The sequence below is a fragment of the Hymenobacter fastidiosus genome (assembly GCF_039539565.1).
In the GTDB taxonomy this organism is placed as follows: Bacteria; Bacteroidota; Bacteroidia; order Cytophagales; family Hymenobacteraceae; genus Hymenobacter; species Hymenobacter fastidiosus.
In genome coordinates this window covers 57,672-115,342 of the sequence record NZ_BAABDJ010000033.1, presented here as the reverse complement: position 1 = coordinate 115,342, position 57,671 = coordinate 57,672, and the positions used below count along the sequence as shown (strand labels likewise).

The following is a 57,671-nucleotide window of genomic DNA, read 5'->3' as shown; positions in this document are numbered from 1 at the left end:
TGGCTGATCCTAACCAGAAAATTACTCAGGGAAGTAACCGACGAGAAAAAAACAAGCCTCACTGCCAACTATATAGCTATGTTTTTGTAGGTTTGCTGAAACTACTCGGCTTGCATACTATTTTATGCGGCAGGCGGCGTTCTACCCACGTTTTTGTTTTCCTCCAACCCTTTTAATCATTCAGCGTCATGGAAGATTTGTTCAAGAAATTCATCAATGCCGGGGTCGGTTTCGCCTCGCTGACCAGTGACCGGGTGCAGAGCGCCATCGATTCGCTGGTGAAGGAAAGCAAGCTGTCGGAGCAGGAGGGGAAGAAGATCATGGACGACTTGAAGAAGAACTCCGAAACCAAGCGTAAGGAGCTGGAAAAGCAGTTCAGCGGCATTGCCTCCAAGCTGATGAAGAGCGTGGGCGTAGCCTCCAACTCCGACGTGGAAGACCTCAAGCGCAGCGTGAAAGGCGGCGCCAAGTCCTCTTCGTCGTCGGCTTCGGCCAGCAAAAACGGCGCGGCGAAGTCGAGCAGTGCCAAGCCGGCTTCGAGCGCTACGGCCAAGGTTGCCGGAGCCACCAAAAAGGCGGCGGATAAAGTAAGCAGCGCGGCCGGCACGGCGCAGAAATCGGCGGCCGCCAAGGCCGGCGCGGCGAAGGCTGCCGCTCCGAAGACCTCGGAAGGCAGCAACGGCGCTGCGTAATCGGCTCGTTTCAACCCAAAAAAGCCAGTGCCCCGAATGCGCGGGCGCTGGCTTTTTGGTGTCGCAAAGAAATCAACGCGGGGAGTCGTAATCCTGAAAGAACGGTCATTCCGAGCTTGCCGAGGAATCTCGCGTGGCCTCGTTGCCCGGAAAAGAGCGGGATGCTGAGCTCGTCGAAGCAGCTCTACCGTTTCGACCAGCTCAGCATCCCGGTTCCTTTGGTCCTGACCGCCCGCGCGATTCCCCGGCTGCGCCCGGCACGACCGTTGCGCTACCTTAGCCGAAACCTCTCCGTTGCCGATTAGCGCTTATTTTGCATTCCCCAATCCACCGTTTCTGCTTTCGCGCCGCTGATGTTTAAGAATACGATATCCAATCTGAACCGCATCCGGCAGGTGGCGGAAGTGCTGGCGCGCTACGGGTTTGAGGATGTGGTGACCAACACGGCCCTGCGGCGGCTAATTACGCAGAAGCGGCGCGGCTCCTGGCAGCACGCGGACAAGACCGTATTTGAAACCACGCGCTGGGAGCGAATCCGGATGGTGATTGAGGAGCTGGGCCCCACGTTTATCAAGCTGGCCCAGGCTTTGAGCAACCGCGCCGACCTGCTGCCGCAGCCGCTCATCGACGAGTTTGAGAAGCTGCAGAGCGACGTGCCGCCCTTCGACGTGACGCTGGCCAAGCAGATTATTGAGCGGGAGCTGGGCCGGCCGATTTCGGAGGTTTTCACCGAGTTCGACGACGTACCCCTGGGCTCGGCCAGCATCGGGCAGGTGCACAAGGCGCGCCTGCTCACCGGCGAGCTGGTGGTGGTGAAGGTGCAGCGCCCCGACGTGCAGGAGAAAGTGCGCACCGACCTGAGCCTGCTGCACGAGCTGGTGCGCCTCACGGCGGGTTTTCTGCGCAACCACGGCCTGGGCAATCCGCAGGATATCGTCGATGCCTTCGAGCGCAGCATGATGAAGGAGCTGGACTACACCTCCGAGGCCCGGAGTATGGACCAGTTCCGCAAGCTCTACGAGGCCTACGAAACCTTCTACATTCCCAAGCCCTACCGCGAGCTGTCGACGGCCAGGATTCTGGTGATTGAGTTCGTGAGCGGGTGCAAGATTTCGGATAAGGAAAAGCTGCTGGAGTGGGGCCTGAGTCCGGCCACGGTGGCCGAAACGGGGATGGACATCTACCTGACTCAGATTTTCGAGTTCGGAATATTTCACGCCGACCCTCACCCCGGCAACGTGCTGGTGCGTTCCGACGGCACGCTGGTGCTCATCGACTTCGGAATGGTGGGCAAGCTCAGCAAGCAGCAGAAGTATGCCTTCGCCGGCGTGTTCATCGGCATGGCCCGGCAGGATGCCCGCAGCATGGCGCTCAACTTCCGCCGCCTGGCCGTGACGGCCGACATTCCCGACATGCGCCGCTTCGAGGCCGACCTGAACGACCTGATTGAAGACTTCACGACCCTCGACGTGAAGGAAATGAGCATGAGCGATCTGGCCGACCGCCTCCAGGTTATCATCTACGACTACAAGCTCCAGGTGCCCGGCGCGGTATTCCTGATCCTGCGGGCGCTGGTGATTCTGGAAGGCATCGGCAAGGTGCTGCACCCGCACTTCAATACGTTCGAGTTCGTACGGCCTTACGGGGCCAGGATTATTGCCGAGCAGTATTCCACCGAGAACATCCTCAGCGAAGCCCAGTACACCGGCTCCCAGCTGCTGGCCCTGCTCACCACGCTGCCCACCGACGTGCGCCAGATCATGCGCAAAATCTCCCGCGGCGACCTGCGGGTGAAGGTGGAGCTGGGCGGCTACCAGGCCCTGCTGCGCAAGGCCGACCAGCTCGTGTCGCGCTCCATTATTGCGGCGCTGGCGGTAGCGTTTCTGCTGTTTTCGGGGCTGAGTCTGCTGGGCCGCTACCCGGCCGAAATGCGGTATGTGCAGGGCATCCCGGTGCTCACATGGTGGAGCCTGGGCATCACTTCCTTTCTGCTGCTGATTTTGTTGATTCTGGGCTCGAAGCCGGAGCGGAAGTAAGCCAGATGCCTGTCATCCTGAGCAGAGCGAAGGACCGTCCTCTTCGCCACTACTGAGCTTCTTGCAACGCACAAAGCCCTTTTCCGCGCCGGACGGAGAAGGGCTTTGCTCATTTTAAAAGGCTGGCTGCTTATCGCCGGAAGGTCCTTCGCCGGCGGACGCCAGATGAAGGATGACAGGTAAGGGGGATAACTACTCTACTGCTTCACGGCCATCGTTACGGGCCCCACGCGCACCGACTGGCTATCGATTACCACCCAACGGCCGTTGCGGCGCACCATTACGTGCATGCGTCGGAACTCGCCGCTGGTATCCTTGCCATTGTTGATGCTGGTAGCGGTGAGATTGTGCCGGATGACAGCGATGTCGGGGCCAAGCAGGCGCACGTTGTATTCGGAGGCCTGGTTGGCGGTGGTCTTGGACTTGCCCGATTCTATCTCCTGAATCATCCGGGCTTTGGTCGTGACGGTGCCATCGGCTTCCGTAAACAGGCAGTCATCGGCGACAAACTTTTTCGAGAATTCCACGTCGTTGCGCACGGTGGCGGCTCCCCATTCCTGGTCGAGCTTGATGAGCTCCGCTTTCGTAGCTTCGGCGTTGCCGGCCATTTTGCCGGTGGTTTTCTGCTGGGCTACTGCGGCGGAAACGCTCAAGCCAAGCACCAGTAAACAGACTGTTGTTTTCATAGGACAGGTTGGGTAAGGTGTGCGTCGGCCGTGCCCAGCCGGAAACCGATTCGGGCTGACACGGTATGATTAAATATAGTAAAAATATTGTATATCGAATACAGCCGTCGTCAGGGCCTGTGCGCCGCTGTCAATTAGGGAGTGTGGATAGTAAGGAACAATGGCCGTTATGCCGAGCGTAGCGAAGCATCTCGCGTGCTGACGTCAGGTTACTACTTAGGCGTCAGCACGCGAGATGCTTCGGCTACGCTCGGCATGACGTTCTTTTCGGTTACTGCCCACATTCCCTAAGTGCCAATAAAATAGCCCGGCAATACTATCGCCGGGCTATAAATACAACCGTCAAACAAGGTCAGCTTACTTCAGCTGCATATCCTCAATAATGAGGTTGATGTAGTCGCCGAGCTTCTGGTTGACCTGGTCGAAGTCGACGGCGGACTTGAGCGGGTTGCGGACGCTGAAGTAGAACTTGATTTTGGGCTCGGTGCCCGAGGGGCGGGCCGACACCTTGCTGCCGTCGGCGAGAATGAACTGGAGCACGTTGGAGCTTTCCAGGCCGGTAGGCGTTTCCTGGCCGGTTTGCAGGTTGCGGATCCAGCCAGTCTGGTAATCGCGCAGCTCCACCACGGGCTGGCTGGCAATGGTTTTGGGCGGGTTGGCGCGCAGGTGGCGCATCATCTCCTGGATTTCCTCGGCCCCGCGCTGGCCTTTCTTGGTGAGCGAAATCAGGTCTTCCTTGTAGAGCCCGTGCTCGGTGTACATCTGCACCATGGCCTCGTAGAGCGACTGCCCCCGGTCCTTGGCCACGGCGGCCATCTCGGCGATGATGGCGCAGGCCGAAACCGAGTCCTTGTCGCGCACGAAGTCGCCGATCATGTAGCCGTAGCTTTCCTCGCCGCCGCCGATGTAGTTCTCGCGGCCTTCCAGGTCGCGGATGATGCCGGCAATGTACTTGAAGCCGGTCAGGGTCTGGTAGGCCTTCACCCCGTAGTGGCGGGCAATGTCGCCGAGCACGTCGCTGGTCACGATGGTGTAGACGATGTAGTCCTGGGCCGTCATCTTCCCGGCTTCCTTGCGGGCTGAGAGCAGATACTGGGTGAGCAGAGCGGCGGTTTGGTTGCCGTTCAGCAGCACCCATTCGCCGGCCGTATTTTTTACGCCGATGCCGATGCGGTCCGCATCCGGGTCGGTAGCCAGCACCAGGTCAGCGTCGAGCTGCTGGGCCTGGTCCAGGGCCATCTGCATGGCTACTTTCTCCTCGGGGTTCGGCGACAGCACGGTAGGAAAGTCGCCGTCGGGCGTCGCCTGGGCTGCCACGATGCTCACGTTGGTGAAGCCGAAGTTAGCCAGCACCTTGGGCACCAGCGTGATGCCGGTGCCGTGCAGCGGGGTGTACACGATTTTCAGGTCATGCTGGCGCTGGATGGCGGCAGGGTTGATGCTGAGCTTCTGCACTTCGGCCAGATAGGCCGCGTCCAGCTCCTGGCCCAGCGGGTGAATGCGCGACTCGTCGGCCTGGAACTTCACCTCGTCGGGGCTGCGGATGGCGGCTACCTCGGCGATGATGTTCCGGTCGTGGGGCGCTACCACCTGCGAGCCGTCTTCCCAGTACACCTTGTAGCCGTTGTATTCCTTGGGGTTGTGCGAGGCCGTAATCACGCAGCCGCTCTGGCAGCCCAGGTGACGGATGGCGAAGGACAGCTCCGGCGTGGGGCGCAGGTCCTCGAACAGGTAGGCCGTGATGCCGTTGGCCGAGAAGATGCCGGCCGCAATGCGGGCAAACTCGCGGCTGTTGTTGCGCGAGTCGTAGGCCAGGGCCACCTTGATTTCCTGGTTGGGGAAGCTCTTGAGCAGGTAGTTGCTCAGGCCCTGGGTGGCCATGCCCAGCGTATAGCGGTTCATGCGGTTGGAGCCCGCGCCCATAATGCCGCGCAGCCCGCCGGTCCCGAACTCCAGGTCGCGGTAGAACGCGTCGCTCAGCGCCTCGTCCTGGTCGGAGTCGAGCAGCTCCTGGATGTGGGCTTTGGTTTCGGCGTCGTAGTTGCCGGTTAGCCAGGTCGTGACTTTTTGGTGGAGGTCGGGAGTGAGGGCCATAGGAGGGGAGGAGGGTGCGGAAGGCTATTGACGGCCCAAAGGAAAGGAAGTTGTGAAAAATATCCGCCGCGCCGGCCGCTATTCCTGAAAAAGAACCCGCCCCGGATGTCATTTACCCCCGGATTGTTCCGGTTTCACATCAACATGTGAGCGGTAAGCCCGAAAATGTGATTGACGCACTGTGCTTTTTTCGCGCACTTACAGCCGCTAACGGCTCCGGCTCCGGCTTTCGGATCAGCTGGTTAGCATCGGCCTGTTCACCCAACTGCTTTTGCCATGAACCTTGCGCATCGTACCGTCAATCTGCTGCTGATTCTGATCTTGCTGCTGGCCTTTCTGCTGGCGGCGGGCGCCGCGCTGGCGCAGAAACCCGTGAAAACCGACGTCTCAGCCTACTTCGACCGGATTCCGGTGCCGCCTACGGCCTTCACTGCCGCACTCAGGCGCCCAGCGGGCTTTGCCGAGCTCGACAAGCAGCTCCAGCCGCTCTCCCTCGGCACCGGCCCGGGCCGAAACGCCGGGCAAACCCGCGACGCGAAGGCGCAACAGGCTTCCGGGCAGCAGGCCGCTGACGCCGGCCTGGACCAGATGACGGAACAGCAGCAGCTGGCTTACCTGCAGCAACAAGGCGCGTCGATGCCGGGCTACAATGCCCAGGCGGTGAAGCTGGCCCAGCAGATGGAGGATCCGGCCGTGCAGGCGAAGCTGGACCAGATGAGCGACGCCGAGAAAACCCGGTTTATGCAGGCCCAGCTGGCGCCCGCCGGTTCCGCGTCGTCGCAGATGATGGCCGATCCGGGCTTCCAGGCCGCGCAGGCCGAGTTCATGCAGCAGATGGAGAATGCTACGTTTAGCACGGCCTGGGAAAAGAAATCGGAAACGGAGCAGAATGCCTATATGGCCCGGCTGATGCGCAAGCACGGCATGAATGAGGCGAAGATGAAAACCATGGCCGGTCCGCCGCACCCCCCCCAATCTGCGCCGCTGGTTACTACGGCGGTCATGGAGGCGTTCAGGACTATGACCGAAGCCGCGACGACGGAGATGAGCACCGCGCCCTTCATGCGCCTGCGGACCCAGCTGCAGCAGAACCTGGAGGCCGTGCTGGCGGAACAGCAGACCCGGCGGGCCCCCCAGGCCCGGGAGGGTGACTGCCGCGGCCAGCAGCAGCAGTACGACCAGGACCGGCAGTACCTGAAGCGCCGCATGGACGTGATGACGAAGTCTCTGACCCAGCTTACTGCGACCTGGACCGCCCAGAAAACCCAGCTCAAAGCCCGGGCCCTGCCCTTTCAGACCGAGCTGGCCAAAATCCACTACGGCGACGACATCCAGCGCCCCGAGGAAAAGCCGCTGCTGAGCGTGCTGGCCGGAGGACAGCAGCTGATCCTTAGCCAGGTGCAGCTGCTGGCGTCCTCCTCCAGCGCCATCTACGACCTGAACAAGCAGTATGGCGAGCTGAAAGGGCTGTACGAAAAACCCTTCCAGTGCGAGCAGGTCGTCTGCTTCCCGGCCTCCGCCCAGGTGGCGCTGCCCAACGGCCGGCCGGTCGCCATCCAGACCCTCCGTGCCGGCGACGTGGTGCTGGGCTATGATGCGGCGACCGGCCAGCTGGTGCCCACTCGCGTGTTGCGCCTCGACGTGCACCGGGAGCAGGTCTATCCGCTGGTGCAGCTTACCATCGGCCCGCCCGCCGTCTACGCGGGGCTGCAGTCCGTAGCTGCGTATTCGTCGAAGCCGGCGGCGGAGCTGGTGCTGACGCCCAACCATCCCCTTATCCTGGACGACGGCCAGCTCCGGCGCGCCGACCAGCTTCTCCCGTCCGATGAAGTGGTGCAGCTCGGCTTCGGGGGCGTGGAAACCAACAGCCTCACCGCCCGGCAGCCGGCCGGAGCTGCCGCGGTCGTGTTCAACCTGCGCACCGAAACCGGCAACTACTTCGTGACGGGCATTCTGGTCGGCTCCAAATAAGCTGCCTGCGGTCAGTGCTGAAAACGAAAAAGCCGCCCCGGCATTCAGCGGGGCGGCTTTTTCTTATGTTTAAGGGCCAGCTGAATCAGCGGGCTGGCAAGGGGCTAGAGGTTGCCGCGCAGGGCCTGCTCCCGCTCGATGCTCTCGAACAGGGCCTTGAAATTGCCTTTGCCGAAGCTCTTGGCGCCCTTACGCTGGATGATTTCGAAGAATACGGTGGGCCGGTCTTCCACGGGCTTGGTGAAAATCTGGAGCAGGTAGCCTTCCTCGTCGCGGTCGACCAGCAGGTTCAGGGCTTGCAACGACTCCAGATCCTCGTCGATGGCGCCGATGCGTCCCAACAGGTCTTCGTAGTAGGTGCCGGGTACCGAGAGGAACTCCACGCCGCGGCGGCGCAGCTCCTTGACGGTGGTGCGAATGTCGTTGGTGGCAATGGCAATGTGCTGCACGCCGGGCGAGTGGTAGAAGTCGAGGTACTCCTCAATCTGCGACTTCTTCTTGCCCTCGGCCGGCTCGTTGATGGGGAATTTCACGTAGCCGTTGCCGTTGCTCACCACTTTCGACATCAGAGCCGAGTACTCGGTGCTGATGTCCTCGTCGTCGAAGGTGAGCAGCAGCTTGAAGCCCATCACGTCCTCGTAGAACTTCACCCACGTGTTCATCTCGCCCCAGCCCACGTTGCCCACGCAGTGGTCGACGTGCAGCAGGCCCACCGGCGCCGCCTGCGGCACCAGGCTCGATTTGGCCACGAAGCCGGGCATGAAGGCCCCGCCATAGTTGGTGCGCTCCACGAAGGTGTGAATGGTTTCGCCGTAGGTGTAAATACCCGACAGCGTGACGCGGCCAAACTCATCTTCAATAGTGTAGGGCTCGAAAGCCGAGCGAGCCCCGCGGCTGGTGGTTTCCTCCCACGACTTGCGGGCATCGTCGACCCACAGCGCCATCACCTTCACGCCGTCGCCGTGCCGGGCCACGTGCCTGGTGATGTCGGAATCGGGCAGCAGGGACGTGGTGAGCACGAAGCGGATTTTGCCCTGCTGCAGCACGTACGACGCCCGGTCGCGCAGGCCGGTTTCGGGGCCGGCATAGGCCACCAGCTCGAAGCCGAACGCGGCCTGGTAGAAGTAGGCCGACTGCTTGGCGTTGCCGACGTAAAACTCCACGTAGTCGGTGCCTTTCAGGGGCAGAAAATCGTGGGCGGGGTGGGCCTGTACCTCGGGCGAAGTCATTGTTTGCATGGCGAAAGAGCTGGGAACGGGTGGAAATGGGGTTGTGCGGGTAAAAATACGGGTTTACGCTAAATCGGTCCCCGGCCGGGCTGACGAAGCTGATTGTTGGGCCGGGCGTAGTTGTTTGTGGGCGGCAGTTTCGTACAATTGCAGAATCCTACGCACCTTTGCGCCCTAACCATTTGCACCCCGTGGCTATGAATAAAGAGGACCTCAACCGTGCCCTCGTTGCGCTGATCGAAAAGAAGCAGGAACTGCATAAGCTATCCTACGACGATACCCGCTACGACGACGTGGAGGAAGAGCTGCACGAGCTGGAAGACGACTTCAACGAGGAGTACGGCGCGTACCTGGAGGAGATGCTGGAAAAAGTCCACGAGAAGCTCTGCCCCGACACCGACGTGCTGCTGCCCACGGCTTACCTGCCCAACGATATCGGCGGCGACACCGGCTACCTGCCCTCCCATAAGGAAGGCGTCTGGGTCGACTCCGACGAATTTCCCGGTAAGGAAGCCCGTCTCGTGCTGGTGCCCAACCCCACGCGCCTGATTCTGTCGGTCGGCAAAACTGTCCGCAAGGAAGTGTGGAAAGCGTAATGGGGAATTCTGAATGTTGAATTCTGAATTCTTAATTGGCCGTTCAATGATCCTGTCCAGGAGATGTTGAACGGCCAATTCAGAATTTGCTCTTAGCCTATTAAAGGTCCAAGCCGGAGTCGTTGAACGGCCAATTCATAATTCAGAATTCAACATTCAGAATTCCTAAAAGATATGATCTACCGTATTGCTGACCTGGTTGATTGGGAAGTGGCCCAGCAAACCGGGTTCTTCGCCAGCGCCGACCTGATGGCCGAAGGCTTTATGCACGCCTCCGAATTATATCAGGTGCTCGCTACTGCCAACCGCTATTATGCCGGCCGCGCCGATATCGTGCTGCTGGAGCTGGATGAGTCGGAGCTGTGGATGGCTGCCGTGCCCGTGCAGCGCGAATACGCCGAAGCCCGCGACGATTATTTTCCTCACCTGTTCGCGCCTGTTCCGCTGGCCGCAGTAGTACGCGCTTTACCCTTCCGGCCGGCCGCCGGTGGCGGGCACACGCTGCCTGCTGAGCTGGAAGACCTTGGCTGATGCACCCGAAAAGGCCCCGTAGCGGTCCGGATGCAACCTTTTGGCTGGTAGGGGCCCCTGAGAGAGGTAAGACTTGCTCCTGAATAAAAAAATGCCCCAAAATTGCCCGGCAGGACGTTCTCTATTTGCCTGTTTTCTTATTCGGGAACAAGTCTATAAGCTAAGCAGGGCATTATGAAAACGGGCTTCTTTATGCGTTGCGCAGGTGGGTGCCTGCTGACCCTGGGACTCTACCTGAGTGGTTGCGCCCCCTCATATTATCTGACGGTGAAGCCCAGCGAAGCGGTAGGCGCCGACAAGTATTCGAATGGCCACGAAACCCTGGTTGCGGACCTCGACAGCGTGGAAATGCGGCTGAGCTTTTCCCATCAGCGCGATAAAACCCTGTTTTTTGAGGCGGAAGTCCGCAACGGATCCGACCAGCCGGTACTCATTGATCCGGCCCGGTTTTATTACGAGCCCGGCATAACCCAGGCGGTGGCTTCCACCACTGGTGCCGGCTACTTTCCGGCCCGCGTCCCGGCCATCGATCCGGAGCAACAGCTACAGCTGCTTTCTACCCGGCTCACCACCGAAGACCGCAAGGCCACCGGCATGAGTGGCTGGGAGTGGCTGACCATAATCGGTAACGTGACCGAAGACGCCACGGCCAGGAAGCGCAAGGAAACCGATCAGGAGCGTGCCGGGCGCAAAGATCAATACCATAGCAGCCTGCAGAGTTTCGACGTGGCCCGGGAGGAGCACGGTGAAAAGGCCTATTATACTTCCGTGGAAATGGAGCTGTGGCAGCGCAGGATGCTCTACAAATACCCGCTCCAGCCTGGTGAACTGCTCCGCGGCTACGTCGTTTTCCCAATCGTGGAGCAAACGGCGCAGCTGCGGGTCACAATGCCCATCGGCCCGCATCACTTTACCTTCGATTTCGATCAGCAGCGGCTGAAGTATTGAGGCTGTATGCCGGGAAGGCATCTGCTGTGGGAGCAGTCTTTTAACTATTATTGCCCCTGACCACGCCTGGCTCACCAGTGCGGGATTTCCAGCCTTCGGCCACCTGAGCGGTTCTCCCTTTCCCATTGTCAGTCCCTTATCACCGGCTTATGAACAAAGCTCATCTGCTTGCACTGCTGGCCGGGTTAGGGCTGCCCGCCTGTGCGCCCACGCTGTACCTGTCGATGAAGCCCGAAACGGGGAGCAAGGTGTGGCACGATGGACACGAACGGGCCACCGCCGCGCAGGACAGCGTGGTGGTAAGCGTCGGGTTTGTGCGCTACGAGCCCACTGCTCTGATCTTCGACGTAGAGGTGCGGAACCAGTCAACGCGGCCAATTCTGGTGGCCCCCGAGCAGTTCACGTATTCTCCGGTTGCCACTACCTTGCACTCCTACGAAAAGCACCTGGCTCATTTCGAGGGGAGCATAAAAGCTATTAACCCGGAGCAGAAGCTCGACGGACTAACGGCCGCCGTGGCGTATAACGTCAGCGAATCGCAGCGGGCTATGCTGCTGGCTCCGGTCGATTATGCGCAACAGCACCGCATAGAATATAGCGCGGCGGTCCTGCAGGCGCAAACTCAGAAAAAGGAAGTCGAAGCGCACCTGCTGCGCAAAAACACCCTGGCCCCGGGGCAGGGCATCAGGGGCTACGTGTATTTCCCGCGTACCGATGGGGCGGATGTGCTGCGCCTGGAGCTGCCGTTACGGGCCAATCCTGTGGTTATCCCGTATAAGCAGCTCCGCAGTCCGCAGCGAGTGTATTGAGCTTTGCCGCGTAAGCACCTGACCACTTCCTTACAGCTGAACGGTCCCTTCTGATAGTTCAGGAGGGACCGTTCGGCTGTAATAGCGGTTTGGCGAACGGTGTAAGTCCCGGTCCGGCGGCTTTTTCAGCCGTTGGGCCGGTTTCCGTTTGCTGACGCTGTTTAGGCGGCCTGGCGCAAGCGACGACCGGCCCGACGGCTGGTAGCCGCCGGACCGGCAGCCACACCGTTCGCGAAACCGCTGTATTAAGGAAGTTGAGCAGGCGTTACATGAACTCGGCGAGCTCCAGCCACCGCTCGCCTTTAGCATCCAGGGCGGCATCGGTGCGCTTCAGCTCGGCGGCCCAGTCGGCCAGCTCTTTATGGGAGCCGGTGCCGGCGTTGAGCTTTGCGATGAGCTGCAGTTTGAGCTCCTCCAGCTGCTCCAGCTCTTTTTCCAGGGTTTCGTACTCCTTTTTCTCGGCGAAAGAGGCTTTGCGCTTGGGGGCAGTAGCCGATGCTGCCGGCAGAGCTACCGGAGCGGCCGAAGGAGCCACCCCGGCGGCGGCTTTAGCGGTCTGGGCCTTTTCGCGGGCATACTCGGCCGAGTTGTTTTCCTTCTGCCACTCGCGGTAGTCGGTGTAGTTGCCGGGGAACTGCCGGATCTGCCCACCGGGCTCGAGCACGAATACGTGCTCGACCAGCGCGTCCATGAAGTAGCGGTCGTGGGACACGATGAGCAGGCAGCCGCTGAAATTGAGCAGGAAGTCCTCCAGAATATTCAGCGTGATGATGTCCAGGTCGTTGGTGGGCTCATCGAGAATCAGGAAGTTCGGATTCTTGATCAGCACGCGCAGCAGCTGCAGCCGGCGCTTTTCGCCCCCGCTGAGCTTGCTCACCATGGTGTACTGCTGGGCCGGCGGAAACTGGAAGTGCTGCAGAAACTGCGAGGCCGTCACTACTTCGCCGTTAGCCATTTCTACTACTTCGGCCACTTCCTTCACGATGTCAATCACGCGCTGGCTCTCGTCGAATTCCAGCTCGGTCTGGGTGTAGTAGCCGAATACGGTGGTCTGACCCGCATCCACTACGCCCGAGTCGGGCTGGAGCTTGCCGGTGAGCATGTTCATCAGCGTCGACTTACCCGCCCCGTTGGGTCCGATCAGGCCGATGCGGTCTTTCTTCTTGAACACGTAGCTGAAGTCGTCCAGCACCACGTTGTCGCCGAACTGCTTGCGCAGGTGCTCCACTTCGATAATCTTACCGCCCTGCCGGGTCGTCTTCACCGATAGCTCCAGCTGGGGGCCGCTGATTTTGGTCTTGGCCTTTTCCTGGGTTTCGTAGAAGGCGTCGATGCGGGCTTTCTGCTTGGTGCCCCGGGCCTGAGGCTGACGGCGCATCCAGTCGAGCTCCTTGCGGAGCAGGTTGCGGGCTTTTTCCACTTCGGCCACCTCAATCTGCTCCCGCTCGGCTTTTTTCTCCACGAAGTAGGAGTAGTTGCCCTGGTAGCGGTGCACCTTGCCCTGGTCCATCTCCACGATTTCGTTGGCCACCTTATCCAGGAAGTACCGGTCGTGGGTCACCATCAGCAGGGTGAGGGAAGGGGACGCCAGCCGGCTTTCCAGCCACTCAATGGTGTCGAGGTCCAGATGGTTGGTGGGCTCATCCAGAATCAGGACTTCGGGTTCTTCAATCAGAACGCGGGCCAGGGCCACGCGCTTGCGCTGCCCGCCCGAGAGCATGCTCACCTTGCGTTCCAGCAGCTCGCCCAGAATGCCCAGGCGGCCCAGAATCTGCTTCACCTGCGCCTCGTAGTCCCAGGCGTTCAGGGCATCCATCAGCTCCATCACCCGCTGCAAATCGTCGGACTTGTGGTTGGGGTCGTTCACCACGTGCTCGTAGTCGCGGATGGCGGCCAGCGTGGCGTTCTGGCTGGCGAAGATGGTTTCTTCCACCGTCAGGTTCTCGTCGAACAGCGGCTGCTGCCCCAGGAAGGCCACCCGAATGCCCTTGCGTACGCTCACCGAGCCGGTATCGGGCTGCTCCAGGCCCGCCAGGATGCGCAGTAACGTGGTTTTGCCGGTGCCATTAATCCCGACCAGCGCCACGCGCTGCCCTAAGTTCAGACCAAAGCCCAACTCGCGGAACAGCCAGCGGTCGGCGTAATTTTTTGAGAGGTTTTCTCCGGAAAGCAGATTCATGGGGCAAAGATAGACCACGGATTCCGCCGGATTTTTCGGATTGGTCGGATTTTGTGGCCGATTCCCTAAATAGCCCGCTCACCCGCTCTGTGGGCAGCGCTTATTAAGAGTAGGAGGAAGAAGGCCGGATGCCCGGCATTCGGCCCATCCGCGCCAGCGGCCATCCGCCCCGGAGGCCCGTCCGCGCCAGCTACAAAATCCGACCAATCCGAAAAATCCGGACGAATCCGTGGTTCAGATAACCCGTACCCGGTCTACGTTGCGGTCGTCGCGTAGAATTTCGAGGCCTTTGTAGGCCAGCGGGCGGCCGGTGTTGGTCGTCAGCTCGCCGCCGGCCCCGTGCTGGTGGGCCACGTCGAGCACCAGCTGGGTGTATTTACGCTCGCCGAGCTCAATGGCTACCGGGCGGCCCCGGCCGGAATCGAAGGCGACGAGGGCGCGGTCCATTTCTTCCAGAATTTTACTCATCGGTGGGGGAAGAGAGTATTGAAGGGGTGTAATATAGAATTTTGCGGAAATAGTCCGCCGGGAATACCGTTTATTTTGCCGGCCGGAGCGCCTTCAAAAAAGCCCTTACCTTCGTTGGGTATGGCACCTTCTTTTTCCTCTGACCTTACCAGCCGCCCAATCGGCGTATTCGATAGCGGCATCGGTGGCCTTACCGTGGCCCGGGCCGTGAGCCGCGTGCTGCCCCACGAGCAGCTCGTCTACTTCGGCGACACGGCGCACCTGCCCTACGGCGACAAATCCACGGCTGCCATTCAGGCCTACAGCGTCAAAATCTGCGACCTGCTGCTGCGCCGGCACTGCAAAGTGATCCTGATTGCCTGCAACTCCGCTTCGGCGGCGGCTTACGAGCTGGTGCGCGAGTACGTCGGCTCCAAAGCCCGGGTCCTCAATGTTATCGACCCCATCGTCGCCCACATCGGCGAAACCTACGCCAACCGTACCGTGGGCCTGATTGGCACCAAGCAAACCGTGAACTCCAACGTTTATAAAAAGAAGGTCGACGACCTCGATGCAGGAGTGGAGCTACAGTCGTTGGCCACGCCGCTGCTGGCCCCGATGGTGGAAGAAGGCTTTTTCAACAACAGCATCAGCGAAAATGTCATCCGCACGTATCTGTCTAACCCCGTACTGGCAGGCATTGAGGCGCTGGTGCTGGCCTGCACGCATTACCCGCTGATTCAGGACCAGATCAAAGCTTACTACCAGGAGCAGGTGGCGGTGCTGGATGCTTCCGACGTAGTGGCCCGCCACGTGAAAAGCTACCTCGAAGAAAATAGCCTGGCGGCTAAGGCCAGCCCTGCGCCACCCCGCCACCAGTTTTATGTTTCTGATTTCACCCGCTCTTTTGAGGAAAGTACCCGCATTTTCTTCGGCCAGGAAGTACACCTGGAGCATTATCCGCTCTGGGAGTAATCTGGTTCGGGTGCGCCGGAAAACCTTATCTTTCCTGCCGTTCCGCCCGGAAAGGGTAGTTCCCGTAATCCTGTCGACCACTCTGCCCACCGGCCATGAATAAGAACTATTACCTGCTCGGCGAATGGCGCCGTAATGTGCTGCTGGCTGCTGCCGCGGCCAGTCTGGGGCTCACCGTGCCGGCCTGCTCCTCTGATTCGGGCGGCGCCGGGGAGCAGGCCGCTGATCAGGAGTGGACCAGCGGCAACGGCGAAAGCTACTCGCAGGGCGTGATTACGGAGATGACCGAAGACAAGGCCGGGCAGTGGAAGATTACCGCCGAACGACCGGCGGGCAAGGAAGAGGTGGCCGCTATCCTGCACCACTACGACGGCAAGACCGACACTCTGCAGGGAGCCGCCTTACAGCGCCAGATGCAGGACTACAGTCGCCAGCACTCCGAAAACCGGGTGGGCAGGACCGGCATGATGGATGTGCTGATGTGGAGCAGTATCGGTTATATGGCCGGCCGGTTTCTGATGCCTAACGCGGGCTATTATGCCAACCCGGGGGTTATGCAGCGCACCGGGGCCTGGCGGCAGAATGTCGCTCAGGAGCGTCAGCAGGGGCGGGGCTTCTTTGGGCGGGGCTTCGCCGGCCCCCGCACCACTGGTACGGCGGGTATCCGGCCCAGTACCTCCGTTGCCCGTTCTGCGGTTCGGAGCAGTGCGCCACGGGCTGGCCGCAGCAGCGGTTTTGGCAGCCGTGGCAGTGGCTCCCGCGGTTTTGGCGGCTAAACTGATCTGCTATGACTACTATCCGTTTGCAGCCTCTGAGCGGGGATGTGGGCCCTGCCGTTCGGGCCTTAGGCTGGGAGTGGGCCGTGGAGGAGGCCTGCGAAAATTACGTGGCCCGCGAAGCCGTGCTGTTGCCGGAAGCTGAGGCCGACCGCCTGATGGCCGCTGCCGATACGCTCTACGCTTTATGCGTAGAATCCGTGCCCGACCCGGTGCCCGATGAGTTTTTGCAGCTGCTGGCCATTCCGGCCAATCTCTGGGCGGCCGTGCGTCACTCCTGGAACGACGACCGGCATTGGCATCTGTATGGTCGCTTCGATCTGGCCAGTACCCCGCAAGGGCCCAAGCTGATTGAGTTTAATGCTGATACGGCCACCAGCATTCCCGAAACGGCCGTGGTACAATGGGCCAGCCTGGTCGCTTCCAGCCAGGCCGACGACGACCGGCAGGCCAACGGCTTGTTTGAAGGCCTGGAAGCGCAGCTAAACCAGTGGCGGCTACTCAACCCCGACCTTGATACCAGCCTGCTGCTGGTGTACCTGCCCGATAGTGCCGAGGATGCCGCCAATTGCTCGGTTATTGCCGAGGCTGCCCGCATCAGTGGGTTCACCCGGATATACGCGTGCCCGGTCGATGCCATGCAGGTGTCGGTGACGGGGGAGGACCGGGGCGTGTGGGCTGAGGTAGAAAACGGGCAGTGGCAACGGTTTGCCTTCCTCTTTAAGCTGGTGCCCTGGGAAATTATAGCCGGGGAAGAACCCGAGCTGACCGCCGACCTGACTCAGCTGCAGCTAAGCCGGGACGTTATCATTGCCAATCCGGCTTATGCGTTGATCTTGCAAAGCAAAGGGCTGCTGGCGTGGCTATGGCAGGTATATCCGCATCATCCCTTACTGCTCGAAGCAGCGTTGGAGGATTTAGACGGCCGCTACGTCCGTAAGCCATTGCTTGGCCGCGAAGGCCAGAATATAGTCGAGATAGAAGCCGGGCAAGTGCGCCAGGAGCAGCCCGGCGAGTTTGCTCATCAGCCTCAGGTACGGCAGCGCTGGGTCCAGTTACCTACCGACGTGCAGCACCGCCAGTATCAGGCTGGCGTGTTCTGGGCTGGCAGGGCCTGTGCTATCAGCTTTCGTCGGGCCACGGGGGTGATTACCAATTTGTCGGAGTTTGTACCTCACCTTATAAGCTGATGAACAGCAGTTGCCCGGGGTGGTGCGCGAAGTGCGATGAGCTATGGAGTACATTTTGTGTGTAAGCTGTTTCGTATAAACATTTTGCTAAAATATTACTTCAAATCAAGATAATAGGCTTGTATTATTCTTTTAAAGAATTAAGTTTATACCACCAAGCTACCTCGGCTATCTGCCGGGAGCCAGGAAGCGTCGAATGAAACTATCTCTAAATCAGGGCTGCAAGGTCCTTCGTCTATGGCCACTCCCAGCAAGCCAGTAGTTACGCCCGCTTCACCGCTCCAGCCACTTCTGGTACTGTGGTGGCGGCCCTGGGTGATGGGGTTAGGGTGTCTGCTGATGCTCTTACTAGCCGTTGAAACCAGTAAAGCTCAGCAGAAGCAGCTCCCGGCGCCCGCGGCCCCCGCTAAACGGACACCGGTAAAAAAACTTCCGGTAACTACTGTTCCTGGTAAACCCGCTTCTCCCAAACTCGCTTCTCCGAAGCAACGGGTTGAAACTACCGCCGAAAAAGGGGAGACGTCAACAGTTTCATCAGCGCCGAAGATTGAAAGGGAGTCAGAGGCAGCGCCTTTGCCAGCCAAAAAGCTCGAAGAAGCGCTGCAGCTTTTACTGAAGGCCACCGTCCAGGACTCTGCCAAGCTAAACAGCCAGCGGCGGCGTTTCCGGCCAACCGAAATAGAAGGATTGGTAGTAGATCAGACCATCACCAAGGTTGGTCACGATTTTTATGATGCGTTTTTTGCTTTGTGGGAAGCTCCCGCCGATGCCGGCGACTTCACTGTTACCATTCGGGAAAAGCCTGCCCGGGGTATTAATATCCTGGTATCGGTAGAGGTGAATGACAATGAGCTACTCGAGTTGCCTCTGCAGTCAAAGGCGGAGGTGATTGAGGAAACAGCGGCTTATGCCGTCGGAGTCGCTATCGAATACGTGACGAATTCGCGTAACGTCAGTCAACAGCTGGAAACCGGCGACCAGACGGGCTCCGGTATTTTCTGATTGCGTCCTTCATCTTATCCTAATCATTTTTGGCCATGAATATCTCATTGTTGCCGCGACTACTATCAGCCGCCGCCTTCGGGTTGAGCACGCACCTGGCTGCCGCTCAGGATTTCACTTACGAACCCAAGAATCCGTCGTTTGGCGGAGGAAACACCTTCAACTATTCCTGGCTGCTTAGCTCGGCCCAGGCCCAAAATACTATTGAAGACCCTAACGCCGTCAAACCCACCCCCGGGGGCTTTAATCAGGACCCGCTCAAGCAGTTTGAGCAAAGTCTGAATCAGCAGATCCTGAGTCAGTTATCCAGCAAGCTGATCGGAGACCAGTTCGGCACTGGTGGTCTGAAAGAAGGCGCGTATAAAGTCGGCTCATTCCAGATCCAGGTAACGCCAAATTCCGGGGGCGGCTTTTCCGTTCAGATTACGGACACTTCCACCGGTAATCAGACCACTATCGTTGTGCCCGGCTTTTAAACCTGGTTTTTAGACTTGGCTCCTCACTTCCGTTTACTGTCTACTATGCCGACCTCCCACCGTCGTCTGATCCGCTGGCTATTGCCTTTGATGAGCGTAGTTTTTAACGGCTGCGCTTCTTATTTCCATCAACCCATGGCCACTGAAGGCGCGCGATTGGGCGCCGAAGTCCGGGGCAATGATCTACTGAAAAAGCTTCCGGAGCCCAAGGAAAGGGTGGTGGTAGCGGTCTATAAATTCCGGGACCAGACGGGCCAGTATAAGCCCACGTTGAACGGGGCTAGTTTTTCCACGGCTATAACCCAAGGGGCGACCAGTATTTTGCTGCGGGCCCTGGAGGAGTCTAAGTGGTTCAATCCCATAGAGCGCGAAAACCTGGGAAACCTGCTTAATGAGCGAAAAATCATTCGTTCCAGCCGGGCGGAGTATTCTGAAGCCAATGGCCGGAAGGAGCCGCCCCTACCGCCGCTACTGTTTGCCGGCGTGATTCTGGAAGGAGGCATTATTTCCTACGATGCCAATGTAATAACCGGGGGAGCTGGGTTGCGCTACTTTGGCGCAGGCGCTTCCGGGCAATACCGCCAGGATCGGGTAACTATTTACTTACGGGCTATCAGCACCGGAAGCGGTGAAATCATGAAGACCGTATACACTACTAAAACGATCCTGTCGCAGCAGGTTGACGCCAGCTTATTTCGGTTCGTCAACTTCAAGCGCCTGTTAGAAGCAGAAACAGGCTTTACCTACAATGAGCCATCCGAGATGGCCATAAAAGAGGCTATTGAGAAAGCGGTGGAGGCCTTGATATATGAGGGGATGAAAGAGGGCCTGTGGGCGCCGCGCAATGCCGCAGATCGTAACGGTCTGGCCGTAACTGAATACTATCAGGAAAAACGGGAAAACGAGCAGATTGACGTGTTGGGACGAACCCAGCGGGACCGCCGGGGCCATATTGGTCTCGGTCTGAGCGGGGCATCAATACGCTATTCGGGGGACCTTGCCCGACCTCAGCTACGGGCGGGTGGCGAACTAACCGTACGCTATATAGCCACCCCGAATCATAAACTATCCGCCGCAGTGAATATAGGCCGCTTTGAGCTGGGTGCCGGCGATTTCTACCGGGAAAGCTTCAACTACGCCGAGTTGAGCGGGATATACCGGCTATTCCCGCGGGACCGGTATACTCCTTACCTACTACTGGGTGGAGGGGTTACTTCTCGCGTACAGAGCTTCGTGACCATCAGTGTTCTGCCCCATGCAGTAGCAGGGATAGGATTTGAGGTACTTCCCTCGGATCAGCTGGCCCTGAGCATTGGAGTAGATAACCATTACTACTTATCCGATAATTTAGATCGGGTGAGGCTAGGTAAGTACAACGATAATTACTGGGCTGCCCGGGCCAGTCTGGTTTTCTACTTGAGCCGCCCTCGTGAAGTTATAACGCCGGTAAACAAGTAGGTGCAAGGGGGGGCTCCGCCTGCATTGGGAGCAATCCTGCCTCGCTCTACTACACCGGACTGCCGTAGAATAGAGGGAATCGGGCCCTTGTCCTGCGTGAAACGTATCGGTATCTCCCATCAAAATACGAAATTTGCTAACGCCCGGAGCCTGTTAGGCACTACTGCGTCAAAACGCCGGTGTTTCCAGCTGCCAGCTATAAATAAACCTGATGTGCAGCCCGCCATTACCGGTGCTGGCTCGCGCAAATCGGCCGGTGAATGCCAGAAAAAAAAGTATCCCGCTACCAGCTAAGGTGGTCGGTTGTGGGGCCGGCCACGTTAGCCGCAGCCGGTCTTATACTCCTCGCGCAGTGGTTTGCGAAAAGGAAGTAGGGTGCGGGGCTGGCCCCCGTCCGTCGGAGAACGAATCGCCAGGAGTTCGTTCTCCGACGGACGGGGGCCAGCCCCGCACCCTACGGAGTGCTAGGAGTATAGTCACGTAGCGCACGATAGTGAACAAGGCTAGCAACGACGGGGCTATATGTTGTTGTGATATCGAAACCATAGACCAGGGAGCAAGGCTGAAGCGCAGTACCGCATCACGGCCGGACAACTGCAACGAGTGGGGCTTCGGTCTACATCAGGTAGAAGTTGAGGTGCCAGACAAATCTTTCGCATTAAGACACTGGGTTTGTAATCAGACTGATACAGGATGCGACTGGTGCAAGAGGGGAATAAGACAAACGCTTTTATATAACTAAGCAAATAATAGTTTTAAATTTTTTATCAAATGGCTTTGACTTTTCACTTTACCATCATATATTTGTTTTATTCCTCCGGAGGGAATATTTTTTCATAGCAAAATGCCAAATTAACCCTCACCTCTTCTAGCCCCCTTTCTCCCATGAAAAAACTTTCATTCCTCGCAGCCGCCCTGCTCGTAGCCGGTGCCGCCAATGCTCAGTTTAATACCCAAACCCTCGGCCAGACCGGTAATACTAACGGAGCCACTCAAACTCAGCAAGGTAGCTTTAGCTCAGCTGATGGAATCCAGACCGGTAATAACAACATCTTAAAGCAGACCCAGGCATCAGGAGCTTTCAACGACATGAATTCAACCCAGCTTGGGAATGCCAACAGCACCATTCAGGATCAGAGACAAGGGAATGGTAATATTGCAAACTCAACACAGATAGGTGGTGGGAACGCCTCCAGTCAGTTCCAGCACGCGAAAGATGGCTTCGGTGCAACTAACCAGCGGGCCACGATCGTACAGGTTGGTTCTTTCAACATCGGCTTCCAGGATCAGGGAGGGGTTAACAACGTTGCCAGTATCACTTCCGTTGGGAATCTGAACCAAGCATCTCAGATTCAGGGGGATAACTTTCTGGGTAGCTTCAACTCCTCGGCTACTATCACTCAGATTGGGAACTCCAACTTCGCTTCGCAAAACCAGAAGTTAGATAACCACGTCGCTACAATTGATCAGGTAGGCTCGTCAAACAACGTTGCTATCCAGCAGCAGGATGCCTTTGGCTTCTTCATTACCCCCGGTAACACGGCCTTTATCGATCAGGATAATGCCGGCTCGCACTATGCTCGTCAGCGTCAGACGGGTTCGGGTAACCTCGCTGCCACCTACCAGGGCACCAACAACAACTCAAGTGATGTAACTCAGTTTGGTAACAACAACCAGAGCTTGGTGAAGCAGAACCATCCATAACCGGCTTGCGAGCCTGGTGTGATCTATGCTTAAGGTTATGAATAGCACCCTGCAGACGTATCGTCCGCAGGGTGCTATTTGCCTTTCGAAGGGCTGAAAATATTTATCTGCTTTGTATTATATTATTAATAAATAAACTTATTTTTATAGCAGTGGAAGGCTCGTTCCGGCTGATCCAATGGGTTAGTGATCTTTTCTAACAGTCTCATTCTCACAAACGCCATGAAAAAAATATGCGTGTACTCCCTTACCGTCTTGCTTGGGCTAAGTAGTGCCTACGTCAGCGCACAGACTCAATCCAAGGAACCGAAGGAAGAAATCAGCAAGGAGCAGCGGTTGGTTGAGAGGTTTGGCACGGAACAGCTAAATAGCCTGCCCGAGAGCAGCATCGACCGATCTATTTTAGCTCAGCAGGGTAACAACAACGCGGCCACCATTGACCAGCGCTTATTGGGTATTCAGGGCAATACTGCCGTCGTGCTGCAGTTAGGCAACACGAACGTGGTAAATGCAACTCAAACCGGCGCGGGCAATAGTACGACCGTCAAACAAGTCGGAAATCGTAATCACGTTACCAGCGACATTAATGGCTATGAGACCGAGTCATTCATTCTTCAGGATGGCAGTTATAACAAGATTACCCAGGAGCTTAACGTGGATGAACGGCGGTATAAAGTGCAGCAACAAGGGAATAACAACCAGTTGACCCAACGGGAGAATGGAGCAGCTGCGCCACCGGGTTACGAGATTCATATGAAAGGCAATGGGATCAAGATGACCATAGAACAGGGTAAAGTGGGGCCTTAATCCTCTTATTCTGCTCCTATACTCCGGGGTGGTTCCGGCCACCCGGAGTTTTATACTTTAAGTTTAAAAGCCTATACGTGTTGTTATATTAGGGTAAACTATAATATTTATTAGCTTTAATGCTTGTCTGCTACTATCATGCGTCAGTATCCTGAAAATCGGTGGCCTGCCGGAACAACCGGAGTGCGGGCAATACTTGATGCTCGTCAGCCAGGAGATACCTTAGAGGTAGTAGGGTATACTTCAAATTTCACCAGCCAATCTATGCGTCTGATCTATGAGCTCCGGGTAGAGGAACAGGGTGCCACGGGCACTTCGCTCAATTCGCAGAGGGGGGAGGTTGTAGCCGCTGCTCAACAGGTAACCTCCCTGTCCCAAACCAGAATTAACCTACGCCCGGCCGACCACTGCCAACTAGAGCTGCAACTATTCGATAGGCCGGATAAACTCCTGGTCCCGGACTCATTGCTTATCGGCTCCACCACCCAGTGCTGATATTTCACCCGTGAAGACAGATTCTTTTCCTGCTTTTTCGCCTTCTCCCTTATCCCACCTTATGTTGTTCTCCTTCCGTACAGTAGCCCGTCTGTTGATTTTGCTCCTGAGCCCGGTGCTTTTGGCTTGCGAGAACAATACTGTTGAGCCCGCTTACTACGGCGCATTAGAAGGGGTGGTACTCGACGGCGGCAATAATAATGTGCCGCTAGCTAACGTAGTAATTACCACCAGCCCAGCCACCACCTCCTTTACAACCAATAATCAGGGGAAATTTTCCTTGCCTAACCTTGTGGTAGGTAAATACACGCTTTCGGTTCGAAAAACGGACTACAAGACCGAAAGTGTTAATGTGCAGGTAGATGAGGGGAGAGTAACACCAGTGACAGTGATTTTGGAGAAAGCCAGTGGTACCAACCGCCGTCCCAATGCGCCATCTGAACCTAGTCCGGCCAATGGAGCTACTGACCAGCCGGTACGTCTTACCCTTAAGTGGCGCGTAACGGATCCGGATAAAAACGATTCGTTAAGATCAAGTGTGATTCTCTACGAAAGCAATTCCTTCGATCAACAGCAGGTATTGAATAATTCCCGTGATACTGCAGTTACGGTTGATCTGAAGTACAATAAGCAGTATATCTGGCAGGTAACGGTTTATGACAAGGCTGGGGAGATGGTTCGGGGAGACGTGTGGCGTTTCCAGACGTCTGCCCTGCCTGAAAACCGGTACCTATATGTACGGAATATGGGTGGCAATACTGATATCTACAGTTCCGATAATATCGGCGGCAACCTGATCCGGCTTACTACTTCTGCGTTTGTGGAAACGGCTCCGCAGTTGAGCCCTACCCGCGATAGAGTGGCTTATACTTCTAATGCTACGGGGCGCTATCAGTTGTATACTATGAATCGTGATGGGTCGGACCAGCGTCAAATTTCTCCGGGCATGATTCCCGTGGAGGGCTACGGCAACTATGGGATAGGTTATCACTGGTCCCCGGATGGTTCGCAACTCGTTTATGCCAGTTATGACAAGCTGTGGCGGATCAACCGGGATGGCACCGGCCTGCTACAGATAGCTACTGCCCCGGTAGGCCGCAATTTTCGGGAATGTGACTGGGCCCTCCAGGGGAACCGTATTATTGTTCAGACCGTGGGAGCGAATATCTACGAAGCGGAATTTTATACCATGAGCGCTGACGGGTCCAATCAGGTTAAAGTGGTTGATAACCTGCCAGGCCGTCTCGATTCTCCTTCTTTCAGCATCATCGGTGACCGTATTCTATACAGCCGGGATGTAGACGGGTATGAAAATGCCAATGGCCGACAACTGAACGCCCACATATTTTCCCAGAAGCTTGATGGCAGCGGATTGGTTGATTTGTCGCCCACAAGCATGGGCAGTGTAAACCAGGGAAAGCCGGCTGGAACCAACGACCTTTTTCCGCGCTATTCGCCGGACGGCTCGAAGGTAATTTTCGTTAATATGAACAATGACAACCTGGCACCCCCTGAAATATGGATAATGGACGTGGATGGGAAAAACCGGGCTAAGCTGTTTGCCAATGCTACATTGCCTGATTGGCAATAAAGGTATCGTGAGGCAGGAGGTGAGTAGCGTTAAGGTAAACTGCTGTTGAGGCTGTTTAGGGTTTCGAAAAAGCTGTCATCCTGAGCGGAGCGAAGGACCTTATCACGTCCGTACCACTTGGAATTAGGCCAAAATGAGCAGTCGTAAGAAGGTCCTTCGCAAGCGTACGCCAGATGAAGGATGACAAACGACGAAAAAACCGAAACCCTAAACAGGTTCGTTATGCATTTAGGCGCTCAAGCTGCTGATACATGGCTTTCAGGCCGACGGCGTAGAGTTGGGCCTTGAGGCGAAAGTGGCCCAGACAGCGCCGGAGTTTAAGCGCTGCAAGCTCGGTATAAGCCAGCAGGGCGGCAAAGAAGTGATTAGCTTGGGTAGCGAAGGTTTTGGTCGGCGACTTGCCCATTGACGCATTCTGTTTGAGCGACTTATGGTATTCTTCGACTTTCCACCGTCTCTGGTAAATCGTCGTCATTTGCGCCTGATCCAAGTCCGTGTCGCTGCTGACCAGATACGACACGCCCGCGCTCTGGTCTTCGTGGGGGAAGACTTGCCGACTCACTAGCTGATGTTCCGCGGGGTGAGGTGGGTTGCCGGCTGTTAGAGGTTAGGCGCTGGAAGCCAGAAGCTTAGGAATCAGGCGGTACAAGATGAAGGAACGAAACGGGTGACCGGGTAGGTGCGCCTTACCTGGGCAACCTGCTCTTATGCTGACTTCCCGCTTCCCGCTTCTAACGCCTGGCTCCTCAAACAGGGTTTCAGTAATGCTCCGCGTAACAGCAGCTTCTAACCCGCTTCGTTGATAAAAAAAAGGTGAAGCCAGCACTTAATCAGGTTGAATCCTGTTGGCCGACCGTGTTCAATACTGAAGCTCTTAGCTTGGGCAGCTGTATTCGAGAAGATAAAAAAACACGTGATGTGTAAAAAAACCTACAACTTTGCACTCGAAATAGAATATCTGCCGGGGATTATATTTGCTTTCGTTCAATCAAACATGGATAAAACAATATTATTAGCGGGGAGACTAAATTTTGATACTTGCTTTTATTACTCCTTAAATGGGCCTTTGGCACGGAATATGAGAATAAGTCAGCGTTGCCTGCCCCGACAATGGGCCTAGCTGACTTGAAAAAATTACATAAAACCTGTGAAAATTAGTAATCCATCCCTCTTGCTTTAGCGTAATCACCGTGAGTTTTGACTTATCATCTGAAAGTCAGCTTGCTACTCTTCTTCCTTCGTAACCCTTACTCTCTACATACCATGAAAAACACTTACTCAAGTGCAAAGCCGGGAAACAAGCCGCTCTTTCTGCGGCTGTTGCTCCTGCTGCTTTTGGCGCTGCCAGTTCTTGCACAGGCCCAGTCATTAACCGTCAGTCCCAATACCAATGGTACACCGGATAACTACGGTACTGTACCAGTCGGTCAGGTGTCTTCTCCTTCCAATCAATACACCTTTACCGGTACTGGCCTGACCGGTAATATCTCGGTATCGTTTGCTAATGCACCGTCTTTTGAGGGTAGTCTCACGGCGAATGGTACGTACGGTTCGGCCCTGACTTTACCTGCCGCTGGCGGTACTATATTCGTTCGTTTCCGCCCAACCTTTGTAGGCTCTACGCCAGCAGCGCCAGCAAATGAGTTCATTGCCGCTACCGGTATAGCAGGTCGTAATACATTATCTGCCTTCATCGATGTTATCGGTACTGGTGCTGCCGGAGTCCCGACTATCAACGTTAATCCCGCCTCGCTCAGCTTCGGCGAGCAGGTTGTGAATACGGCTTCGCCTTCACAGCCGGTGACCGTGACCGCTACCTCGCTGACTGCACCTATCGTTGTGATGGCTCCAACGGGCTTTCAGGTAAGCAATGCCGACGTTAATGGTGGTGCTTTCGCCTCTTCTATCAGCATCCTACCAGGAACTGGTACTGTCAATACTACCGTGAATGTCCGGTTCCTGCCTAATGCGACCGGAAACTTTGTGGGCAACGTGACCTTCGAAAGTACGGGCGCCGCCCCGAAAACAGTGGGTGTGTCGGGTACGGGGGTGCTGCCCACGCCGATACTAACGGTTACCCCAACCACGCTGAACTTCCCCTCCACGGCAGTTGGTGCGGGGTCGCCAAGTCAGTCGTTCACCGTTAGCGGCAGCAACCTGCAGGGTAACGTTACGATTACGGCTCCCGCAAACTTTCAGATTAGGACCGGCACGGGCCTGTTCAGCTCGGCACCTATTGTGCTTACTCCTGGTGGGGGCAACTTAGCCACTACTACTATCGACGTGCGGTTTGTGCCAACAACGCCAGGGACTTTCTCCAGTGCGGTAGGGGTTTCCACGCCGAACGGCACGGGGACCGTGAGCAACAACGTGACCGTAACGGGTACTTCAGTAGCAGGCCCTCAGGGTATCACGGTTAATCCTTCCACCATTGATTTTGGAACCGTTACCAGCAGCGGTAGTGCCTCAACCCAGACTTTCGAAGTAGGGGGCACCGGTCTGTCCGCCGACATCGTGCTGACGTCAAGCAGCGCCAACATCCAGTTCCGCAATGCCAGCGCCGGTGGCAGCTTTGTGAGCGGCCCGATTACCCTGACGCAGACGAGTGGTACCGTGGCCCTCCAGGTGATTGAGGTACGACTAGTGGCTACGGTGGCGCCTGGTCCGTTCAGCAACACCATAACGGCATCCAGTACTGGGTCCACTTCGCGGGTAGTTACCGTTACGGCGAACAACGCCAGCGGTGGCACCTCGGATATTTCGGTATCCAATCCCGATGGTAATACCTTTACGTTTGCTACCCGGCCTAACACTGTTTCGGTAGCTCAGCGCTTCCTGGTGGCCGGTACCAACCTGGTACAGGACCTGACGGTAGGGGCAACCGGCCCGAACGCCGGCTTCTTCCAGGTTTCGAAAACCGGCAACACGAATGACTTCTTTTCTACTATTACGTTCCAGCGCGATGCGCAAAACAACGTAGAACAGGTGCCGGTGTTTGTTCGTTTTGTACCCGGTGCTCAGGCCATCACGGTGACCAGCACGGTCCGCAACTCCAGTGCGCCGGCCCCGAACTTCGACGTATCGGTTACCGGTATCAGCGAGCCAACCATCCGGTTGGACCAGGCTATCGGCGGCTTTCCGACCAACACCGTGAAACTTCAGCAATCGGCGCCTGTTACCGTTCTGCTCGAAGGCTTCCTGCTCGATGGGAACGTGGAGCTGCGCTTCCCGGCTGATGCGACGGACCCGGTGCGTAACCCGGCTCAGACGCCCCAGTTTAAGTTTTCCCTCGATGGTGGGGTTACCTACGTAACCTCGGCGACTATCACGCCAGACCCGGCAACGGGTAACTTCTCCACTGCTCTCCAGGTAATCTTTGCGCCGGTGCGCGTGGGCAACGCCAATCAGGAGCTGGAATTCCGTACTTCCAGCCTTTCCGGGGGGAACTTCTTTACCCTGACCAGCCAGTTTGGCCGGGCCACGGGCTTTGGCATCGCCATCGAGCCTACCGCCCAGTCGCAGGCCACGGTGGTACGGACCGGTAATTCGGCTACTATCACCTTCAATCTGACCAATGCCCCGGCAGGTAGCCAATACGGGCAGAACCGGTTGGTTATCGGGAGCAGCACTTTCCTGACTACCCTGCCGCAGAATCTCTTCCCCCAGGACAAGCAGAACTTCAACCCGGGTACTACTACCAACGGAGCCTACAATTTCGGGACGGGCACGGAAATCGGCAGCGGTAACGACACCTACGTAGTGTTCAGCGGCAACAACAACTCCTTCACGGTAACCAACCTGGACCCGGCCAAGAGCTACAAGTTCTTCGGCTTTGAGTTCAACAACGACGGGGTACTGAATGCGGAAAACTATCTGGTGCCGAACATTGAGCCCCAGAGCCCGCTGCCGGTTGAGCTGGTGACGTTCACGGCTAAGCTGCGCAACCGTGCAGTGGTTCTGAACTGGGCTACGGCCAGTGAAACCAACAACCGCGGCTTCGAAGTACAGCGCAGCCAGACCGGTACGGAAGACAGCTTCACGACCATCCTGACGAAAGCCGGCGTGGGCACCACGACCGTGCGGACTAGCTACGAGGCAACCGATGCCCAGCCGCTGGCTGGCCTGTCGTACTACCGCCTGAAGCAGATTGACCTCGACGGCAAGACGACGACGACGCGTCCGGTTGCCATTCGTACTTCGCTCGGCGACGTGAGCCTGTTCCCGAACCCAACCCAGGGCAGCGTAATCATTCAGCTGCCGGAGGGCTCGACCGACAACCTGCTGGTCCGCATCATGGACCTGACGGGCCGTCAGATTCAGACCAGCCGTTTGAACGCCGCCGGTCAGTTGAATACGGATAACCTGAAGAGTGGTACCTACATCGTCATCATCGGCGAAGGTGCCCAGACGGTGACGAAGAAGCTGGTAAAAAACTAAGCTTTCGTCAGTAGCACCGCCCGGAAAAACAAAAGAGGCCTCCCGCTTGCGGGAGGCCTCTTTTGTTTTTCCGGATTTCTATCATCTTTCCCAGACCTTTTCCGTAGGGAAGGACGGACAACACGCTTTTGAAACCCACCTCCGCTGGTTGCGGTGATTTATCTCTTCCACTCTTTTATTATGAACAAAAACCTTACTCTGTTTCGGCGGCAGGCGTACTCCGGCCCCGGCCGCTGGCGCTTCCTGCTCCACCTGCTGGTCGTGCTCGGGCTGCCGCTGCTGGGCCACGCCCAGGCGCTGACCCAGGCTGATTTTACCGGCCTCGTGGTGCCCCAGTACCTGGGGAGTGGCACGGCTACCCGCCTGCCGCTACTCTACCGGGCTACGGTGAGCAACCTGACCCCCAATACCCTATACCGCTACTACACCCAGGCGGCGACCAACTCCGCGACCGGCGGTGGTACGGTGGATATCGGCACCACTAACACCGGCGCCGGCAACCCGTTGCTGGTCAACAACAACGCTGGCACCTATACCTACTACACCGGCTCGGTAAGCCTGGGTACGAATGGCAGCTACGAGACGTTCACTACTGACGCGGCCGGTTCGTTTACGGGCTGGTTTGGCTTCGTCAACACGGGCAACGGCCGCTTTACCGCCGGCAATGTGGTGTTTCCGACCATTACGCTGGGCCCGGCGGCCACGGCCCCGGCCATCGAAAAGAAGCTGGCCCTGAATCAGGGGGTTACGGTGCTGGCCTTTGCCGCTACGGCGGGAGCCACCAACGGGACCTTCCTGAAAGGCAGCTCCTCGGCCAGCCCCCGCAATCTGGTGGCAGTGTACGACAATACCACGGCCACGGGCCGGCCCCTGGGCGTAACGGTGGCTGAACCCATCAGCGCTACTATTGCCAGCGTGATACCGGGCTACAGCACCAACTCCGGCGCCTGGAATACCATCATGCCCAACACCAACGCCAACGGGGTGCGCCGGGTGGAGGAACGCTCGGTCCTCACCGGCGAGGTAACCGACTGCAACACCGATGCCGACGGAGTCTGGCCGTCGGGGGCCAATACGGTGAACCCCACGGGCGGCACTACGCCGGTGCAGCTGACCAGCACCGATGCTCCCCTCAATGCCGGCTGCGGTGTGGTGGGAACGCCAACCATTACTGTTTCCACCAACGGCCCCCTGGCTTTTGCCACGACCGTAGGTACGCCCTCGGCGGTACAAACCTACATGGTGTCGGGTACCAATCTGACTACGGACCTGACCGTGACGGCCCCGGCCGGCTACGAAATTTCTCTGACCGGTACCACCTTCAGCAGCACGCTGACGCTGACGGCCTCGAACGGCTCAGTGACGTCGACCAGCATCAGCGTCCGGCTGCAGGGCACTACGACCGGAACCTTCAACGGCAACATCACCAACGCCAGCGGCAGCGCGACGGAGAATGTGGCCGTGTCGGGCACGGTGGATACCTCGGGGCCAGCGGCGCCGACCATCACCGGCTTCAGCCCGGCTTCCGGGCCGGTAGGCACGGTGGTAACCATCACGGGAACCGATTTTGTGGGGACGACGGCCGTGTCGCTCAACGGCAGCAGCATTGCCTTCACGGTAAACAGCGACACGGAAATCGTGATAACGATACCGGCCGGAGCCAGCTCGGGCAACTTCAGCGTGACGACCCCCGCCGGCAGGGGTTTCTCGGCGACGAATTTCCTCGTGACGACGCCGGCTTCAACTCCCCCCACGATTACGAGCTTCACGCCGGCCTCAGGCCCGGTGGGGACCACCGTTACCCTTACGGGAACCAACTTCACTAGCGTCACGGCCGTGACCTTCAACGGTACCGCGGCGGCCTTCACCATTGCCAACGCGACAACCATCACGGCGACGGTACCAAGCGGCGCGACCACCGGCACCATTGCCGTAACCAACCCGGACGGCACGGCCACCTCGGCCACCGCTTTCACCGTGACGGCGTCGGCGCCAACCATCATCAGCTTTACGCCGACCTCGGGTCTGGTGGGCACGGTGGTGACCATCACGGGGACCAACTTCACGGGCGTTTCGGCCGTGAGCTTCAACGGGACGGTAGCGGTCTTCACCTTCGTGAATGCGACGACCATCACGGCCACGGTTCCGGCCGGGGCCACGACGGGCACCCTTGCGGTGACCACGCCGGGCGGCACGGCTACCTCGACGGGCGTCTTCACCGTGATTCAGCCGAATCCGGTGCCCGTTGTTACCAGCCTCTCGCCGAATACGGTGGTGGCAGGTAGTGCGACCTTCACGCTGACGGTAACGGGTACGAACTTCCTGAGCAGCTCAGTGGTGACCTTCAACGGGGCGGCTTTGGCTACCACGTTTGTTTCGGCTACTCAGCTCACGGCCACGGTTCCGGCCTCGGCCGTAGCTACGGCCGGCACGTATGCCGTGACGGTGACCAGCCCGGCTCCGGGTGGCGGCACTTCGAACAGTGTCACGTTCACCGTGACCACGCCAGTGCCAGCGGTGCCGACCATCGTCAGCTTTACGCCAACCTCGGGTCTGGTAGGCACGGTGGTGACCATCACGGGGACCAACTTCACGGGCGTTTCGGCCGTGAGCTTCAACGGGACGGTAGCGGCCTTCACCTTCGTGAATGCGACGACCATCACGGCTACGGTTCCGGCCGGGGCCACGACGGGCACCCTTGCGGTGACCACGCCGGGCGGCACGGCTACCTCGACGGGCGTCTTCACCGTGATTCAGCCGAATCCGGTGCCCGTTGTTACCAGCCTCTTGCCGAATACGGTGGTAGCAGGTAGTGCGACCTTCACGCTGACGGTGAATGGCACGAACTTCCTGAGCAGCTCAATGGTGACCTTCAACGGGGCGGCTTTGGCTACCACGTTTGTCTCGGCTACCCAGCTTACGGCGGCCGTACCAGCGTCAGCGGTAACGACGGCCGGCACGTATGCCGTGACGGTGACCAGCCCGGCTCCGGGCGGCGGCACTTCGAACAGTGTCACGTTCACCGTGACCACGCCGGTGCCAGCGGTGCCGACTATTACGAGCTTCACGCCGACCGCCGGACCGGTAGGTACGGTGGTGACCATCACGGGTACCAACTTCACGGACGTATCGACGGTTACCTTCAACGGAACGATAGCGACCTTCACCTTCGTGAATGCGACGACCATCACGGCTACGGTTCCGGTAGGAGCCACCACCGGCCGGGTCAGCGTGACGACCCCGGGCGGAACGGCGCTGGGTACGGTATTCACCGTAACGCCGGTAGCCCCAACTATCGTCAGCTTTACGCCGACCTCGGGTCTGGTGGGCACGGTGGTGACCATCACGGGGACCAACTTCACGGGCGTTTCGGCCGTGAGCTTCAACGGAACGATAGCGGCCTTCACTTTCGTGAATGCGACGACCATCACGGCTACGGTTCCGGCCGGGGCCACGACGGGCACCCTTGCGGTGACCACGCCAGGCGGCACGGCTACCTCGACGGGCGTCTTTACCGTGATTCAGCCGAATCCGGTGCCCGTTGTTACCAGCCTCTCGCCGAATACGGTGGTAGCAGGTAATGCGACCTTCACGCTGACGGTAACGGGTACGAACTTCCTGAGCAGCTCAGTGGTGACCTTCAACGGGGCGGCTTTGGCTACCACGTTTGTTTCGGCTACTCAGCTCACGGCCACGGTTCCGGCCTCGGCCGTAGCTACGGCCGGCACGTATGCCGTGACGGTGACCAGCCCGGCTCCGGGTGGCGGCACTTCGAACAGTGTCACGTTCACCGTGACCACGCCAGTGCCAGCGGTGCCGACCATCGTCAGCTTTACGCCAACCTCGGGTCTGGTAGGCACGGTGGTGACCATCACGGGGACCAACTTCACGGGCGTTTCGGCCGTGAGCTTCAACGGGACGGTAGCGGCCTTCACCTTCGTGAATGCGACGACCATCACGGCTACGGTTCCGGCCGGGGCCACGACGGGCACCCTTGCGGTGACCACGCCGGGCGGCACGGCTACCTCGACGGGCGTCTTCACCGTAATTCAGCCGAATCCGGTGCCCGTTGTTACCAGCCTCTCGCCGAATATGGTGGAGCAGGGCAGCGCGACCTTCGTGCTGACGGTAACGGGTACGAACTTCCTCCCGGGCTCGGTGGTGAACTTCGCCGGCACGGCGCTGGCTACGACCTTCGTTTCGGCCACCCAGCTTACGGCGGTGGTACCGGCTTCGGCGGTGGCTACGGTAGGTACCCGGGCGGTGACGGTAACCAACCCGGCTCCGGGCGGTGGTACGTCGGCGGCGGTGACCTTCACGGTGACCATTAGCACGGCCACGGCCAATGCCCGCAACCAGGTCGGCTTCGAGCTGTATCCGAACCCGACGGTGGGGGAGGTGACCATCACGCTGCCCAAGACCTGGACCGGCCTGACCCCGCCCGTACAGCTAACCGATCTGAGTGGGCGCGTAGTGCTCCGGACGCGCCTCGGCGCTGACGGCCGCGTTGACCTGCGCCCCCTGCCGGTCGGCATTTATCTGGTGACCGTGGGCGACGGCAGCCAGCGCGTAACCCGCCGCGTGGTGAAGAACTAACGGCGCAACAAAAAATAAAAAAGGCCTACCCACTATAGGGTAGGCCTTTTTTTGCTTTTACGCTCAAGGGTAACCATTCAGTAACACCGGGAAGTACTAAAAAAACCGCAAGGAGCTGTAGATTTGCGACTCGAGCCTTGAGTAAAATAGGCTGATTCCGTTCTCCATCCACACCTTTTCCAATATGATTGCACTTTCTACTCACTCGCCCCGCAACCCTCGAAACGGCCCGGCGATGTGGAGGATCCTCCTGCTGCTGCTGCTGCTGTGCCCGCTGGTCGGGTGGGGGCAAACGGTGAATATTTCCGCTGGGACGACAGTAACCGAACCTTTAACCATTGGAACAACAGCTACTGCTGCATTGCCCACAGGGTGGAAGGTGAGCAAATCTGCTACTGAGCGTCTGGTAACAGCTTACGCTTCAGCAGTTGGTAATACGGAACAAGCTGGCTCTGCTAGCATCAGTGCGACAGCAACAAACGGCATCTATAACTTCGGCAATAGCGCAACGACGACAGACCGTGCCGTAGGGGGACTATCATCAGCCTCGGCAAGTAAATCTGTCAACTTGATGGTGCAGCTCACCAATAACGGAGCGTCGTCAATTACAGATTTTACGATTAGCTACAACGTAGAGAAATACCGCAATGGCTCAAATGCAGCTGGTTTCTCTATCCGCATGTTCTATTCGACGGACGGCGCTACATGGACGGCCGCAGGTAATGACTTTGTGACCAGCTTCAGTGCGGATGCTTCTACTGCTGGCGTCACTCCGGCACCAAGCGTAACGGTTGCAGTTACTAACAAAGCCCTGGCTCAGTCATTAGCGACTGGTAGCTCTTTATATCTGGCGTGGAATTACTCAGTTACAACGGGTGTCACAACCAGCAACGCACAAGCTTTAGGTGTTGATGATATTACGATTACTGCCACGGGCGGTACCCCTCCTGCCAACGTAGAACCAACCGTTACCACTACTACGCCGGCTACTGGCATATCCGTCAGTGGGGCTACTATTGCCGGCAATATCACCAGCCTGGGCGTACCCGCCACTACGTCTTCGTACGGGTTTGTGTATAGCACTACTGCAAGTACTGCCGCTACCCTGTTGCTACCCAGCAGCGGAGCCGTCTCTCAGGTCCAGGTTGGTACTACCGCGTCCGCCGGTAGCTACAACACTACTTTAACCGGGCTTACCGCTAGTACGATCTACTACTACCGGGCTTACGCCACCAACTCCATCGGCACCGGGTACGGTACGGTGCAGCAGTTCGCCACCAACGCCACTCCGCCCGCCACGGTCCCGACCATTACGAGCTTCAACCCGCTAACCGGCCCGGTGGGTACGCTGGTTACCATCACCGGTACCAACTTCACCGGCGCTACGGCCGTAACCTTCAACACCACGGCCGCGGCCTTCACCTTTGTGGATGCGACCACCATCACGGCCACGGTACCGGTCGGCACGACCACCGGCACCATCGCCGTGACCACCCCGGGCGGCACCGGCACCTCGGTCGGCAGCTTCGCCGTGACGGCAGAGCCCGTGGTGACTACCACTGCTGCCTCGGCCATCACTGCTACTACCGCTACTACGGGCGGCTCCTTCGTTACCAACGGCGCTACCATCACGGGGCGGGGCGTGGTCTACGGCACTTCGGCCAACCCGCGCATCGGCGGTGCCGGCGTATTGCAGGGCTCTACGACGGCCGGCACCACCAGCCCTTTCACCAGCACCCTGACCGGCCTGACGCCCGGCACCACGTATCTCGTGGCCGCCTACACCATCAGCGAATTCGGCACTACCTACGATGCTACCGATGAGACGTTTGCCACAGCGGCCCCAGCCATTACGGCTACACCGGCTACGCTGAGCGGCTTCTCCGCCATTGCGGGCACGGCTTCAGCCGAACAGAGCTACAGTCTGGCTGCCTCTGGCTTGGCCAGCCCAATCACCGTAACGGCTCCGACTGGCTATGAAGTGTCGTTGACCACTGGCTCAGGCTTTGCCGGTTCGGTATCGGTACCAGTTACCGGCAGCACGGTGTACGTTCGCCTGACGGCTTCGGCCCCGGCTGGGGTCGCCAACGGCACCATCACCAACGTATCGGGCAGCACTTCAGCGAATGTAGCCTTAAGCGGCACGGTGTTCCCGGCAGGCACAAATAACTGCCTGAGCGAAGGGTTTGAAACGGCAGTTCCGCCCGCTGGTTGGCTGGCTACCGGTGTTACCCGCTCGATCAGTGCGGGCGACATAAAGTTTGGGACTGCCGCCGCGATTTTCGGCTCGAATAATGGTTCGCTTACTACATCGTCGGTAGCCAATCCGTTGTCGCTGACATTTTACCTGGGCCGCACGGCGAACGCCACCGGTAAGACCCTGCTGGTAGAAGTATCGACCACCAGCCAGACCACGGGCTTCACTACAGTTGCCACGTTCGACCATACGAACGTGCCGTCCGGCAGCTACAACCCGTACACGGTCGACCTGTCGGCTTATTCTTCCAGTGTTCTGGTTTGGGTACGCTATAATAAGGTCAGCAGCACTACTTCGCCCTGGCGTCTGGATGAGGTGAAGGTGTTCTGCGGGACCGCACCTAACGGCCCGGAAATCAACATTGCGCAGAATGGTGCTAACATCGCCTCCGGTGGCTCATACGATTTCGGACTTGTGCAGTCGGGCAATACGGCTACGGCTACCTTCACCGTTCAAAACAGTGGCAGCACCGATCTAACGCTTACTACTATGCCCCCCGTGGCCCTGTCGGGCTCGGCTGATTTCGTCGTAACGGCGCAACCGGCTACCACCATCGCCAGCACCAGCAGCACCACGTTCACCGTAACGTTCACGCCTTCAACTACCACGGCTCAAACGGCTACGCTAAGCATTGCCAACAACGATGCTACGGGCGGGGAAAATCCTTACCTCATCACCCTGAACGGTACGGTTCCGCCGACTTACCTATGGAACGGCACCGGAACGAGCTGGATTGAGCCCAACAGCTGGACGCCGGTCCGCGCCACCCCCGCGGCCAACGACCTGCTGATCTTCGATGGCAGCTCCCTGCCAACGGTAACCGTCACTACCGACTTTATTTCTGCTCAGACCGTCGGTCAGCTGATTTTCCGCAACAACGTGACGGCTACGTTCACCAATACCGGTGACCGCGCCCTGACGATCAGCAACGGTAATACTGGCGGCGCTGATCTGGCAATCGGCAGCGGCTCGACGCTGACCGTAACAAGCCCCAGTGCCCTGACCACGGGCCTGACCCTGCAGCTGGCTTCGGCCGCCACGGCCAGCATTGGCGGCAGCATAGTCTTCGACAACGGTGCTCACCGCCTGCTGGGCACGGGCACCAACAGCGTGGAGTTACTGAGTGGCAGCTCGTTCACGCAAACCCCGAAGATGATAGGCGCACCTTTCGGTGATATTACTGCTAATGCCAACAAGGTAATTTTCCGCAATGGCTCCCGTCTGGAACAGGCCGGCGGCGTCCAGCCATTTGGTCTGAACGCGCCCAGTACTGCTATTACCCTGGAGCCAACCAGCCTGTATGTATTCAGCGTCCCGGAAAACCCTCTGAGCCCTACCCAGACCAACGTGCCCCCGCTGAGCGGCCGGACGTTTGGCAATCTGGAGTTCAACATCGGCAACGGCAAATCGGCGGCTTCGGTCGCTAACAGCACCCTGGTTATTGTCGGCGACTTGACCGTTACCAGCGGTGCTATCGGGCTGAACCTGGACAATACCATTTCCATCGGGGGCAACCTCACGGTGAATGGCAGCTCTACGCTCACTTTTAATCCGCAGGCCGCCCTAGCGAAAACCGTGAATCTGAACGGCTCGGCGGTCCAAACCATCGGGGGGACGGCTGGTGCCGGAGCTGTTACATTCGGGCCTACCTCCAACCTGAAGATCAACAACGCGGCCGGCGTAACCCTGGCCCGTTCGCTCACGCTGAACCGCCTGGAACTGGCAGTAGGTAAGCTCGCTACCGACGCCACCAACCTGCTGACGCTGACCAGCACGGCCACCCTGGCCGTTACCGCCGGCAGCTTCGTCAACGGCCCACTGGCCCGCCAGACGGTGGCTGGTCCGGCTACGGTGCTCTTCCCGGTTGGCAAGGGCGCTGCCTACCGGCCGGTTACGCTGAATATTACCGACCAGACCTCGGCAACGACTTACATTGCCGAGCAGAAAGACCAGGCCTTCGCCGACCGCCGCCTGACCGGGGACCTAACCCGGGTATCGCGGATCCGCTACTTCACCGTAACCCCCGTCGCGCCGCCGGTCGACTTCCTGGGTACTATCACGCTCACGTTCGGGGCTGATGACCAGGTAACCGATCCAAGCGTCTCAACCCTGGTAGTAGCCAAGAACGGCGGTAATGGCTGGGAAAATATCGGGCGTGGTATCGTAATCAACAGTACGATCACCTCGAACCCGTTCACTTCATTCAGCGACTTCGCCCTGGCCAGCACCGATCCATCCATCGTCCTGAACCCGCTGCCGGTGGAGCTGGTCCGCTTCACGGCGGCCCGGCAGGGCAACGGGGTACTGGTGAAATGGACTACGGCTTCGGAAAAGAACAACGCCCGCTTCGAGGTGCTGCGCTCCGTCGATGGCCGCGAGTTCACCACCATCAGCACGGTGGCCGGGCAGGGGCAGAGCACCCTGGCCCACACCTACACCACCCTCGACCGTCAGGCCCTGGCTACAATGACGTACTACCGTCTGCGGCAGGTTGACTTTGATGGCAAGGCTTCGCTGTCGCCTGTGGTGGCGGTGGGTGCCACCAACGGGGTGGAACTGTACCCGAACCCTACGCAGCGTGAGCTGCACCTGCTGCTGCCCGCCGCGGCCCACTACCGCGTGCTGAGCCCGGTTGGCCGCACGGTACTGGAAGGCAATGCCCCAACCGGCGCCTCGACGCTTGACGTCGCGGCCCTGCCCGCGGGCCTCTACCACCTGGAGGTCATCTCGGCCACCGGCCGCGTAGTGCGTCAGTTCGTTAAGCAGAACTAGCGCCGCTTTATTTGCTTTGGAAAAGCTTCTCCCTGTTTTGGGAGAGGCTTTTTTTTGGGAAACCGGTTGCGTTTTTTCGGTCCGCCGAAGGGCGCGGCATTACCGTGGGCGGATGCCTCTGCCCGCCGCCAGAGCGGTTTCCCAGTCAGTGGACGGCGTACCGCGATGCTGTACTTCGCGACGCCCGGCGCGAGTTGGCTGGGGCCGTCCGCAACGACCCGCGAAGGGAAACTTCGCGTTACCCAGAGGCGGCACCCTGACCCGGAAACTGCCTCACAGCGGTTTCGTCCTTCGTTTACAGGGCGCTGGTATCGCGAAGCTTCCCTTCGCCGCCCGTGGCTGACGACTGCTTCGCACCCGGGCAACCAGTCGCGCAGTACAACTTGGCGGTACCTCCGGACACCAACTCCGAAACTGCTCCTCGTGGCGAAGTAGGATGCGGGGCTTGCTTCCGCCCGTCGTTGCCCGAAAGCGTTGACCTGGCGCGAACAGCGGGCAGGGGTAAGCCCCGCGCCCTCCGCCGTTTTAGCCTTCCCCTTCGCCCTGGTTTTTAAGGCCGGAGGTTGCTTTTTGTTGTCGTTCAAAAATTGCTGACCACAATCGGTATCGGGCGGTGAATTCTGATTGTCTGGTGGAGCGCAGACTCTTTCAAGCACGACTACCACACGGTAGGCACCCGGTGGCCAGTCCACCAGGGTAAGGCTCCCTTGGTGGATACGGGAGTAGAGTGATTTCCGGAATACTGTATCCAGCCAGGAGAGTGGGGAGCCCCGGCCTGCCGGGCGTGCCGACCTATAGTAGCGCCCAGGAGCCCACAGGAACCAGCAGAACCCTTGTGTTTAGGAACAGAGGATCAATCCAGGTTATATTATGGCTATTATTATTTTTTTGTACACTATTAATAGGATACTACACTTTATTCTGTTTATATTTCAATCGTTAATTCTCTCATTTTACTCTCAATTTTATGAAAACCAGGATCTTCGGCTTCTCTGCCTTCCTGCCGGCACTGGCGCTACTTGTTCTATTATCTATCACGGCCCAGGCTCAGAAAGTCTACACGTGGACAGGCGCTCCTGGCACTGCCAATGGTAACCTCAACGGGGGCGCTAACTGGTCGCCAACGCGCCGCACGGCACTGGAAACCGACATCCTGGTGTTCGATGGAAGCGTCCTGGGGGCCAGTGCCCCCGTCGTTACCGTTCCATATTTTGATCCAAATGTTAATCCAAATGCTAACGTTGTTGGCCAGATGCACTTTATCAATGGCGTAAACGCCACCTTGCTGGCCTTGGGTAGTAATCGGACTGTTACCATCAATGGGAGTGCCGGCGACGACTTTCTTATTACCAGCAACTCAAAAGTCACGCTCAGCGCCGGCAGTTCCAACCACAACCTGGTCGTAACGCTGGGTACTGATGCCAAGGCGGCTGTTTCCGGGGCGCTTACCTTTGTTAATACGGCAAGTGGTGATATCGCCAATCTGAATTCCCAACACCGCCTTACCGGGTCGGCAGGCAGCATCACTTTTCTGGCGGGGAGTAACTTTCTGATGGATACCGGCGCAGCGGGTGTTGCCTTCGGCACCACGCCCAGCACGGCCATCTTCGACGCCGGAGCAACCTATACGCAAAACAGTGGAAGCAGCCCGCTGGGTGGCTCGGGCAATGCCACTATCTTTTCGGAGGGTAGCTTTTACGTGTACAAAGCCGGGGATTTTGCCGCCAGTACCAGCATCGTACGGACGTTTGGCAATCTGGAGTTCCAGAACTCGGTCTCGCTGAACAGTGGCACCCTGAATATCAAAAATCACCTGAAAATTACGAATGGTACCCTTACGCTGGGGACGAGTTCCCTCGTTGTCGGCCTCAACGGCACTATTGCCCAGACGATCAGTGGGGCCGGCGCACTGGCCCTGGGGGCTAATACGGTGCTCGATATCAATAATCCGGCGGGGGTGACGCTCAGCCGACCCCTGACGGTGTTCGCCACGCTGGGGCTTACCAATGGCCGGCTTACTACCACGGCCGGCAACCGACTGACCCTGGCCGCCGGCGCCGGCTTCACGGGGGGCAGCGTGAACAGCTTCGTGAACGGCGCGCTCACGCGTGCCCTGGCCTCGGCCACCAGCACCGCCCTGGTGTTTCCGATTGGCTCGGGCACCGCCTACCGTCCGCTTGCGCTTACGCTTACGCAGAGTGCCGGCACCACTACTACCTACACGGCCCAGCAGTTTGAAGGCCCGTCCCCGGTGCGCATTATCTCGGCCGGTATGCAGCGGGTCTCGGCTATGCGGTACTACAACCTGACCAGCAGCGGAGCTACGACGCTTACTAACTGCAGCATCCGTCTTAGCTTCAATTTGGATGATCAGGTTGATGCCGCTTCCAATCTGCGCGTGGCCCGCGGTACGGGTACTGCCTGGGTGAGTCAGGGGGGGACCTGCAACCCCGGCATCAATGGCACTACCTACTTTGCCGGGGAGGTTACGTCCAGCATTGCCTTCACTCAATTGGGCGACTTTGTGCTGGCCAGCACCGTATTGGCCAACGGGGCCGGCACCAACCCCTTGCCCGTGGAACTGACGGCGTTCAAAGCCAGCCGGCAGGGTAGCGCCGTCAATCTGTACTGGACTACTGCCAGCGAAAAGAACAGCCAGCACTTCGTTGTCGAGCGCAGCGAAGATGGCCGCGCGTTTCGTGACCTGGGCACCGTAGCCGGGCATGGTACTACCACGGTCGCGCATACCTATACCTTCACCGACCAGAGCAGCAGCACCGGGCTGACCTACTACCGTTTGCGCCAAGTCGATTTCGATGGCACCCAAACGCATTCACCCGTGGCCGTGGTGGCCGCCAATGGTCTGGCGGGGCTGGATAAGGCCGTATATCCCAACCCGTGCGCGGGTTACCTCACGCTGCCCCCGGTTGATGGCCGGCTCTCCTACCGGATCTACACCAGCCAAGGGCAGGCTGTACTCTCGGGCCAGACTCAGGGTGGCCGTACCATCGATTTAAGCCGGGTTCCGGGCGGAAGCTACCTGCTGGAGCTGACCAACGCCGGCCAGCGGCGGGTACAGCGCTTCACGCGCGAGTGAAAAAAAGCTTCCCCCAACGCCCAAAAAAGCCTCATCTGCTACCAGATGAGGCTTTTTTGGGCGTTGGGGGAAGCTAAATAGCTATACCGAGAAGCTGTCGCCGCAGCCGCAGGTGCGGGAGGCATTGGGGTTGTCGAAGTAGAAACCCTTGCCGTTGAGACCATCCGAGAAGTTGAGCTCGGTACCGGCCAGGTACAGAAAGCTTTTCATGTCGACCACTACCCGGACGCCCTTATCCTCGAACTCCTGGTCCATGGGCTTTACCTCGTTGTCAAAGTCGAGCTTGTAGGACAGGCCCGAGCAGCCGCCGCCGGCCACCGAGGCCCGCAGCCGGTAGGTAGCGTCCAGCTCGGCATCGTGCATGAGCCTTTCAACTTTATCTTTGGCTTTATCAGAAACGGTAATCATGGTGGTTGGGGTCTTAGGGTCCTGGGGTCTTGGCTGCCGTTCTGGTTTCCATTGATTGGTGTTACCGGAACAGGAAACTGAGACCCCAAGATCCCAACAACTAAGAAGATGGATTCAACACGACGCTGAATACGGTAATGGTGTTCAGATCGCGGCCGTAGTAAAGCTTGTCAAGGGCTTCGTAGGCGTTGTGGGCGCGGAAGTAGGAGGTTTGCAGCTCCCGGTCGCCACGGGTGCGCCACTGAATGGTGTAGGAGCTTTCCGTATCGCGCGAGTTTTTCACGTAAGCCAGCATACGGCGCAGGACGTCGGGCCTGTCGTGGCCTTCCTCGTAGCGAAACAGGAAGCTCTGGTGGTGGCGAGGGTTAACCGTAATCAGGTCGAGCCGCACCCGGCCGTCGAGCTGCCGGAACTCAAACAGCAGGTCGCCCGGACTCAGGCCCAGGCTCTCGGCAATCTGTCGCTGAATCCGGCTGCTTTCAACGTGGACGTCTTCCATTCAGGTGCCAGTTACCGGTTATGAGTTGCCAGTTGCCAGTTGCCGGTCGCGAGTTGCCGGTTACCAGTTATGAGTTTATTCTGACGGCTACCAAAGCGAACTGGCAACTGGCAACTCACAACCGGCAACTGACTAATGGTGGGCCTTGACGGCTTCCAGCACGGCCAGGCCGTTTTTCACGCGGTAGTCGTTGATAGCCGACTTGATGGCGTCTTCGGCCAGCACCGAGCAGTGGATTTTCACCGGCGGCAGGGCCAGCTCTTCCACAATCTCCATGTTGTCGATGGCCAGGGCCTCATCCACGGTTTTGCCTTTCAGCCACTCGGTGGCCAAAGAAGACGAAGCAATGGCCGAGCCGCAGCCGAACGTCTTGAATTTAGCGTCGGTGATGGTGTTGGTGGTTTCGTCGACCTCGATCTGCAGACGCATGACGTCGCCGCACTCCGGCGCGCCTACCAGGCCGGTGCCCACGTTCTTTTTGCTTTTATCCAGCGTGCCCACGTTGCGGGGGTTGCTGTAGTGGTCGATTACCTTATCGGAGTAAGCCATTTGCGCTTTGCTTGAATGTACAATGATCAATGAGCAATGAGCAATCATAGCCAGCGAGCAGAACTACATTGTTCATTGCTCATTGGTAATTGCTCATTGATTTTAGTGTTCGGCCCACTCGATTTTGCTCAAATCGATGCCTTCCTTAAACATCTCCCACAGCGGCGACATTTCGCGCAGCTTGGTGACGGCCTCTTTTACGTGATTGATGGCGTAGTCAATCTGCTCGTCGGTGGTGAAGCGGCTCAGGCCGAAGCGCAGGGAGCTGTGGGCGAGGTCGTCGCTCAAGCCCAGGGCTTTCAGCACGTACGATGGCTCCAGCGAAGCTGACGTACAGGCCGAACCCGACGATACGGCAAGGTCTTTCACGCCCATCATCAGGCCTTCGCCTTCCACGTAGGTGAAGGAAATGTTGGCTACGTGGGGCAGGCGATGCTCACGGGAACCGTTCACGTAGGTTTCTTCCAGCGTCAGCAGCTCCCGCTCGAGCCGGTCGCGCATCACGCTCAGGCGCTCGGTATCAGCGGCCATTTCGAGGCGGGCCAGCTCGCAGGCTTTGCCCAGACCCACGATACCCGGCACGTTGAGCGTTCCGGAGCGCATGCCACGCTCGTGGCCCCCGCCGTCCATTTGGGCCGTTACCTTCACCCGCGGGTTCTTGCGCCGCACATACAGGGCGCCGACGCCTTTCGGGCCGTACATCTTGTGGGCCGTGAAGGCCATCAGGTCGATGCCATCGGCAATGACGTCAACGGGAATTTTACCCACGGCCTGCGTGCCGTCGGTCATGAACAGCGCGCCGTGCTTGTGGGCAATAGCGGCAATTTCGCGCAGCGGCTGAATGGTGCCGGTTTCGTTGTTGCCGTACATGATGGTCACCAGAATCGTTTCGGGCGTCATGGCGGCTTCCAGCTCAGCGAGGCTGATGAGGCCTTCGGAGTCGACGGGCAGATAGGTTACCCGGCCGCCCAGCTTCTCGAGGTGCTTGCAGGTATCGAGTATGGCTTTGTGCTCGGTAGTAGTGGTGATAATATGATTGCCCTTCTGGGCGTACATCTCGAACACGCCCTTGATGCCAAGGTTGTCGGATTCGGTGGCCCCCGAGGTGAAGATAATTTCTTTGGGGTCGCAGTTTATCAGTGCGCCAATCTGGTCGCGGGCGTAGTCAACGCCTTCCTCCGCCGCCCAGCCGAACGGGTGGTTGCGCGAAGCGGCATTGCCGAACACATCAGTCAGGTACGGCATCATGGCCTCCAGAACCCGTGGATCGAGCGGGGTGGTGGCATTGTTGTCGAGGTAAATAGGAAGCTTGAGCATGGCTCGAAGGGTGTAAATCAGCGAAAAACCAGGGGAAACCGAGGAATCAGGGGGAAGAATGATTCGTAGGTAGAACACGAAAACCGATGAACTGGTTTTACTTTGCTCCCACAAAAGTAGATATATTCCAAATAGGAGCCACCAGTTTCCCACCCCAACTTTCATGTTTGCCAACCTCGAACACCTCGGCCTGGCCGTCCACGACCTCGAAGCTGCCACAGCCCTGTACACGACCTTATTGGGGCAGCCGCCCTACAAGCAGGAACACGTGGCCAGTGAGGGCGTCGACACGGTTTTCTTCCGGGTGGGCGGCTCGAAGATCGAGCTGCTGGCCGGTACCACCCCCGACAGCGCCATCACGAAATACCTGAGCAAAAAGCCCGAGGGTATTCACCACGTCGCCTTCGCGGTAGCCGATATCCGGGCCGAAATGGCCCGGCTGCGGGCCGCGGGCTTCGTGCTGCTGAGCGAAGAGCCCAAGCCCGGCGCCGACAACAAGCTGGTGTGCTTCGTCCATCCCAAAAGCGCCGCCGGCGTATTAGTGGAGCTGTGCCAGGATATGGGGGCTTAGGGTCTTGGGATGTTGGATGTTGAGGTGGGATGGGTTTTTGTGTCGTCTGTCATCCTGAGCTTGCGAAGGACCTTCCTCCGATAACCTTAAATTTTTCTTGCATGAGCGAAACCCTTTATCACGCCCAGCTGCAGAGTGTGGACATTATGGCGGGGGGCAGCGACAAAGGGGAAGGTCCTTCGCTCTGCTCAGGATGACCGACGAATAAGGGCCGGCGAAGAAAAATTCAAGCCCCAAGCCCCAAGCCTCAAGCCCCAAGACCCAAGACCCCAACCACCAAGCCCCCAACCATGAATAGTAATTTTTTTCGCCAGGAAGTGGATGCTGCCGTAGACGCGCTGCTGCTCCAGCAGGTGATTCTGTACCCGACCGATACGGTGTGGGGCCTGGGCTGCGACGCGGAAGTGCCGCCGGCCGTGGAGCGCCTCTATAAGCTGAAAAGCCGCCCGACCGACAAGGCCTGCATTGTGCTGGTAGCCGACGAGGCCATGTTTGCCAAGTACGCCGCCGTGGTGCCGCCCAATCTGGCGGGGCTGCTGGCCGGGCAGGAGCGCCCTACCACCTATATCGTGCCTGGCAGCCGCCACCTGGCGGCCAAGCTGCTGGCCCCCGATGGCACCATCGGCCTGCGGGTGGTCAGCACCGACGAGTTCAGCCATAAAGTGCTGCGCCGTCTGGGCCATGGCCTGGTATCGACTTCGGCCAACCTGAGCGGAGAACCCGCTCCAGCAATATATGCCGACGTAGCCCCGGCCCTCGTGCGTGGAGCTGATTACGTGGTGAGCTGGCGCCAGCAGGACGTCACGCCGGCCATTCCCTCGCGGGTGGTGCGGGTGCGGGCCGATGGCGGGCTGGAAGTAGTGCGGGCATAGGCTGGCGGTAGTAACGCGAAGCTCCACTTCGCGGGGCATCTGCGCCGATGCAACAATTGGCGCGCAACGTTTCGCGAAGTAGAACTTCGCGTTACATTCCTAAGCCTCAACGTATGCACCCGTCGGGGCTTTTGGGGCTGACAGAAACGAGTGCATTTTAGAAGACGGACTGCTTCGTCGTACCTCCTGGCCATGACAATGGAGCGGGCAATGACCGATGGGGACGTTACCTTTGCGACTTCCTGGCTTTCCGCATTGCATCTATGACTACTCCGCAGCTTCCCGAAAACCCGTTGTTCCACGTTATTGCTGCCGCCGCCGGCGAGCTGGGCTACCCGGCCTACGTGATTGGCGGATTTGTGCGGGACCTGGCGCTGGCCCGGCCCAGCAAGGACGTGGACGTGGTATGCGTGGGCGACGGAATTAAGCTGGCCCAGGCCGTGGGACGCAAGCTGCCAGGCCGCCCGCGGGTAACGGTGTTCAAAAACTTCGGCACCGCTATGCTGCCCACCGAAACTGTGGAGCTGGAGTTTGTGGGGGCCCGTAAGGAAAGCTACCGGGCCGAGAGCCGCAAGCCCGAAGTAGAGGCCGGTACCCTGGAGGAAGACCTGGCCCGCCGCGACTTCACCATCAACGCCCTGGGCCTGAGTCTGAACCCCGAGGATTTTGGCGCGCTGGTGGACCGCTACGACGGCATGGGCGACCTGCGGCGCAAGATCATCCGCACCCCGCTCAACCCCGACATTACCTTTTCCGATGACCCGCTGCGCATGATGCGGGCCATCCGCTTTGCCACCCAGCTCAACTTCGACATCGAGCCCGATACCTACGACGCCCTGGCCCGCAACAAGGACCGGATCAAGATTGTATCACAGGAGCGCATTACGGTGGAGCTGAACAAGATTATCATGGCTCCGAAGCCCAGCTACGGTTTCAAGCTGCTGTTTCAGACCGGGCTGCTGCACCTGATTTTCCCGAAGATGGCCCTGCTCTACGGGGTGGAGAAAGTGGGCAAGCACGCCCACAAGGACAACTTCTACCACACCCTGCAGGTGCTCGACAACGTGGTGGACGCCGGCGGCGATCTGTGGCTGCGCTGGGCCGCCATCCTGCACGACATTGCCAAACCCGCCACCAAGCGCTACTTCCCCAACGTGGGCTGGACTTTCCACGGCCACGAGGACAAGGGGGCCCGCTGGGTACCCCAGATTTTCACGGATCTGAAACTGCCCCTGGGCGAGGAAATGCGGCAGGTGCAGAAGCTGGTGCGCCTGCATCTGCGGCCCATTGCCCTGGTGAAGGAAACCGTGACCGACTCGGCCCTGCGGCGACTGCTGTTCGAAACCGGCGACGATATCGACCGGCTGATGCTGCTCTGCCGGGCCGACATCACGAGCAAAGACCACCAGCGCAAGGAGCGCTACCTGCGCAACTTTGGCGTGGTGGAGGAAAAGCTGAAGGAAGTAGAGGAGAAGGACCACCTGCGCAACTTCAGGCCCGTGATTACGGGGGAAGTTATTATGGAAACCTTTGGGCTGAAGCCTTCCAAGGAAGTAGGCGAGCTGAAAAGCGCCGTGCTGGAAGCTATTCTGGACGGGAAGATCCGCAACGAGTTCGAGGAAGCCTTTGCCTACCTGTTGCAGCAGGGTCAGGCAAAGGGTCTTCCTCCGGGCCACCTTTCACTCACCAGTACGTGAACCCAAACTCTCGCGTGTACGATCTAAGGATGAGGACCGGGCCCCGGGGGGTGCCCGGTCCTTTCTTTACTCTCCGGAAAGACAAGTAATACGCAGTGCGTAACGCGCTTCATCGTAACGTCTTAGAGTGATACTTCCTTACGTAAGGGCCTGATAAATTGGTTGTCTTCCGGCAAAGTAGTTTTCAGCTCACGCGCTTATTCGGAGATCGGGGAAACCCGGGACGAACCGGAAAGCTCCTTCCGGATGCTGACGGGCTTGCCGGCGTACTCTACCCGGCTGGCTCCGCTCAGGTCCGCCCGCAGGCGGTCGGCCACCCGCACCCGGGCCTTGCTCATGCCCGAAAGCTCGAGCTCGGCGCGCCGGGTGGGCATATTCAGGGCGTTGATCTGGCAGGCCCCGGAGCCATCTACCTTCAGCTCGGTGGCGGAACCGCGCAGATCGGTGCGGCAGGCCCCGCTCAGGTCCAGCGCCAGGCGGGGGACCTGCACGCTCAGCACCGCATTGCAGGCGCCGCTCTGCTCCACCCGCAGCGGCTGACCGCTGAAGCCGGCTACATTGGCCTGGCAGGCGCCGCTCAAATCCAGCCCGCGCAGGTCGGGCATCTGCACCCGCACCAGAACAGGCTTGCGGCTGAAGGAAAAGCCCGCCATAAAGCTGCGGCGGGGCTGAATAACGAGTTGGTCGTCGTTGGTATCTACGCGCAGGTTGCGCAGATCCTTGTCGTTGCCGGCCACGTCCACTTTAAAGGTAGGCCCCTGGCGGACGTACACGCGGTAGGCTCCGCTGGCTTCAATCTGGCGGAAACCGCTCAGATTGAAGCGGCGGCGGCTGGTGCCGTAGTCGCCGGGGTTGGCCGAAAAGGCTGATTCGCTGATGTCGATGTCCACGTCGACGTCGTCGCCGTTCTCATCACCGGAGTTGATGCGGACCCGCATGTTGCCGTTGCCGGTGTCGATGTTCAGCCCGTCGTCGGTGCTGTCAGCATCGTTGTTATTGTTGTCGAAGTCGTCGTCGCGTAGCTCTTCGGGCGTGCAGTCCACGCATTCCAGGCGGTTGTCGCGGAGGCGGAACAGGTGCTCTTCGGGATTTTCCGGGCGCTGGTCGTTCACGAAGTTCTGGCTACCGATCCAGTACGAGAGGTCTTCGCTGATGCGGAAGTACTTGTTGCGGGGCAGGTGCACGGTGAGCCGCAGGCGCTGGTCGCGGTAGGTGGCATCGGGCAGAAAAGAGAAGTGGTCGTCGAAGATCAGGGTCGAATCGTTGGCCTGGCGCACGGTGTAGCCAATGGAGGTGGCCGCGGTGCGGGCCGCTTCGGCTTCGGTAGCGCCCTGGGCCGAGAAAGTTTTGTCGACACTCAGGACCTGGGCGCTGTCGGCGGGCACAAACTCAATCTCGACGTCCTGGTCGTTGCTGCGGTCTACGTGGCGGGTATCCAGGAAGAGGGTAGGTGCGGTGAGGCCCGGGAAGCGCTGCACCTGCACCTGCTCGCCCTCGTTCTGGAAGTCGTGGCTGAGGCGGGCAAAGGCCAGGGAGCAGGCAATGATGCTCAGCAGCCACAGCCCCAGCAGGGAAAGCCCTACGGTGCGCGTCAGCACGGCGCGGCGCAACAGCAGGCCAATGCCCGACAGCAGCAGGGAGATGGCCGGAATAACGGCGGCCATGTAGAAGGCAAAGATAGACCAGGCCGGCAGGCCCCGCAGCAGAATGTGGGCGGGCACGTCGCCGAGTTGAATGTTCTGCGACTCCGGAATCCAGCCCAGGCCGGCGGCCAGCGCGATGGTGAAGCCCACCAGCAGCGCGAGGCCAATCAGGATCAGCAGGGCCCCGGCAAAGATGCGGATGGCCGAGCCGATGAAGTTCAGGATTGGCCGCAGATTGCGGAACAGGTCTTCCAGAAACATGCCCAGGGGGCGGTTACCGCTCCCGGCAGCTACACCGGGCTCATCCGTAAAAGCATTGTTGCGCACGTTGGTGTCGATGCCCGACAGCGTTACCGCGTCGCCGCGCATCCGCATTTTCTCGGATACGGTTTTGGCCTCGGGCAGCAGAATCCAGAGAATGATGTAGATGGGGATGGCGGAGCCGCCGGCGAAGAGCAGCACCAGGAACGCAATCCGGATGGCGACCACGTCGACCTTGAAGTAAGCCGCCAGTCCGGCCGATACGCCCCCGACCTTCCCCGTGTCCGTGTCGCGGTAGAGCTTGCGGAAGGTGGGGTCTTCGTTGGCCGGCACGCCGTCGTAGCGCTTGGGCAGGGCAATCCAGAGCACCACGTAGACCAGGAAAGCCACGCCGCCCAGGTCAAATCCTTCGAAGTGGAAGTCGCCGTCGTCGAAGGGGAAGATGCTGCGCAGCAGGGGCCGCGTCAGCAGCGCTACCAGAAAGCCCAGCCGCACCCACAGCGGGTTGACGGCGAAGTAGCGGGCAATACCGGCCGCGACGCCCGCAATCTTGCGGTTGGCCATGTCGCGGTACAGGCGGCGGGGCTGCCCATCGGCTTCGGGAGCGGCCGGGTTGCCCGGCGCGGCGCTGCCGGTCCCGTCGGCGTAGGTGGTGTAGGCGGCGGGGCCGCCGGCCAGGGCTTCTTCTTCTTCCTCGGCCTCATCGGCGCTCTGAAAGTCGCTCACGCGGCCCATCTTCGCCACCATCGCCTCCACATCGTCCAGCGTGATAATCTGCTTGGTGGCCGAAGTGCGGGCCGCAAACAGCTCGGCAATGCGGCCTTCGATATCGGCCACGATTTCCTCGTGCCCCCGGTAGCCGGAAAAGTGTGCCTTCACCTCCGCCAGGTAGCGGCTGAGCACGTCGTAGCCATCTTCTTCAATGTGGAAGATAAGGCCCTGGAGGTTGATGCTGATGTTCTTTTTCATCTCAGTACTGCAAATCAAGAGTGACTCATGGGAAATGGACCGGACCGGCGGCTACTGCGGCCGGAGGGTGTCGGTACCATTGGGGTGAGGCTTCTGGCGGATGATGCGGATCGAGTCCGATACTTCGTCCCAGGTCAGGCGCAGCTGGAACAGGAACTCCTGGCCGATCTGGGTGAGGGTGTAGTATTTGCGGGGCGGCCCGGAAGTGGATTCCTTCCAGGTATAATCGAGCAGGCCGGCGTTTTTGAGGCGCGTGAGCAACGGATAGAGCGTGCCTTCGACGACGATCATGCGGGCAGCGGTGAGCTCTTCGAGCATGTCGGACGCATAGACCTCGCCCCGGGCAATAATTTCCAGGATGCAGAACTCCAGGATGCCCTTCCGCATCTGCACTTGGGTGTTCTCTACTTTCATGGGCTTGGGCGGAAATCGGTGAAGAATGAAACAAAGATAATGGAAGGTACTATGTGACGCAAGGTACTAGTAAAATTTATTTTTCCTCCCTCAGCCCGCCGGGTTGGGGGCTTCGTAAAAAACTACTGCAACCGGATAGTGAAAAAGTAACACCCCGGCTCCGCAGCGAAAGCCCGGAAAATGGCGCTGCCGGGCCTCCTGTTTCAGGGGCTTGGAGTTTGGGGGCAAATCCGGCGTCCAAACTGCCGGAGTGCCGCACTATAAATAAGTAACTTGCGTTTGTGCTGCGGATCAACCGTACGCCTTCCTTTTTTATTCTATGCCGCACTTCTCCCGCCTTGTTGTCCTGCTCGTGGGCCCAGGCCTGAGCCTGACTTTTGCTACCACGGCTACGGCCCAGACCGCCGACCTGACCCCCAAATACAGCAACGAGTTCCTCAACATCGGCGTAGGGGGCCGGGCCCTGGGGATGGGCAGCGTCCAGGTCGGTATTGTGGGCGATGCCACCGCCGGCTACTGGAACCCCGCCGGTCTGCTCAATCAGACCCACAAGTACGACGCGGTGCTGATGCACTCCGAGCTGTTTTCGGGCATCGTGAAAAACGATTACGCGGCCTTTTCCATGCCCCTCGACGACCAGAGTGCCATTGGCGCGAGCGTCATCCGCTCGGGCGTCGACGATATCGCCGACACCCGTAACCTGATCAATGAGTACGGCTACATTCAGTACGACCGGATCCGGTACTTCTCGGTGGCCGACTATGCGTTGCTGCTGTCGTATGCGCGTAAGATCGGAGCGGTAGAAGGGCTGAAGGCGGGCGTCAACGGCAAGATCATTTACCGCAACGTAGGCAGCTTCGCCAACGCCTGGGGCTTCGGCATCGATGCCGGCCTGCAGTACGACCGGGGCGGCTGGCGGCTGGGGCTGATGGCCCGCGACATCACCACCACCTTCAATGCCTGGTCCATCAACGCCGACGAGTTTCAGGGCTCCGCGTCGGCGAATGACCCCATTCCAACTAACAGCACCGAAATTACCCTGCCCCGCTTCGTGCTGGGGGTGGGCCGCAGCTTCAGGCTGCCCGGTCAGCTCACGGCCCTGGTAGCCACCGATCTGGAAATGACTACTGACGGCCAGCGCAATACGCTGGTATCTACCTCCGCCGTCAGCATCGACCCGAAGGCCGGCGTGGAACTCGGCTTCAAGGATCTGGTGTTCCTGCGCGGCGGCATCAGCAACTTCCAGGAAGCGGATGCCACGAAGTCCTTCAACAACAAGGGTGGCTGGCGCGGTCAGCCTACCCTGGGCGTAGGGGTGGCGCTGAGTGGCCTGCGGCTGGATCTGGCGTTGTCGCGCCTGGCGGTAGAAAAGCTGGGCGACCAGACCCAGACCAATTCCATTATCGTGTCGCTGGGCTACGGCTTCAAATAAACCCGCCACTTAGTCAACCGAAGATGTCCCTGCTGCTGTTACCGGAACAAAATCCGGTGGGCGGCAGCCGCTGTTCTACGCTTCATCACCTATATGAAACAACAGTACCACCTGCAGTACCTTATCCGTGGTTTTCTGGTGCTGCTCGGCCTTATGCTCGGAGCCAGCCCGGACGCTGCCGCTCAGATCGGCACGCAGTTCGGCAACGAGTGGATCGTGCCCAGCCAGCAGTACTATAAAATCAAGGTCACCCGCGACGGTCTACACCGCCTCGACTACACCTACCTGACCCAGGCCGGTATCACCAACGCTGACCCCAGCCGGTTTCAGCTCTGGCGCCGGGGCCGGGAAGTAGCCATCTACGTGGGTGGTAGCAGCCCCACTACGCTGGACCCTTCTACCGTGGTGGAGTTCTACGGCCAGCGCAACGACGGCGCCCTGGATGTGGGCATGTACAAGCGCGACGCTGACCACTACCAGAAGCTATATAGCCTCTACACCGATACGGCGGCCTATTTTCTGACCATCGCCTCCCCGGCTATCAGCCCGAAGCGGATGGCCCGGGTCAATCCGACCCCGGTTGGCGATGCGCACCAGCATTGGCGTAATTTCCGCGCCTACGTCTACAGCGACAGGTACAGTGATGTGGATCTGATACCTTTTGTCTTTCAGCCCTGGGGGGAACCCGGAGAAGGATTCTTCTCCTTCCCGTATGGCGTGGGTGGCCTGACTTCCCCGCAACCAACCCGGAGTGACTCTTTGCTGAATAACGTCCCGACCAGCCGCGCACCCCAGGTGGACATTCAGGTGGTCGGCTCCAGCCGCTCGGCCCACAAGGTGACGCTCCTGGTGGCTGAGCCCGGCAGCACCGTCCGCCGTGCTTTGGGGCCGCCGGTGGAGTTCAATGGCTACGAGCAGCGCAAGCTGACGTACACCGTTCAGCACTCCGATATTGCTGCCAACGGTATTATTCAGTTCTACCTGAGCAACGATACTCAGATCACCGGTACGGCTACCAATACCGTCCGCATTGGCTACATAAAGACGAACCATAGTCAGCGCAGTGCCTGGAGCGGGAATCGTTCCGCCCTGCGCTTCAGCAACGATTCGACCCTGGGAACCGCCCCCGCCTACTATTCCCTCGACAACCTGCCCGCGACGGTGCGGGGCTTCGACGTGACGGACCCCTACAATGTGCAGCGGGTAGAGGGCATTGCGGAAGGTGGCACCCGGCGCGGCTACGTCTTTCCCGGGGCGCTGCCGGGGGGAAGGCAGCGCAACCTCTGGCTCACCGACGTGACCAAAGCTACGCTGCCCTTGCCGGCCCGCCTGGTGCAGTTTCGGAGTATCGCTCCATCTGCATATAACTATCTGATTATCAGCAGTGAGACGCTCATGAAGCCGGCGGGTGCTTTGGCCAACCCGGTGCAGACCTATGCCGACTACCGGGCCTCGGCGAAAGGAGGGAGCTATCAGCCCCTGATCGTGACCAGTGAGCAGCTTTATGATCAGTTCCACTACGGCGAGAAATCGGCATTAGCCCTCAGGAATTTCGCGTTGTATATGCTCACCGATCCGCGACCCAAATCATTGCTCTTGTTGGGCAAAGGACTGGCTCCCGGCGAGTTTGATTCGGGCGTATATCACCGGCAAAACCCGAATGCCTACCGGGCCCCGGGCGGTCTGGTAGTGCGGGAGCTGGTACCAACCAGTCTGCGCGGCCCATCCGATATCTTCCTGACCGCCGACTGGCGCAACAACAACTACGCCGCTCGTATGGCCACCGGCCGCATTTCGGCCCAGACGCCGGCCCACGTAGCGAGCTACCTGGCCAAGCTGCAGGAGTACGAGGAAACGCTTAGCCGTCCTGACGGCCCGGGCCTGGAATGGCGGAAACACGCGCTGAATCTGGTTGGTGGTCAAACTGAGGCTGAGTTCACGGAATTTGCCGGGTATCTGAACCAGTATAAGCGCCGCATTGAGCAGCCCCTGTTCGCGGGCAAGGTCATCAAGACCTATGCCCGTACGGATGCCAGCCTGCCCAGCCAGCTTAGTATTGCCAACGAATTGAACGCGGGACTGGCCCTGATTACCTATTTCGGCCATGGCGGTACCGATATATTGGATTTCAATCTGGGCAACCCTGAGGACGCGAACAGCGGCTACAACAACAAGGGGAAATATCCGATGATGTTTGCGCTGGGCTGTAGTGCGGGCAATGCCTTCCGGGCCCGCGACACCCAGTTCGCCGAAGACTGGCTGCTGGTGCCGGAGAAAGGCCTGATTGGCTTCATGAGTGAATCCAGCTTTGGCTTCGCCACCGAGCTGCACGAAACCCAGGATGAAACCTTCAAGCTGCTGCTGAACGATCCGCAATGGTACAGCAAGCCGGTAGCGGAAATCCAGAATGAAGTGTCCCGGCGGCTGGCTTCCCAGAGTAGTACCAGCCAGCAGGCCTCCATGATGACCACCATCTGGCACGCCGACCCGGCGTTGCGCCTGTTCTCGCCTCCGCGGCCTGATTTTACCTACGGCGCCCCGGCCTTGGAAATTCAGCCCGTAGGGTCCGGGCCGGTGCTGGCTACTTCGCCTCAGTTCAAGCTGCTGGTGAAGGTGCGCAACCCCGGCAAAGTGACCTACGACAAGCTGGATATCTCCGTGAAGCGCGAGTATGACCGCGGCGCGCTGCCGACCCGGGCCGATACGCTCTACACTTTCCCTAACCTGCGGCAGGCCCTGGGTGACACCACCTACGTGCTGGTGCTGAAGAATACCGGCGCGGCCTTCGGTACCAACACCTTTACGACTACGCTGGACTACCAGAACCGCATTGCGGAACTGAACGAGGACAATAACACGGCCACCACCACCTTCGTATTTCTACGGCCGGGCATCACCCTGCTCAACCCGCCCGAATTTGGTATCGTAGCCGCCAACAACCTGCGGCTGGTAGGGCAGACCAACGTGGCCAAAGCCGCCCGTTCGTTCGATGTCGAGCTGGATACGGTACCCACGTTCAACAGCGCGCTGATTCAGCGCACCACGGTGCAGGCTCCGCTGGTAGCCGAATGGCGGCCCCGCCTGCCGGTGCTGGCCGGCCGCGACAGCGTGGTGTGGTACTGGCGCATGCGCTTCCAGACCAAACTGGAGCCCAGCGAAAACGACGAGTGGAGCACCAGCTCGTTCCGCATCATCAACACCCGCCCCGGGGGCTGGTCGCAGAGCCACCACGGCCAGTTCCGGCGCGATGAGCTGGACCGCCTGAATGTAGCGGCCCCGTCGGGCAAGTGGTCGTTCAGCGACCTGACCCAACTGCTGACGCTGCGCACGCAGGGGGCCGGACAGAATGCGGCCGGTAAAGACTCAGTGACGTTCCGGGCCGGGTACGGGGTGCAGCTCGGCAACGACCAGCTCTCGGTGCTGTCGTGCGCGGTGGGCCTGCCCAACATTCTCGTCTCCGTCTACGACGGCAACTCGCTGAAGCCTTTGCGCACGCTCGGGGGTGGCCCGTACGACTCGTGCGGGACGGAGCCGAACCGGTTCTATCATTTCACCGCCTCGGCTACCGACAACATCAACTCGCCCGTCCGGCAGCAGCAGCTGTTATCCCTGCTGACCAACCTGCCGCAGGGGGCTTACGTGGCGCTGGTATCCGTGAACCGGGTTAATTTTGCTTCCTTCTCCCCGGCTCTGAAAGCGGTGTTCACGGCCCTGGGCTCCCAGAAAATAAATCAGCTGCAGAACGGCGACCCGTTCGTATTCCTGGCCCGGAAGGGCCCGGGTGCCCAGCCTGCCCAGGAGCGGACGTACGATTCCAGCCTGCCCGGCTGGCGGACCAAGCAGGTGGTCAGCCTGAATGGCCCGCTTATTACCCGCACCAACAGCGGCACGCTCACGTCCGCCCTCATCGGGCCGGCTCAGGAGTGGACCACCCTGTATCATACCATCCGTACTGAGCCCTCCGATAGCTATACGCTGCAGCTCATTGGCGTCGATGCCCAGAAAGTGGAACATGTGCTCCCCCAGGCCCGGAACGTTACGGACCGCACGTATTCGTTGAGCAGCATATCGGCCAAGCAGTACCCGTTTCTGAAAATTCAGCTGACCCTGCGGGATGAGCTCAACCGTACGGCTCCTCAGCTGAAGGAGCTGATGGTTACGTATAAAGGCTTCCCGGAAGGCGTGGTCCGGCCCGATTCGGTGCTGGCCAAGACGCCCAATGCTTATGCGCCGGCTACGCTGGTGGCGCAGGCGGCTACCGGCTACCTGAAAGTGCCGGTCGTGTTTCAGAACGTGACGCCCATTGCCTTCGGTACTTCCCTGAAAGCCCGCATCACGGTGCGCAGCACGGGCGGCACCACTACGGCGGAGCGTATTACGGAGGTCACGCTGCCCAATCTGGCCGCCAACGGCGCGCTGCAGTTCAACGCCGAAGCCGACGTGCGCGACCTTAGCGGTGACCTCACTCTGCAGGTAGATCTGAATATGGATAAGAGCGGGGCCCGCCAGCCGGAGCTGTTTTACTTCAACAACGTGCTGACGCTGCCCGCCTTCCGGGTGGAGAACCGCAACCTGCCGCCCGTGCTGGATGTGGCCTTCGACGGTCAGCACATCCTCAACGGGGATATCGTGAGTCCCGCACCGCTGATTACGGTGCTGATGAGCGACGATAACCGCCTGCGGCCCATCACCAAGGACAACGCCTTCGACGTGGTGCTGATCCGCCCCAACGGCACCCAGACCAAAGTAGACCTGCTGCGCGATACCAACATCACCTTCGTAGCCGATTCGACTAAGGGCACGGCGCGCCTGGAGTACCAGCCCGGCAAAGCCGGGGCGCTGACCGACGGTATCTACCGGCTGGAGGTTCAGGGCCGTGATGCCAGCAACACCCAGGCCAGCACGGAGGAGAAGTATTCGATAACCTTCGAAGTCATCAACGCTTCGACCATCACCCACTTCTACCCGTACCCGAACCCGATTACCAGCAAGGCCCGGTTCGTGTTTACGCTCACCGGCTCGGAGCTGCCGCGCAACATGAAAATTCAGGTGATGACCCTGACCGGCAAGGTGGTGCGCGAAATCATGATGCAGGAAATGGGCCTTATTCATATCGGCAGCAACATCACCGATTATGCCTGGGATGGTACCGACCAGTTCGGCGACCGGCTGGCTAATGGGACTTACC

The 57,671-nt window shown here is 59.0% G+C and carries 37 protein-coding genes and 1 pseudogene (1 of these 38 only partly in view); 26 read left to right on the top strand and 12 right to left on the bottom strand.

All coding sequences use genetic code 11. From position 1 onward, the window contains the following. Positions 1-188 precede the first annotated feature (188 nt). Complete coding sequence (locus tag ABD833_RS13850) at positions 189-692, top strand: phasin family protein (RefSeq protein ID WP_345073774.1); 504 nt, start codon at positions 189-191, stop codon at positions 690-692. A gap of 353 nt (positions 693-1,045) precedes the next feature. Further along, a complete protein-coding gene (locus tag ABD833_RS13845) occupies positions 1,046-2,728 on the top strand; it encodes an ABC1 kinase family protein (RefSeq protein WP_345073772.1) in 1,683 nt (560 codons plus the stop codon). Positions 2,729-2,925: 197 nt separating this feature from the next. Here ABD833_RS13845 and ABD833_RS13840 read toward each other — a convergent pair whose 3' ends face one another. Together ABD833_RS13840 and ABD833_RS13835 are read right to left on the bottom strand one after the other, a co-directional pair. Continuing rightward, positions 2,926-3,381 carry a nuclear transport factor 2 family protein gene (locus ABD833_RS13840; protein ID WP_345073771.1) on the bottom strand — a complete coding sequence of 152 codons (456 nt, stop codon included), beginning with the start codon at positions 3,379-3,381 and terminating at the stop codon, positions 2,926-2,928. A 390-nt stretch (positions 3,382-3,771) separates the two neighbouring features. Continuing rightward, a complete protein-coding gene (locus ABD833_RS13835) occupies positions 3,772-5,508 on the bottom strand; it encodes a phospho-sugar mutase (protein ID WP_345073770.1) in 1,737 nt (578 codons plus the stop codon). Positions 5,509-5,784: 276 nt separating this feature from the next. Here ABD833_RS13835 and ABD833_RS13830 point away from each other — a divergent pair, with 276 nt between their 5' ends. Next, on the top strand, positions 5,785-7,479 hold the full coding sequence (locus ABD833_RS13830; protein ID WP_345073769.1) for a Hint domain-containing protein: 1,695 nt from the start codon (positions 5,785-5,787) through the stop codon (positions 7,477-7,479). A 104-nt stretch (positions 7,480-7,583) separates the two neighbouring features. Here ABD833_RS13830 and hppD read toward each other — a convergent pair whose 3' ends face one another. Beyond that, the gene (gene hppD / locus ABD833_RS13825) at positions 7,584-8,717 is read right to left on the bottom strand and encodes a 4-hydroxyphenylpyruvate dioxygenase (RefSeq protein WP_345073767.1); all 1,134 of its coding nucleotides are present in this window, start codon (positions 8,715-8,717) and stop codon (positions 7,584-7,586) included. A gap of 188 nt (positions 8,718-8,905) precedes the next feature. Between hppD and ABD833_RS13820 the strand changes: the two genes are divergently transcribed. From ABD833_RS13820 to ABD833_RS13805, 4 genes are all read left to right on the top strand, one after another. Further along, entirely contained in the window at positions 8,906-9,304 is a 399-nt protein-coding gene (locus tag ABD833_RS13820; protein WP_345073765.1) for a hypothetical protein, read from the top strand. 174 nt (positions 9,305-9,478) lie between these two features. Next, on the top strand, positions 9,479-9,835 hold the full coding sequence (locus tag ABD833_RS13815) for a DUF952 domain-containing protein (RefSeq protein ID WP_345073763.1): 357 nt from the start codon (positions 9,479-9,481) through the stop codon (positions 9,833-9,835). 174 nt (positions 9,836-10,009) lie between these two features. Continuing rightward, complete coding sequence (locus ABD833_RS13810; RefSeq protein ID WP_345073762.1) at positions 10,010-10,783, top strand: hypothetical protein; 774 nt, start codon at positions 10,010-10,012, stop codon at positions 10,781-10,783. A 149-nt stretch (positions 10,784-10,932) separates the two neighbouring features. Then, positions 10,933-11,592 carry a hypothetical protein gene (locus tag ABD833_RS13805; protein WP_345073761.1) on the top strand — a complete coding sequence of 220 codons (660 nt, stop codon included), beginning with the start codon at positions 10,933-10,935 and terminating at the stop codon, positions 11,590-11,592. Between the two features lie 265 nt (positions 11,593-11,857). Here ABD833_RS13805 and ABD833_RS13800 read toward each other — a convergent pair whose 3' ends face one another. Both ABD833_RS13800 and ABD833_RS13795 read right to left on the bottom strand, forming a co-directional pair. Beyond that, on the bottom strand, positions 11,858-13,771 hold the full coding sequence (locus ABD833_RS13800; RefSeq protein ID WP_345073760.1) for an ABC-F family ATP-binding cassette domain-containing protein: 1,914 nt from the start codon (positions 13,769-13,771) through the stop codon (positions 11,858-11,860). Between the two features lie 234 nt (positions 13,772-14,005). Further along, complete coding sequence (locus ABD833_RS13795) at positions 14,006-14,239, bottom strand: hypothetical protein (RefSeq protein WP_345073758.1); 234 nt, start codon at positions 14,237-14,239, stop codon at positions 14,006-14,008. Between the two features lie 120 nt (positions 14,240-14,359). Here ABD833_RS13795 and murI point away from each other — a divergent pair, with 120 nt between their 5' ends. The 10 genes from murI (at position 14,360) to ABD833_RS13750 (ending at position 24,692) form a co-directional block, all read left to right on the top strand. Further along, a complete protein-coding gene (gene murI, locus ABD833_RS13790; protein ID WP_345073757.1) occupies positions 14,360-15,193 on the top strand; it encodes a glutamate racemase in 834 nt (277 codons plus the stop codon). A 95-nt stretch (positions 15,194-15,288) separates the two neighbouring features. Continuing rightward, on the top strand, positions 15,289-15,969 hold the full coding sequence (locus ABD833_RS13785; RefSeq protein WP_345073755.1) for a Cj0371 family chemotaxis-regulating polar lipoprotein: 681 nt from the start codon (positions 15,289-15,291) through the stop codon (positions 15,967-15,969). 11 nt (positions 15,970-15,980) lie between these two features. Continuing rightward, a complete protein-coding gene (locus ABD833_RS13780) occupies positions 15,981-17,159 on the top strand; it encodes a glutathionylspermidine synthase family protein (RefSeq protein ID WP_345073753.1) in 1,179 nt (392 codons plus the stop codon). A 339-nt stretch (positions 17,160-17,498) separates the two neighbouring features. Continuing rightward, positions 17,499-18,161: a CsgE family curli-type amyloid fiber assembly protein gene (locus ABD833_RS13775; RefSeq protein WP_345073752.1), complete on the top strand. Its 663-nt coding sequence runs from the start codon at positions 17,499-17,501 to the stop codon at positions 18,159-18,161. Between the two features lie 35 nt (positions 18,162-18,196). After that, positions 18,197-18,637 carry a curli production assembly/transport component CsgF gene (locus ABD833_RS13770; protein ID WP_345073751.1) on the top strand — a complete coding sequence of 147 codons (441 nt, stop codon included), beginning with the start codon at positions 18,197-18,199 and terminating at the stop codon, positions 18,635-18,637. Positions 18,638-18,682: 45 nt separating this feature from the next. Continuing rightward, entirely contained in the window at positions 18,683-20,095 is a 1,413-nt protein-coding gene (locus tag ABD833_RS13765) for a CsgG/HfaB family protein (protein ID WP_345073750.1), read from the top strand. Between the two features lie 885 nt (positions 20,096-20,980). After that, positions 20,981-21,799, top strand: coding sequence for a hypothetical protein (locus tag ABD833_RS13760; RefSeq protein WP_345073749.1), 819 nt, complete (start codon positions 20,981-20,983; stop codon positions 21,797-21,799). A gap of 222 nt (positions 21,800-22,021) precedes the next feature. Further along, positions 22,022-22,606 carry a hypothetical protein gene (locus tag ABD833_RS13755; protein WP_345073748.1) on the top strand — a complete coding sequence of 195 codons (585 nt, stop codon included), beginning with the start codon at positions 22,022-22,024 and terminating at the stop codon, positions 22,604-22,606. Between the two features lie 138 nt (positions 22,607-22,744). Then, a complete protein-coding gene (gene csgH / locus ABD833_RS19375) occupies positions 22,745-23,101 on the top strand; it encodes a curli-like amyloid fiber formation chaperone CsgH (RefSeq protein WP_425553663.1) in 357 nt (118 codons plus the stop codon). Between the two features lie 61 nt (positions 23,102-23,162). After that, positions 23,163-24,692 (top strand): carboxypeptidase regulatory-like domain-containing protein, encoded by a 1,530-nt coding sequence (locus ABD833_RS13750; RefSeq protein ID WP_345073747.1) that lies wholly within the window; start codon positions 23,163-23,165, stop codon positions 24,690-24,692. A gap of 220 nt (positions 24,693-24,912) precedes the next feature. Here ABD833_RS13750 and ABD833_RS13745 read toward each other — a convergent pair. Continuing rightward, positions 24,913-25,257: pseudogene (locus ABD833_RS13745) on the bottom strand (transposase); the annotation flags it as partial. Between the two features lie 1,427 nt (positions 25,258-26,684). Here ABD833_RS13745 and ABD833_RS13740 point away from each other — a divergent pair. From ABD833_RS13740 to ABD833_RS13725, 4 genes are all read left to right on the top strand, one after another. Further along, the gene (locus ABD833_RS13740; protein WP_345073743.1) at positions 26,685-29,129 is read left to right on the top strand and encodes a T9SS type A sorting domain-containing protein; all 2,445 of its coding nucleotides are present in this window, start codon (positions 26,685-26,687) and stop codon (positions 29,127-29,129) included. Between the two features lie 180 nt (positions 29,130-29,309). After that, positions 29,310-33,725: an IPT/TIG domain-containing protein gene (locus tag ABD833_RS13735; RefSeq protein WP_345073741.1), complete on the top strand. Its 4,416-nt coding sequence runs from the start codon at positions 29,310-29,312 to the stop codon at positions 33,723-33,725. A 1,072-nt stretch (positions 33,726-34,797) separates the two neighbouring features. Then, entirely contained in the window at positions 34,798-38,754 is a 3,957-nt protein-coding gene (locus tag ABD833_RS13730; RefSeq protein ID WP_345073739.1) for a choice-of-anchor D domain-containing protein, read from the top strand. A 967-nt stretch (positions 38,755-39,721) separates the two neighbouring features. After that, positions 39,722-41,851: a T9SS type A sorting domain-containing protein gene (locus ABD833_RS13725; protein ID WP_345073737.1), complete on the top strand. Its 2,130-nt coding sequence runs from the start codon at positions 39,722-39,724 to the stop codon at positions 41,849-41,851. An 81-nt stretch (positions 41,852-41,932) separates the two neighbouring features. Here ABD833_RS13725 and ABD833_RS13720 read toward each other — a convergent pair whose 3' ends face one another. From ABD833_RS13720 to ABD833_RS13705, 4 genes are all read right to left on the bottom strand, one after another. After that, positions 41,933-42,259 carry a HesB/IscA family protein gene (locus tag ABD833_RS13720; RefSeq protein WP_345073736.1) on the bottom strand — a complete coding sequence of 109 codons (327 nt, stop codon included), beginning with the start codon at positions 42,257-42,259 and terminating at the stop codon, positions 41,933-41,935. A gap of 100 nt (positions 42,260-42,359) precedes the next feature. Continuing rightward, complete coding sequence (locus ABD833_RS13715) at positions 42,360-42,758, bottom strand: hypothetical protein (RefSeq protein WP_345073735.1); 399 nt, start codon at positions 42,756-42,758, stop codon at positions 42,360-42,362. A 132-nt stretch (positions 42,759-42,890) separates the two neighbouring features. Then, positions 42,891-43,307 (bottom strand): Fe-S cluster assembly scaffold IscU, encoded by a 417-nt coding sequence (gene iscU / locus ABD833_RS13710; RefSeq protein ID WP_345073734.1) that lies wholly within the window; start codon positions 43,305-43,307, stop codon positions 42,891-42,893. 102 nt (positions 43,308-43,409) lie between these two features. Then, entirely contained in the window at positions 43,410-44,624 is a 1,215-nt protein-coding gene (locus ABD833_RS13705; protein WP_345073733.1) for an IscS subfamily cysteine desulfurase, read from the bottom strand. A 163-nt stretch (positions 44,625-44,787) separates the two neighbouring features. Here ABD833_RS13705 and mce point away from each other — a divergent pair, with 163 nt between their 5' ends. The 3 genes from mce (at position 44,788) to ABD833_RS13690 (ending at position 47,764) form a co-directional block, all read left to right on the top strand. Further along, positions 44,788-45,195: a methylmalonyl-CoA epimerase gene (mce, locus tag ABD833_RS13700; RefSeq protein ID WP_345073732.1), complete on the top strand. Its 408-nt coding sequence runs from the start codon at positions 44,788-44,790 to the stop codon at positions 45,193-45,195. A 290-nt stretch (positions 45,196-45,485) separates the two neighbouring features. After that, a complete protein-coding gene (locus ABD833_RS13695) occupies positions 45,486-46,067 on the top strand; it encodes an L-threonylcarbamoyladenylate synthase (protein ID WP_345073731.1) in 582 nt (193 codons plus the stop codon). Positions 46,068-46,330: 263 nt separating this feature from the next. After that, complete coding sequence (locus tag ABD833_RS13690; RefSeq protein ID WP_345073730.1) at positions 46,331-47,764, top strand: CCA tRNA nucleotidyltransferase; 1,434 nt, start codon at positions 46,331-46,333, stop codon at positions 47,762-47,764. Between the two features lie 197 nt (positions 47,765-47,961). Here ABD833_RS13690 and ABD833_RS13685 read toward each other — a convergent pair whose 3' ends face one another. Continuing rightward, entirely contained in the window at positions 47,962-50,637 is a 2,676-nt protein-coding gene (locus ABD833_RS13685; RefSeq protein ID WP_345073729.1) for a GIN domain-containing protein, read from the bottom strand. A 51-nt stretch (positions 50,638-50,688) separates the two neighbouring features. After that, positions 50,689-51,051, bottom strand: a complete 363-nt coding sequence (locus ABD833_RS13680) for a PadR family transcriptional regulator (RefSeq protein ID WP_345073728.1) — start codon at positions 51,049-51,051, stop codon at positions 50,689-50,691. A gap of 319 nt (positions 51,052-51,370) precedes the next feature. Here ABD833_RS13680 and ABD833_RS13675 point away from each other — a divergent pair, with 319 nt between their 5' ends. After that, positions 51,371-52,483, top strand: a complete 1,113-nt coding sequence (locus ABD833_RS13675) for a putative type IX sorting system protein PorV2 (RefSeq protein ID WP_345073727.1) — start codon at positions 51,371-51,373, stop codon at positions 52,481-52,483. A 93-nt stretch (positions 52,484-52,576) separates the two neighbouring features. Next, positions 52,577-57,671: the 5' portion of a putative type IX secretion system sortase PorU2 gene (porU2, locus tag ABD833_RS13670; RefSeq protein WP_345073726.1), read on the top strand. The gene runs 107 nt beyond the window's last position; the window shows 5,095 of its 5,202 coding nt (coding positions 1-5,095); the start codon lies at positions 52,577-52,579; its stop codon lies off the right edge, out of view.

Coding starts and splice junctions, on each gene's coding strand:
- ABD833_RS13850 (WP_345073774.1), top strand. CDS start 189: ATGGAAGATTTGTTCAAGAAATTCATCAATGCCGGGGTCGGTTTCGCC.
- ABD833_RS13845 (WP_345073772.1), top strand. CDS start 1,046: ATGTTTAAGAATACGATATCCAATCTGAACCGCATCCGGCAGGTGGCG.
- ABD833_RS13835 (WP_345073770.1), bottom strand. CDS start 5,508: ATGGCCCTCACTCCCGACCTCCACCAAAAAGTCACGACCTGGCTAACC.
- ABD833_RS13830 (WP_345073769.1), top strand. CDS start 5,785: ATGAACCTTGCGCATCGTACCGTCAATCTGCTGCTGATTCTGATCTTG.
- hppD (WP_345073767.1), bottom strand. CDS start 8,717: ATGCAAACAATGACTTCGCCCGAGGTACAGGCCCACCCCGCCCACGAT.
- ABD833_RS13820 (WP_345073765.1), top strand. CDS start 8,906: ATGAATAAAGAGGACCTCAACCGTGCCCTCGTTGCGCTGATCGAAAAG.
- ABD833_RS13815 (WP_345073763.1), top strand. CDS start 9,479: ATGATCTACCGTATTGCTGACCTGGTTGATTGGGAAGTGGCCCAGCAA.
- ABD833_RS13810 (WP_345073762.1), top strand. CDS start 10,010: ATGAAAACGGGCTTCTTTATGCGTTGCGCAGGTGGGTGCCTGCTGACC.
- ABD833_RS13805 (WP_345073761.1), top strand. CDS start 10,933: ATGAACAAAGCTCATCTGCTTGCACTGCTGGCCGGGTTAGGGCTGCCC.
- ABD833_RS13800 (WP_345073760.1), bottom strand. CDS start 13,771: ATGAATCTGCTTTCCGGAGAAAACCTCTCAAAAAATTACGCCGACCGC.
- ABD833_RS13795 (WP_345073758.1), bottom strand. CDS start 14,239: ATGAGTAAAATTCTGGAAGAAATGGACCGCGCCCTCGTCGCCTTCGAT.
- murI (WP_345073757.1), top strand. CDS start 14,360: ATGGCACCTTCTTTTTCCTCTGACCTTACCAGCCGCCCAATCGGCGTA.
- ABD833_RS13785 (WP_345073755.1), top strand. CDS start 15,289: ATGAATAAGAACTATTACCTGCTCGGCGAATGGCGCCGTAATGTGCTG.
- ABD833_RS13780 (WP_345073753.1), top strand. CDS start 15,981: ATGACTACTATCCGTTTGCAGCCTCTGAGCGGGGATGTGGGCCCTGCC.
- ABD833_RS13775 (WP_345073752.1), top strand. CDS start 17,499: ATGCTCTTACTAGCCGTTGAAACCAGTAAAGCTCAGCAGAAGCAGCTC.
- ABD833_RS13770 (WP_345073751.1), top strand. CDS start 18,197: ATGAATATCTCATTGTTGCCGCGACTACTATCAGCCGCCGCCTTCGGG.
- ABD833_RS13765 (WP_345073750.1), top strand. CDS start 18,683: ATGCCGACCTCCCACCGTCGTCTGATCCGCTGGCTATTGCCTTTGATG.
- ABD833_RS13760 (WP_345073749.1), top strand. CDS start 20,981: ATGAAAAAACTTTCATTCCTCGCAGCCGCCCTGCTCGTAGCCGGTGCC.
- ABD833_RS13755 (WP_345073748.1), top strand. CDS start 22,022: ATGAAAAAAATATGCGTGTACTCCCTTACCGTCTTGCTTGGGCTAAGT.
- csgH (WP_425553663.1), top strand. CDS start 22,745: ATGCGTCAGTATCCTGAAAATCGGTGGCCTGCCGGAACAACCGGAGTG.
- ABD833_RS13750 (WP_345073747.1), top strand. CDS start 23,163: ATGTTGTTCTCCTTCCGTACAGTAGCCCGTCTGTTGATTTTGCTCCTG.
- ABD833_RS13735 (WP_345073741.1), top strand. CDS start 29,310: ATGAACAAAAACCTTACTCTGTTTCGGCGGCAGGCGTACTCCGGCCCC.
- ABD833_RS13725 (WP_345073737.1), top strand. CDS start 39,722: ATGAAAACCAGGATCTTCGGCTTCTCTGCCTTCCTGCCGGCACTGGCG.
- ABD833_RS13720 (WP_345073736.1), bottom strand. CDS start 42,259: ATGATTACCGTTTCTGATAAAGCCAAAGATAAAGTTGAAAGGCTCATG.
- ABD833_RS13715 (WP_345073735.1), bottom strand. CDS start 42,758: ATGGAAGACGTCCACGTTGAAAGCAGCCGGATTCAGCGACAGATTGCC.
- iscU (WP_345073734.1), bottom strand. CDS start 43,307: ATGGCTTACTCCGATAAGGTAATCGACCACTACAGCAACCCCCGCAAC.
- ABD833_RS13705 (WP_345073733.1), bottom strand. CDS start 44,624: ATGCTCAAGCTTCCTATTTACCTCGACAACAATGCCACCACCCCGCTC.
- mce (WP_345073732.1), top strand. CDS start 44,788: ATGTTTGCCAACCTCGAACACCTCGGCCTGGCCGTCCACGACCTCGAA.
- ABD833_RS13695 (WP_345073731.1), top strand. CDS start 45,486: ATGAATAGTAATTTTTTTCGCCAGGAAGTGGATGCTGCCGTAGACGCG.
- ABD833_RS13690 (WP_345073730.1), top strand. CDS start 46,331: ATGACTACTCCGCAGCTTCCCGAAAACCCGTTGTTCCACGTTATTGCT.
- ABD833_RS13685 (WP_345073729.1), bottom strand. CDS start 50,637: ATGAAAAAGAACATCAGCATCAACCTCCAGGGCCTTATCTTCCACATT.
- ABD833_RS13680 (WP_345073728.1), bottom strand. CDS start 51,051: ATGAAAGTAGAGAACACCCAAGTGCAGATGCGGAAGGGCATCCTGGAG.
- ABD833_RS13675 (WP_345073727.1), top strand. CDS start 51,371: ATGCCGCACTTCTCCCGCCTTGTTGTCCTGCTCGTGGGCCCAGGCCTG.